Origin of the sequence: Marisediminicola senii (genome assembly GCF_011057645.1) — a bacterium.
Taxonomy (GTDB): Bacteria; Actinomycetota; Actinomycetes; order Actinomycetales; family Microbacteriaceae; genus Marisediminicola; species Marisediminicola senii.
Map to the genome: position 1 here is coordinate 1 of NZ_JAALGE010000010.1, position 57671 is coordinate 57671.

Genomic DNA, 57671 nt, shown 5'->3' on the forward strand with positions numbered 1-57671 from the left:
CCCGTGGCTGCGGTTCAACATCGACGTCAAGTCCGACGACGCGGTCGACCCCACGGTGGAGGCGATCCTTTCGGCGGGTGCCCTCGACCGGGTGCTGGTCACCTCGTTCAGCGAGAGACGACGTACAGCCGCCACTCGCCAGCTCCCCGGGGTGGCCACGTCGGCGTCGGCCCCGCTCGTGGCGCGGTCCTTCGCCGCCGCGGCGATCGGCAGCAGCCGCGGCACCCGGCTCGCCCTGCGCGGGGTGCCTGCCGCGCAGGTGCCGGAGCGCTACGGACGCGTGCGCATCGTGACCGCCCGCACCGTTCGCACATTCACAGCGGCGGGCGTAGAGGTGCACGTCTGGACGGTGAACGACGCCGACACGATGGTGCGGCTGCTCGGCCTGGGGGTGCACGGACTGGTCACCGACCGTGCGGATATCGCGATCGACGTGATAGCGTCACGGCGCCGCAAGCACATCTGAGGCGAACCGGCAAGTGGCTGTGAACCCGAACAAAAACCGGACAGCATGGAACAAATCGGACACGGTAGGGGTTTACCGAGTATCGCGAGAAAGGGGCCACACAATGGCAGATCGCAGTTTGCGCGGAATGAGACTCGGATCACAGAGTCTGCAGAGCGAAGAAGGCGTCACCTTCTCCCCTCGAGTCACCAGCACGTACCAGCAGGCCGACGGCACGACCTTCGAGGTCACCTTCGCCGCCGACGCCGAGGTTCCCCAGGTGTGGGAGTCGCCGAAGAGCGGCCAGGAGGGCATCCTGCTCGCCGCCGACGGCAAGCTCACCGTGCTGGAGGAGTCAGACGCCAAGGTGCCACGCACCCACTGGGACATGCTCCTCGAGCGTCGCACCCGGGGCGAGCTCGAAGAGCTGCTCAACGATCGACTGGACGTACTGCGGGCTCGCAAGGGCCAGCAGAAGGTCGGGGCCTAGTCCCCACCCGATGCGGTTGAACCCGCATCGATTCACGCCCCTCGCCGCTCAGCGGCGGGGGGCGTTTCTCACGGGCCGGCGCGGTGCGCGGTCGCCCGCGGGCAGCAGTGACATGACGCCCCACACGGTGATGCGCCAGAGCGCCTCGGCGACGATCCCCGGTCGCATCTTCGACGAGCCGACGGTGCGGTCGCGAAACGTGATGGGGTGTTCGACCACCGACGCGCCCCCGGAGTCGAGGCGCCAGGCGACCTCCACCTGAAAGCAGTAGCCGCGGGATGCCACGGCCCGCACGTCGATCTCCTGCAGGGCGACGACGCTCGCGACGCGGAACCCCGAGGTCAGGTCGTGCACGCCGGAGCGCAGCATCAGCCGAGAGTAGGTGTTGCCGGCGCGGGAAATCAAACGGCGCAGCAGTGTCCAGTCGACGGCGGAGCCGCCGGGCACCCAGCGCGAGCCGATGACGAGGTCGGCGCCGTTCTCGGCCAGCGCGACCATCGCGGGCAGCTCGGCCGGGTCGTGCGACCCGTCGGCATCGATCGCCACCACGAAGCGGTAGCCGAGGTCGATGGCGCTGCCGAAACCGGCGACGTAGGCGGCACCGAGCCCGGACTTGGCCGGCCGGTGCAGCACCGAGATCGCCGGGTCGGCTGAGGCGAGCTCGTCGGCGAGGGCCCCCGTGCCGTCGGGGCTCGAGTCGTCGACCACGAGCACGTCGGCGCCCGGCAGCGCCGCGCGGATGCGCGTGACGATGCTGCCCAGCGCGTCGATCTCGTCATAGGTGGGAATGACCACGAGCACTTCAGGCACGGGATCGCCCCCCTGCTCGCGCAGCCCTCCGGGCGAGTACCCCCGCGGCGGCGAGGCCGAGCAGTCCGAGGCCGACGATCGCGAGTTCGAGCTCGCGCCCGATGGCGGTCGCCGCGGTGGTCGTGGTGCTCAGGGGCACGTCTTCGACCATCGAACCCGGCTCGAAGGTGGGCAGCCGGTCGATGGTGCTGCCGTCGGGCGCGATGATCGCCGAGGTGCCGACGGTGGAGGTGTTGACCACGCTGCGGCCGGTCTCGATCGCGCGCATGCGGGCGATCGCGAGCTGTTGCACGCTCTCGTCGCTCTGCCCGAAGTCGGCGTTGTTGGTGGGGGCGAGGATGATGTTGGCCCCGTCGTCGATCATCTGGCGCATGGATGCGTCGCTGACGATGTCGAAGCAGATCGCCACCCCGCCGACGATGGCCTGCCCCGAGTCGCCCACCAGCTCGACGATGTTGTCGCGGGTACCGATGGAGTAGTCGCGCGGAATCAGTGACAGCAGCTCGGGGGCGAGCGGGTACCAGAAGTCACGGTCGGGGATGTACTCCGCGAACGGTACCGGGTTGATCTTGTCGTACTGGTCGACCGCGCCGGTGCCGTTCTCCCACAGGAGCACGCTGTTGTAGATGTCGTCGCCGTCGACGGTGAAGGTGCCCGCGACCAGCGGGGCGGACAGCTGGTCGGTGACCCGGTCGAGCGCGGAGGCCGCGAACGGCTCACGCAGCGGGTCGATGTCTGCCGCGTTCTCTGGCCACACCACGAGGTCGACGTCGTCGCCGTAGAGCGGCTCGGTGGCGTCGAGGTGGTTCTGTAGGATCTCGCCGCGCTCGTACTCGGCGAACAGGCCCGCGTTGGAGTTGCCCTGCACGGCGGCGATGCGGGCCGTTCCCGAATAGGCCACCGGGAACGTAGGCACGAGCAGCATGACCAGGAGCAGGGCAGCGGGCGCGGCGAGCAGCAGCCGGCGACGGGACAGCTCGCGCACGGCTTGCACGATGAGGGCGCTGACGAGGGCGATGAGGAAGGTGAGGCCCGAGACTCCCACCCACGACGCGAGGCTGCCGAACGGGCTCTCCGACTGGGAGAACGCGAGCCTGCCCCAGGAGAAGCCGCCGTACGGCCAGGTGCTCGACACGTATTCGCGCGTCATCCACAGGGCGGCGACGAGCACGGGAACCAGTGCGCGCCGGCCCCAGGCGGAGGGGAACGCCCGCTGCCCCCACCGCCAGGCGAGGGAGATGAGCACGCAGCCGAGGGCGAAGAAGATGGTCTCGAGCCCGGCGAGGGCGAGCCACGGCACCGCACCGAGGTAGATGGTGAGCCAGAAGATGTGGGTGCCCCAGAACGCGAACCCGGCGAGTAGCCCGACCAGCAGCGAGCCCCAGAAGCGGCGGCCGACGAGGGAGGCGAGGATGAGCGGGGTGCCGACGAAGATCAGCGGCCACCAGCCGAGCCCGGGGAACGCGGCGGCGTTCGCGATACCGCCGATGACGCCGGTGAAGGTCGCGATGGAGAGCGGAAGCAGCGGCCGCGACGCGGTGCGGCCCGGCGCGGCATCCACTCTGGCAACGTCGATCATCCGGTACAGCCTAGGTCGCCGAGCGCTGGCGCCTGCCGGGCAGCCCGGTCACGCAACGCTGCTGTAGGCGACGATGCCGCGGCGGATCGACTCGAGCGCCGTGCGGGCGGTGGGGCCGACCGGGGCATCGGCGACCACCGAGAGCTGGTCGAGCATGTCGATGGTCTGCTTGGTGAGGCGCACGAAGTCGCCGGCGGCGAGGTCGGAGTCGCGCAGCACGGCGTCGAGGCTCGCGCCCTGCGACCAGCGGTTCATCGCGAGCGAGAGGCCGGTGGAGATCGGGTTGCTGCCGGGCAGCTTGTTGTCGCGCTCGATGTCGTCGAGCTTCGCCCACAGGTCGGTGGTCTTCTCCAGCGCCGGCCGGAACGCGCCCTTCGGCAGGTAGCGGTCGCTGAGCTGGCCCTCGTCGCGGCGCGGCTCGTAGACGAGCGCGGCAGCCATGGCGGCGAGTCCTGCGGGGTCGAGGTCGTTCCACACGCCCTGCCGCAGGCATTCGGCCACGAGCAGGTCGCGCTCGCCGTAGATGCGGCGGAGGATGCGTCCGGGCCCCGCCACCTGAACGGCACCGTGCTCGTCGCGATCGAGGTAGCCGAGGGCGGTGAGCACGTCGGTGACGCGGTCGAACACCTTGGCCACTGCGCCGGTGCGCCCGCGGATCTGGCGGGTGAGGTCGTCGGTCTGCTTCTTGAGTCGCCACCAGCGTTCCGACCAGCGGGCGTGTGCCTCGCGGTCGTTGCAGCTGTGGCATGGATGCTGCTTCAGGCGCCTGCGCAGGGCGGTGAGCTGGTGCTGCCGACGTTCGCGCTCGCCGCGGCTGCCCGGTTCTCCCCGGGTGGCGCCTTTGTGCTCGAGGTCGGTGAGTTCGCGGCGGATGCCGGCGTATTCGGCGAAGTCGCCGAGGTGGCACTGCATGGCGGTGCGGTAGCCGTCGAGGGACTCCTGCTGGCTGCGCACCTTGCGGGCGAGGTCGACGACGGCGCGGTCGGCCTGGAACTGCGCGAACGACGACTCGAGCACCTCGCGCGTGCGGCTGCGCCCGAACTGCTCGATGAGGTTGACGGCCATGTTGTAGGTGGGCCGGAAGCTCGAGTTGAGCGGGTAGGTGCGGCGCGAGGCGAGCGACGCGACGGCTTGCGGGTCGAGCCCGTCGTGCCACTGGATGACGCTGTGGCCCTCGATATCGATGCCGCGGCGGCCGGCGCGACCGGTCAGCTGGGTGTACTCCCCCGGCGTGATCGGCACGCGCGCCTCACCGTTGAACTTCTCGAGCTTCTCGAGCACCACGGTGCGGGCGGGCATGTTGATGCCGAGGGCGAGGGTCTCGGTGGCGAACACGACACGCACGAGCTTGCGGCGGTAGAGCTCCTCGACGACCTCCTTGAAGGCGGGCAGCATGCCCGCGTGGTGTGCGGCGACGCCGCGTTCGAGGCCTTCGAGCCATTCCCAGTAGCCGAGCACCCCGAGGTCTTCGTCGAGCAGGGTGCGGCAGCGGTCTTCGACGATCTCGCGGATCTCCTGGCGTTCGGCCGAGGTCGTGAGCCGCACGCCCGCGCGGAGCACCTGGGCGACGGCCTGGTCGCATCCCACCCTGCTGAAGATGAAGAAGATCGCGGGGAGCAGGTTGTGCTCCTCGAGCAGCGCGATCACCTGCGGGCGCTTCATCATGAATTCCTGCGGGCGGTTGTGGCCGCCTCGGGACTGCCGACGGTCGTCGTGGTTCACCCGGGAGGTACCGGCGCGGGCCCCGGAGCGCGCCATCTGGGTCAGCTCGGGGTTGACCCGCGCGGTGGACTGCGCGACCGGGTGCCGGGTGGTCTCTGGCCGGGTGGTGTCGGAGCGGGTGGTGCCGGCGGGGGCCGAGTCCGCACGAGCGGCGCCGGCGGGCGCGGGGCTGGCCGGTGCGGTGCCTGCTGCGGCGACGCTCGCGGACATGTCTCCCGCGGCGGCGGCCTCGGCGGCGATGCGCTGGCCCTTGTTGCGTCCGGCCTTGCGTGACGGGGTGACGGTGAGGGCGCCGGGCGAGCCCATGCCGGTCGGGGTGTCGAACAGGTCGATGAGCTTGGTGCGCATGAGGATGTGCTGGTCGAGGGGCACCGGGCGCTCCTCCGAGACGATGACGTCGGTCTGCCCACGCACCGCCTGCAGCCAGTCGCCGAACTCCTCGGCGTTGGAGACCGTCGCGCTGAGCGAGACCAGGCGCACCCGCTCCGGCAGGTGGATGATGACCTCTTCCCACACGGCGCCGCGGAACCGGTCGGCGAGGTAGTGCACTTCGTCCATGATCACGAACGCGAGGTCGGTGAGCAGGTCGGAGTCGGCGTAGAGCATGTTGCGCAGCACTTCGGTGGTCATCACGACGATGCGGGCGCCCGAGTTGATGTTGGTATCGCCGGTGAGCAGGCCCACCTCGCTGGGGCCGTACTCGCGCACGAACTCCTGGAACTTCTGGTTGCTCAGCGCCTTCATCGGCGCGGTGTAGAACACCGTGGCGCGGGGCTGCTGCATGGCGAGGTAGACCGCGAACTCGGCGACCACGGTCTTGCCCGCGCCGGTGGGTGCGGCGACGAGCACGCTGTTGCCGCGCTCGAGTGCGGCGCAGGCGCTCAGCTGGAACGGGTCGAGGTCGAACTGCTGGCGCGCGCGGAATGCGTCGACCATCTGCAGCCCCCGGCGGTTCTTGGCGGCGGCGAAGCGTTCGGCTGGGGAGAGTTGGTCTGTCATACGGGTGCACTGCCCATTTCGTCGGCGAGGAATCGTTCGGCGCGCCTGGCCGCGACGCGGTCGTGCACCCACGCGATGCCGGCGGCGATGAAGTACAGCACCACCATGGGGATCGCGAGGAGGAACATCGAGTAGACGTCGGCGGCGGGGGTCGCGATGGCGCAGAACACCGTGATGGCGAGGATCGCCCAGCGCCAGCCCATCAGGATGCCTTTGGCCGAGATGACCCCGAGAAAGTTGAGCAGCACGACGAACACCGGGAGCACGAAGGCGATGCCGACGGCGAAGACCAGCTTCATGGCGAAGTCGAAGTAGTACTTCGACTGGAAGATCGAGGTGTCTTCCGGTGGGGCGAAGCCCGCGAGGAGCTCGACGATGTGCGGGAAGACGTAGAACCCGGCCGCGCACCCCGCGAGGAACAGCGGAACAGCGGAGAAGAAGAACCCGAAGGTATAGCGCTTCTCTCTGCGCGACAGGGCAGGGACGATGTAGGCGAAGATCTGGTACAGCCAGACCGGGCTGGAGACGACGAGGCCGATGTAGAGGGCCATCTGCATGCGCAGGTCGAAGGCCCCGGTGACGGTGTCGTAGTTGAGGCTCGCGTTGCGGGAGGCGGCGATCTCGACGATGGGCGCGCGCAGCAGGTCGAGCACGTATTCGGCGGTGATGAAGCCCACGATGCCGCCGATGAGCACGCCGAGGAGGGCCCGGAAGAGCCTTTTGCGCAGCTCGATCAGATGTGCGCCGAGCGACATCCTGGCTTCTGCGTTGTGGCTCGCCTTAGTGCGAGGAGCCACTGTCGCTAGGGCTTCGGATTGTGCTCAGTCGCACTGTGGGGGGTTGCACTGTGGGGAGCAGGGGCGCTGGTCGACGTGTGCGGGGCCGACGGCGTCGTCGAGTTGGGCACAGTCGTGGCGTCTGCCTGGTCGTTCGGCCGATTGGTCTTCATCTCGGACTTGAAGATGTTGAGCGACTGGCCGACGCTCTTCGCCAGCGCGGGCAGCTTGGTCGCACCGAAGAGCAGGAGGACTACGACGAGGATGACGATCGCGTGCCATCCGGTCAAGTTGTTCAGCATGATGTGTCCTTGATCTCGCGTTGACGTTTATCTATTTTACCCCCGCGGCCATGAATGGACCGTGTGTGGTGCCGGAACGTCACGTCGCGGATGGGGCCGTCGGGTTCGTGGACTCGTACCGCGCGGTGGCCGCGCGGGCCCAATCGGCGACGACGCGGCGGGCCTCCGGCGGGTCGACCACGGTGACGACACCGGGGAGGCTCGCGACCAGGCGCTTGAGCCCGTGGTAGTGCGAGACGTGGATCGTGGTGCGCACGACGCCGTCGACGGAGGTGGAGTTCGCGTCATCCGGCATGTAGTCGGCGATGAGCGGAACCGCCGACGGGGCGACGTCGATCGTGACGAGCAGGTCGTCGGTGGAACCCTCGAAGAGCGTGTCGGGCAGGGTGACATCGGCCGCGTGGCGGGTGATGGGCAGGTCGGTGATGCGCGGGTCGACGATGCGGTCGATCCGGAAGGTGCGCACGGCTTCGCGCAGGTGGCACCAGCCGCGCAGGTACCAGTCGGCGTCGATCGACTCGATACGCAGCGGGTCGACACGGCGGTGCTGGTGCAGCCCCTTCGAGCTGAGGTAGTCGAACTCGACCTGCAGGCCGGCGGCGACCGACTCGCGAACCACCGCCAGGGTCGCGTCGGAATCCGTGGCCTCGACGGCGACCTGGCTGGGGGTGGCGGATGCCCCGCGCGCGAGCTTCGCCATGAGGGAGTCGATCGCGCTCCGGTCGGCGTTCTCGGGCAGCGCGGAGAGGTATTGCAGCCCCGCGATGAAGGCCGCGGCCTCTCGGCCGGAGAACCTCGGCGAGTCGTCGATGGCGACCATGTTGGTGAGCACGATCTCGTCGTGGTCGTCGAAGCGATCCCAGGCGATGTCGAACAGGTCGCCGTGCTGGTAGGCGCTGGTCTCGCCGGGGATGCCGGAGACGGCGATCAGCCGCACGGCGTCGCGGATCTGCGCCTCGGTGACACCGAACTGGTCGGCCGCCTCGGTGACGGTGACGGAACCCTGGTCGATGAGCCAGGGCACCAGCGACAGCAGGAAGGCGAGCTTGTCGGTCGCGTGCTGGGGTTTCGGCCGCTCAGCCATGGTCGTTCTCCGTCTGGCGCAGGCGGGCGATGACGGCGTCGCGCAGTGCGGGCGGATCGATGACGAGCACTTCCGGGCCGTATCCCGCGAGCTCGTCCGCGATGATGTTGAGGTCTGAGTAGTGCAGGCGGAGGGTATCGTCTGCTGCGGTCTCGGTGCCCCTGCGCTTTCGCAGGCGGGTGGCGGCATCCGAATCGGGCATCACCTCGACGATGGCGGTGTGGTTGTTCCAGACCTCGTCGAGTTCACGCAGGGCGATGGAGGACTGGTCGCCGCCACGGGGCGTGAACGACGTGCCGGTCGGGATGATTTCGCTGACGATGCGGCGCAGCAGGAAGGTCTTGCGCACGCCGGTGTCTGCCTCTTCGGCGCTGAGATGCCAGCGCCCCTGGTGCTGCACGAGCGCGAGGGGCATCACGGTGCGCACGCGCGCGTCGGACTCCCCCGGCTTGAGGTAGGCGAAGCGCACCACAGAGCTGCGTTCGAGGGCGGTGCTCAGGGGTTCGAAGGCGGCGTCGCGGGAGCGCAGCTGGGTGACGTAGCCGAGCACGGGAACGTCGGCGGTGCCGCCGAGCGAACGCAGCTTGAGGAGGGCCCTGCGGGACTCGGTCGAGAGCGAACCCTCGCGCCAGACCATTGCGGCGAGGTTGAGGAGCGTGGTCTCCTCGGCGGAGAACGAGATGTCGGCCGGCAGTTCGTAGGACCCGCGCGGGATGCGGTAGCGCAGGGTCTGGTTGTTGCCGGCCTGTCCGGGCGACTCGATGGTCTCGAGGGGCACTCCGAGGTCGCGGATGTCGTCCTTATCGCGCTCGAACTGTCGCTCGAGGTTCGCGTTCGCGCCGGAGGTCGAGTAGCGCTGGCGGTAGCCCTGCACGGTCGACAGGATCTCGCTCTTGGTGAGGCCGGTCTCGGTGGCGAGCAGGGCGAGCACGAGGCTGAACAGCCGCTCCTCGACGGGGACGCGGGGCGGGGCCGGTTCGCGCGGCGTCGGTGCGCTGGTAGGCGCACCGGAGGGCGCGGTGTCGGGTAATGGCTGGCCCGCGGGGGTCTTCTTGCGTGCTGCTGGCACGATGCCGTCCTAGCGGGGTGCTGGTGGAGAGTGGAGAGCGGATCGCTCCTCGCGGGTAGCCCCGATCAGGTGAGCGTTCCGAGGATGTCGATCACGTAGACGATAGTCGACGAGGCTGGAGCGGCCTCGGTACCGCCGACGTCTGCCGGGATGACGGCGACGACCTGCGACCCGACGGTCTTTCCGACGAGCACTTCGCGGAGCCCCTCGCTGATGTCGGTTCCGGCGAGGTTGAGCACGGCCGTGGAACCGGTCTCCCAGGTCGAGGAGGTGACGGCGCCGGTGTTCCAGTCGACGGCGGTGAGCTTGGCGACCAGCGCGGAATCGTCGGTGACCTTCTCGCCGTCGCCCTTGCGCAGGGTTCCCGAGCTGAGTTCGGTCGGGGCGAGCGCGTTGGGGATGGTGATGCCCGGCGTGCCGTCGGGGGCGGTGACCACGGCGGGGAGGTCGCCGTCGACGGCCTGGAACGAGCCATCGGCCCGGGCGTCGAAGGCGTCGAGCACGTCGATCACGTAGACGACGGAATCGTCGGTCGACGCCTGCCCCTGGTCGCCGACGTTCGCCTGGGCCGACGCGGTCACCGCGACGCGGGAACCGACCGTGACGCATTCGAGCGCATTGCCGAGGGCGGGAAGGCCGCTATCCCCGACGGTGAAGAGGCTGCCCGCGTCCTCGGCGTAGGAGGTCTGCTGGATGACGGTGCCGTCGGTGCCGTTGAGGATCGTCGCCTCGATGAGCACGGGCTGCCCGGTCTCCAGTTCGTCGCCGTCGCCCGCCTCGATGACGGATACCTGCACGCCGTCGCTGACCAGGGGTACCGGGAAGGTGACCTCGGGTGCTGCACCGAAGTCGGTGTCGGTCTCGACGGTGTCGGATGCCGACCCGCTCGTGATGCCGGACGGGCAGTCGACCTCGACCTCTTCGTTAATCCCGCCGGAACACGCGGTGAGGGTGGCCAGGACGCTGGCGGTGACAATCAGCGCGGACAGTCTGCGCACGGAGGCCTCTTCTCGGTACTGCGGGTTTCGGTGCTGCGGGTTTCGGTGCTGCGGGGTGGCGCGGAACGACTGGCCAATTCTAGGTGGCTGGTGCGCCCGCGTCCGGCTCGTCGGCGCCCGGCGCGTTGGCCCCCGGTACGTTCGCCTCGGCGGCCATGGCACGGTCGGCCGATGCCCGGGCGGCGCGGGCGGCCTTGCGCAGCCGCTTGTCGGTCGCGGTGCGCTCGCCGAGAGCGCCGGGGGTCCAGGCCTCGACGTCGTCGTCGCTGAAGTCGGTCTTCGACGCGCGACGCTTGAGCTGCGGCAGCACGGTGTCCGGCGCGAGCCGGCGGGCGGTCATCAGGAACCCGGTGTGGGCGACCATGCGATGGTCGGGGCGCACGGCGAGGCCCTCGACGTGCCAGCCGCGCACGATGGTCTCCGAGGAGTCGGGCTCGGTGAACTCGCCGGTGGCGCGGATCGCCTCGGCGACGCGCGACAGCTGGGTGACCGTGGCGATGTAGCAGATGAGTACGCCACCGGGAGTGAGGGCGTCGGCGACGTCGTCGATGCACTCCCACGGGGCGAGCATGTCGAGGATGACACGGTCGACGGACCCGGGGGCGACGGCGGTGGGCAGCTCCTCGACGAGGTCGCCGACGGTGACCGACCAGTTGCGGGGCTCGGCTCCCAGGAACGCCGTGACGTTGCCGGTGGCGACATCGGCGAATTCCTGGCGGCGTTCGAAGGAGTGCAGGCGCCCGGTCGGTCCGATCGCGCGCAGCAGCCACAGGGCGAGGGCGCCTGAGCCGACACCCGCCTCGACGACCGTCGCGCCGGGGAACATGTCGCCGAGCGCGAGGATCTGCGCGGCATCCTTCGGGTAGATGATGGCGGCGCCGCGGGGCATCGACATGACGAAGTCGCTGAGCAGCGGGCGCAGCGCCAGGTACTCGTCGCCGGTGGTGCCGAGCACGACCGAGGCGTCGGGCCTGCCGATGACGGAGTCGTGCTCTACTCCCCCGCGGTGGGTGTGGAAGATCTCGCCGTGCTCGAGCGTGATGGTGTTGAGGCGGCCCTTGGGGCCGGTGAGCTGCACGCGGTCGCCGCCGCGGAACGGGCCGCTCTGGCGGCGGAAGGCGTCGGGCGCGGCAGTATCGGCGCTCATCGGGCGATCCCGGCGGTGGCGTTCGCGACGTGGGCGGTGAACAGCGACGCGATGTCGGCCAGGGTCTTGCCCTCGAGGCCCGGCCACAGCGTGTGGCGGTCGCTCGCCGGGAGGGTGGAGTGCAGCGGAATGGCGATGGTCATGGCCCCGGATGCCTCGGCAGACGCGACGCCGGGAACCGAGTCCTCGATCGCGACGCATCGCACGATATCCACCCCGAGCAGCTCGGCGGCGTGCAGGTAGGGGGCGGGGTCTGGCTTGGCCGCGGAGACGTCGTCGCCTCCGACGATCACGTCGAACGCCGCGAACCCGATGGCGTCGGCGACGGTCTGGGCCATGCGGTGCACCGACATCGTGACCATCGCGGTCGGTACGCCGGCCGCCTTGAGTTCGGCGAGGAGTTCGCGGGCTCCCGGGCGCCATGGCACCTCGACGGCGACCTGCTCGAGTACCCGCGTGGTCATCCAGTCCACGATCTCGTCGGCGGAGAGCGCGACTCCCTTGGACTGGAAGGTGGCCGCGGCATCCCACAGCCCCATTCCGACGACGCCCATGGCATCGTCGTGCGTCCAGGTGCCGCCGTGCGATTCGATGAGCTCGGTCTCGGCCATCATCCAGTAGGGCTCGGTGTCGACGAGGGTGCCGTCCATGTCCCAGAGCACTGCTGCGGGGGCGTTTGCGGGAGGGGTGGTCGGGGCGCTGCTGTCGGAAGTCACGATGCCCCATAGTACCGGGGGCGCACTCGGCGCCCCGCGGGCCGGGCAGGGGGCGGTGCGGCTGGGTTCTATCCTTGAGGGATAGCTTGGAGCTGGACCAGTTCGGTCCGGCAAGCGGAGGACTTTGTGGCTGACAGCTCGGAAACCTTGAAGGGACGACTTCTCGTCGTCGCATTCGAGGGATGGAATGACGCGGGAGAAGCGGCGAGCGGTGCGGTTCGCACCCTGAAGCAGCTGCTCGACCTGTATCCGATCGCCGAGGTGGAGTCGGAGGACTACTTCGACTACCAGTTCAACCGCCCGACCGTGACGTCGGATGATGACGGCAACCGGCTGCTGGTCTGGCCGTCCGTGACGATCTATGGTCCGACCTCGGTGCTCGGGCAGGGCAGGGCCGGGCAGGTCGGGCAGGTCGAGGTCGAGGTCGAGGCCGAGCAAACCGGTCAGGTCGAAGCACCGATCATGGATGCCTCGAGCCCGGCCGGGCCCGCGGTCGGCGACGGTTCGTCGGCGAACATCGCCGCCGACGCGCAACTGTCGATGAGCGCGGCCAACAACGCCAACATCTACCTCATGCTGGGCACCGAGCCGTCGCGCGGCTGGAAGAGCTTTACCGCCGAGATTCTCGCGACCGTGCAGGAGACTAACGTCTCGGCCATCGTGATGCTCGGTGCGATGCTCGCCGACGTTCCGCACACCCGGCCGATCTCGGTGTTCGTCAGTTCGGAGAACGAGCAGATGCGCTCCCGCCTCGGCGTCGAGCGCAGCTCGTACGAGGGCCCGGTGGGCATCCTCTCGGTGCTCGGGGAGGCCGCCGAGAAGGCCGGCATTCCGACCCTGTCGATCTGGGCGTCGGTTCCGCACTACGTGCACAACGCGCCGTCGCCCAAGGCGACCCTCGCGCTCATCGACAAGCTCGAGGAGATCATCGACGTCGTCATCCCCCGCGGAGACCTCGTCGACGACGCCGCCACCTGGGAGAGCGGTATCGACGCCCTCGCCAGCGAGGACGAAGACATGTCGAACTACATCGAGCAGCTCGAGCAGGCCCGCGACACCGTCGACTCTCCCGAGGCGAGCGGCGAGGCCATCGCGCAGGAATTCGAGAAGTACCTGCGCCGCGGCGAGGAGAAGCCCGACTCGGGTGGCTCCGCCGGCGACGAGCCGTGGCGGCCCAAGGAGTAGATGGAGCCGGGCTGGCTGCGCTCGCCGCGGACGTGCGGGCGGCCCGCAGCCTCCGCGCCGGCGATACGGCTAGCGCAGGCGGATGCCGAGCAGCGCGTCGATCGCGGTGACGGCGGCCGCGGTGGCGGGGCATGCGGCAGCGATGGCGGCGTCCACGACCGCGAGGGCGGCCGGGGTGTCGAGGTCGTCGGCCACCGCGGTGCGCAGGGCGTCGACCACGGGGTCTGGTGCGTCGGAGCCTGCGGTGGCGGGCGCCGCGGCATCCACCTCGGTCGATCCTGTGGATGCTGCTGCCCAGGCGGTCCAGCGCTCGAGGCGGGCGGTGGCGGAGACGAGGGTGTCGGCCGTCCATTCCCAGTCGGTGCGGTAGTGGTGGTCGAGCAGGGCGAGGCGGATGCTGCGAGGGTCGACTCCCCGCGCGGTGAGCTGTGATACCAGCACGAGGTTGCCGAGCGACTTGCTCATCTTCTCGCCCTGGTAGGCGACCATTCCGGCGTGGGCGTAGATGTCGGCGAACGGCTCGCCCGTGATCGACGACGCGTGGCCGGCGCTGAACTCGTGGTGGGGGAAGATCAGGTCGGATCCGCCGGCCTGCACGGTGATCGGCGACGCGAGCCGGTTGATGGCGATGACGGAGCACTCGATGTGCCAGCCGGGGCGGCCGCGCCCGACGCGGGATTCCCAGGCCGGTTCGCCGACGCGGGCGGCACGCCACAGCAGCGGGTCGAGGGGGTCGCGCTTGCCGGGGCGGCCAGGGTCTCCCCCGCGCTGCCGGGAGAGCGCGAGCATGGTGTCGCGGTCGAGGCCGCTCTCGAGGCCGAGGTGCCACGGGCCGGTCTCGGCGGCGCGGGCGCTGTCGAAGTAGAGGTCGTTGTTGCCATCGACCGAATCGTCAGTCGCGACCTCGTAGGCGGTGCCGTGACTGACCAGGGTCTCGACGGCATTGCTGATCTCGGTGATGACATCGGTCACGGCGACGTAGTGGTCGGGCGGCCGGATGCCCAGCGCGGTCATGTCGGAGCGGAACAGGTCGGTCTGCGATGCGGCGAGCTCGCGCCAGTCGACGCCGGTCGCGGTGGCGCGTTCGAGCAGTGGGTCGTCCACATCGGTGGTGTTCTGCACGTATTCGACGCCGACGCCGGCGTCGAGCCAGGCGCGAACCAGGGTGTCGAAGGCCAGGTAGGTGGCAGCGTGGCCGATGTGGGTGGCGTCGTAGGGGGTGATTCCGCAGACATAGAGGGATGCGACGCCGTGCGACGATGCGGAACGCAACTCACCGGTGGCGGTGTCGTGCAGCATCGGAACGGGGCCGGTACCCGGGACCAGCGGAATCTCGGGCATGCTCCACGATTTCACTCGTTAAGGGTACGTCGCGTAGCTGGGGGCTCCGACCATGGTGGTTCGGCGCCCGGGCGGTGCCTGGTGGTTCTGCGCCGCTCGTCGCCTACAGCGGGTCGAGCACACCCGTGGCGAGCAGCACGAGCAGTACGCTGCCGAGGACGAGGCGGTAGATCACGAACGGCATGAACGACTTGGTCTTGATGTACTGCATGAGGAACGCGATGACCGCAAGCCCGACGCCGAACGCGACCACGGTGGCGACCCCGGTCTCGAGGTAGCTGAACGGGGTGTCGACCTCGGGCTCGGTGATGCTGTTGTAGAGCTCGTAGAACCCGCTGCCGAAGACCGCGGGCACCGCGAGCAGGAAGGCGTACTGCGCGGCCGCCGGGCGTTCGTAGCCGAGGGCGCGGCCCATGGTGGTGGTGGCGCCGGAGCGCGAGACGCCGGGGATCAGGGCGAGCGTCTGGGCGAGGCCGTAGAGGATGCCGTCTCGGTAGGTGATGTCGTCGAGCTTCTTGTCGCGGCGCCCGAGCTGGTCGGCTATCCCCAAAATGATGCCGAACACGATGAGCACGATGGCGACGAGCCACAGCGACCGGAACGCGCCGCGGATGGTCTCCTGCAGGAAGAATCCGGCGAGCACGATCGGAACGGTGCCGATGATGATGAGCCAGCCCATGCGCACGTCGGCGTCGTTCTTGGCGATGCCCGACGTCGGCGTGAAGTGGCGGAACCACTTGCCGATGATGCGCGTGATGTCGCCCCAGAAGTACACCAGCACGGCGGCCTCGGTACCGAGCTGCGTGATGGCGGTGAAGGTCGCGCCGGGGTCGGTGGCCGACGGCAGGATCTCGCCCGCGATGCGCAGGTGCGCGCTCGACGAGACGGGGAGGAACTCGGTCAGCCCCTGGAGGATGCCCAGGATGATCGCTTCGATAAAGCTCACGCGGTATTGCCGTTCTGGTTAGTGGAGCAGAGGTTCGCGCGTGGTTCTAGTACTCGAGCAGCAGGTCGCGCAGCACGGTGCGCCCGAAGGCGAGCGCGTCGAGCGGCACGCGCTCGTCGACCCCGTGGAACATGCCGGGGAAGTCGAGGTCGGCCGGCAGCTTGAGCGGTGCGAACCCGTATCCCTTGATGCCAAGCAGCGAGAGCGCCTTGTTGTCGGTGCCGCCACTGAGCATGTACGGCAGCACGGGGGCGCCGGGGTCGTGCCGGTTCAGCATCCCGGTGATCGCGTCGACGAGCGGGCCGTCGAAGCCGTTCTCGAGTCCGATGTCGCGGTGCAGCACCTGGATCTCGATATCGGGGCCGATCAGCTCGCGGACTTCAGCGAGCACCTCGTCTTCCCTGCCAGGCAGGGTGCGGATGTCGATGAGTGCCTCGGCGGTGTCGGGGATCACGTTGTGCTTGTACCCGGCGGTCAGCTTCGTCGGGTTCGTCGTGTTGCGCAGCGATGCGCGGATGAAGCTGCCGGGTGATCCGGTGGCGATCGCGAGTTCATCCATTCCGACGACCTCGGGGTCCTTGTCGAGCAGGCGCGCGAGCTCGGCCATGAGCGCCCTCGTGGTGTCGGTGAGGTGGATGGGCCACTGGCGGCGGCCGAGGATGGCGACCGCTTCGGCGAGCTTGGTGACGGCGTTGTTCTCGATCACGCGCGAGCCGTGCGCGGCGGTGCCGCGGGCGATGAGCTTGATCCAGACCAGGGCCTTCTCGCCGGTCTGCAGCAGGTAGGAGCGCTGGCCGCCGAGGGTGATGGAGTAGCCGCCGACCTCGCTGATCGCCTCGGTGGCGCCGGCGAAGACCTCGGGGTGGTTGTCGACCATGTAGTGCGAGCCGAACACTCCCCCGTTCTCCTCGTCTGAGAAGAACGCGACGATGAGGTCGCGGGCGGGCTGCTGGCCGGAGGTGAGGATGTCCTGGACGGCGGTGATGATCATCGCGTCCATGTCCTTCATGTCGACAGCTCCTCGGCCCCAGAGCATGCCGTCCTTGATCTCGCCGGCGAACGGGTCGACGCTCCAGTTGGCCGGGTCGGCCGGCACGACGTCGGTGTGACCGTGCAGCACGAGGGCGCCGGTGTCGGACGGTGCGCGGCCCTCGATGCGGGCGATGACCGAGGTGCGGCCGGGGGCGGCGTCGAAGTACTGGGTCTTCAGCCCCAGCGCCTCGAGCTTCGCGCCGAGGTATTCGGCCGCCTCGGTCTCGCTCTTCGCGTTGCCCTCTCCGTAGTTCGTAGTGTCGAAGCGGATGAGGTCACGCGCGATCGCTGCGGTCTCCTCGAGGGGCGGGGTCTGCTGTTCTGACGTCACGCGTTCAACCGTACCGGGAGGCGCGGCATCCACTGGCCTGTGCCATCGGGGGCGCTCGCCGTGTCGTCGCGTGGTGCTTCGGGTGGGCGACGCGGGTCGGATTGGCCTGATTGCGGGGTGGATTTGGAGCACCTTCGAGCCGTGCTATTCTCAAACGTCGGCAAGTCCTGAGGGCTTACCGGATGCGCGCGGATGGCGGAAATGGCAGACGCGCTAGCTTGAGGTGCTAGTGCCCGTATTAGGGCGTGGGGGTTCAAGTCCCCCTTCGCGCACAGCGAATGGATCGGGTGAAAACCCGGAAGTTCGAATGATGGGCCGCAGTGATCACGATGTGATCGCCGTGGCCCATTTCTGGTTTCCGGGGCTTGGCCAAATGGAGACAGCGTCGCACCGCCCATGATCCTGCTGCGGCTTAGCTGACGCCCTTGGACTGCAGGAACGGCGTCGGAGAGATTGCCACTCCCCCGCGCCTGATCTCGAAGTGCAGGTGGCATCCGGTGGAAACCCCGGCGGTGCCGACGGCCGCGATCTGCTGGCCCGCGTTCACCTGAGCGCCGACACGGACCAGAATTCCATTCGAGAACATGTGCGCGTAGCTGGAAGTGATGCCGTCACCGTGGTCGATCGTGATCTGGTTGCCATAGCCACCTGCCGGCCCTGCGGCAATCACCTTGCCAGCCGAGGCCGCGAAGATGGCAGTGCCGCAGCTGCTTCCATAGTCATCGCCGGAGTGCAGTCGATAGTCCCTGTAGACGGGGTGCAGTCGATTTCCGTATGCCTGGAAGCTTCCGTAGTTCACGATCGGGTTGGTCCATCCCTGTGCGGAGATGGACCCGCTGACGCCGGGAGTGACCGGGCTACTGGCCGTCATCGTGGCTGCAGCGGTCCTGCGCTTCTGCTCCTCCAGCGCATACCCCTGCTCGACCGAAATGCGGGCGTCACGCAGCGTTTCGAGCTGCGCCTGTAGCTGCGCTTCCTGCGCCTGCTGATCCTGGAGTGCGGCCTCCGCCTCCGCCTGCGCCTCCGCAGCCTGCTCGAGTGACTTCTGGGAAGCCGCAGCCAGGCGTGCAAGCTCCGTCTCAGCCACGGAGGCCTGTGCGCCCAGCGCATCGGCGGTGCGTGTCGCGACCGTCGCCCTCGTGAACAGCGACTCGTCACGCTCGGCGAGCTTCGTGGTCGTGCTCAGGCGATCCAGGAGGTCGGTGCCGCTGTCCCCGCCGAAGAATACTTCGAGTGTGGGGTCGTTCGTCGATCGGGCGAGCATCGCCGCTTGCTGCCCGGCCCTGGTCTTGATCTCCTCGGCCTCGGCGTCGGCGTCATCCGCCTGTTCCAGGAGGGTGGCGGTGTGCCCGGTTGCCTCGTCCAGGAGGTCGCGCGCCTCTTGCAATTCCTCGCCACGCTGTTCAGCGAGGGCGTTGGCCTCGTCGACCCGGGTCGTCAGGGCATCCAGCAGCCCGGTGATGCGAGTGATCTCGGCCCGGGTCGCCTCCTCGCTTCCTCGCGCGGCTTCGACGTCTGCCCACGTGGGGTTATCCGGCTCTGCAGAGGCCGCAGCTGAGCCACCGGCGAGCATCGCAAAGACGAGAACCGCGGCTGCGATGCCGTTTCGAGATCGACGGATTTTCGATGCCTGTGTGCTGGCCGTGTTAGTCAGTTCTCTGCTCCGAAGTCCATTCACATGTCTGCCGGTCTCTCCTGGCGACTGTTCATGCTTACATGCGTTTGCTTGGAACAGTGTTTTTTGGTGAAAAGTCACGTCCTGGCCGACGGCGTCGGATCAGGCGGTACTCAGCCCTCGCGAGACATTCCAGCGCTGGTTCACCGTAGTGAGGCGACATTTTTCGGGTTGGATTGGATCATGATGGCGAGGATCGGTACTTCCGGCTGGAGCTACGACCATTGGGGCGGCGTGCTGTACCCGCCCGGGATGGCGCCGCGCGATCGCCTCGCGCGGTACGTGGAGGCGTTCGACACCGTCGAGCTGAACGCGAGCTTCTACCGGTGGCCGCGTGCCGCGACGTTCGCATCGTGGCGGCGCCGCCTGCCGGAGGGATTCGAGCTGACGGTGAAGGCCCCGCGCGGCATGACCCACGCCCGCAAGCTGTATGCGCCGGAGGAGTGGATCGACCGCATGGCGGTGAGCCTCCACGAGCTGGCGGGTCGGCGCGGGCCGCTGCTGGTGCAGCTTCCGCCGGCGCTCGAGCGGGACGACGATCGCCTCGACTGGTTCCTCGCCCGACTCCCCCACTGGATGCGTCCGGTCATCGAGTTTCGGCACGCGTCGTGGAACGACGAGGCAGTCTTCGCGCTGCTCGAGCGCCACGGCGCGACCTACTGCGTCACGAGCGGCGCCGGTCTGCCGTGCGTGCTGCGCGCGACGTCGAACACGGTCTACATCCGGTTCCATGGCCCGGACGACGAGCACCTCTACGCCGGGTCGTATCCCGCGGAGGCGATCGCGTGGTGGGCCGACCGCATTCGCGAGTGGGAGGGGCAGGGACGTGAGGTGTACGGGTACTTCAACAACGATGGGGGCGGCAACGCGGTGCGTGATGCCTGGGCGTTGCGTGCTGCCGTGGCATCCATCGCCTGAGGGTTCTGGGCACTGGACGCGCCACGCGAATGCCGCGTGTCACACCGACAGGCGGTAGCCGCGCTTGATCACGGTCTCGACGAGTCCGGGGCGCTTGAGGTTCTGCCGCAGGCGGCTGAGTGCGACCTCGAGGGCATGGTCGTCGAGCACGGTCGGCGTCGATGCGGCGAGCGCGGTGCGCGAGACCACGTCGCCCCGCGCGGCCACGAGTGCGCGCAGCAGGGCGAGCGAGGTGGGCGGCAGCACCGACCTGGCGCCGTCGATGAGCACGACGGCTCCGCGCAGCTCGATCAGGCCGTTGCTGGTCTGGATACTCGTGACGCGGTCCTTCTCGAGGCGGTCGCAGACCAGCTTGATGAGGGCGCCGAGCCGAAAGCGGTCGGGCTGGATGACCGGGATGCCGAGGGCGATGAGCGGCTCGGCCGTGACGGGACCTACCGCCGCCGCGAGCACTGCCGAACGGAACGCCTCGGCGACCTCGGAGAGCCTGCCGAGCGCCTCCGCGGTGCTGAACAGCGCGTGCACGGCAGGAGCGCTGGTGAACGTGACCGCGTCGAGCTGCTGCCCGGCGATGGCCTCGATGAGGCGCTCGACCCGGGCGTCTGAGGTGTCGAGCCCGAGCCAGCGGTACGGCGCGACGGTCAGCACCCGGTGCCCGGCGGAGCGCAGGCGGTCGAGCTGGTGCTCGTCGGTGTAACCGTGCAGCTGGATCGCGACCGTGCGCGGCTCGGGGAAGTCGGCCAGCGTCTTGGTAACCAGGCTCGCGGTGGTCTCCTCGTCGCTCATGGCGGTGTCGTTGAGTCCTGCCGCCCGGATGCCGCCGCGCGCCTTGGGTCCGCGCACGAGGATGCTGGTGTCGGCGAACGCATCGAGCAGGTCGTCGCCGAGCCCGCCTGCGTCGGCCACTTCGAACCAGCGCCGGATGCCGTACGAGGTGGTGGCGAGCAGCACGTCGGGCCGGCTCTCGATCATCGCGCGGGTGTCGGCGAGGATCGGCTCGTCGTCGACCCTGGCGGCCATCTTGAGCGTCGGCGCGTGCAGCACCGTCGCCCCGCGCCGCTTCAGCGCGTCGATGAGGTCTTCCGACCGGCGGTCGCTGGTGACGCCGATGCGAAAGCCGTCGAGCTGGTCGAACCGGAAGCCGACGGTGCCGGTGTCGGTGGAGGGTTCGGTAGAAAGAGGAGGAGCCACCGGGCTGGCGTCGGCGCCCGCCGTCGCATCCGTCATGGCCGTCACTCCGAGGGGGCGAGCGCCGCGGCCGTCTCGAGCACGAACGCGGCGTTCGCGTCATCCCGATTCGCATACGCCACGACCTCGCCGATCACGAGCACCGCCGGCGACTTCACGCACGCGGCGGTCGCGTCGTAGACGATGCGGTCGAGCGACGAGAAGATCGACCGCTGCTCGCGCGTGTAGCCCCGTTCGATGACGGCGATGGGGGTGGATGCCGGCAGCCCGTGTCGCACGAGGCCCTGGGTGATCTGCGGCAGGTTGCCCACGCCCATCAGCACCACGATGGTGCTGGCGAGCCCCGCCAGCCCGGCCAGCTCGGTCTCGCTGAACGGAGCGTGCCCCGACACCACCGTGAACATGCGGCTGACGTCGCGGTGTGTGACGGCGATACCGGCCGCCGCGGGCACGGCGACCGCGCTGGAGACCCCGGGGATCACCGTGACCTCGACGCCGGCGGCGCGGCAGGCCATGACCTCTTCTCCCCCGCGGCCGAAGACGAACGGGTCGCCGCCCTTGAGGCGTACGACGCAGGATCCCTCGAGGGCATGCTTCACGATGAGCCCCTCGATGTCGCACTGCGGGATCGGGTGGTGGCCCGGGGTCTTGCCGACGTCGATGAGTAGTGCCGTCGGGGCGAATTGGGCCAGCCGGTCGTGGGGTGCGAGGCGGTCGTAGAGCACGACGTCGGCGGCGGCGAGCGCCTTGACCGCGCCGAGGGTGAGGAGGTCTTCCGAGCCGGGTCCGCCCCCGACGAGGTAGACCTGCCCGGGAGTCATGCTCCCTCCCGCACGGGGATGCGCGACCCGCTGAGCAGCACGCCCTTGCCCGCGGCGCGTTCCTCGTCGGTGGGTGGGCGCACCTGGTCGCGTTCGGGCACCCGCAGGTGGCTCGGGTCGGCCTCCTCCGGCGCGTTGACGAAGGTGCGGAACCGGCGCAGACGCTCGGGGTCGCGCAGGGTGGCCGCCCACTCGTCTTCGTAGTTCTCGACGTGCTTCGCCATCGCCGACTCGAGTTCGTCGGCGAGGCCGAGGGAGTCGTTCACGACCACGTCGTACACGTGCTCGAGGCCGCCCTCCATCTCCTCCATCCAGCGTGCGGTGCGCTGCAGGCGGTCGCCGGTGCGGATGTAGTACATCATGTAGCGGTCGATGTACGTGATCAGGGTCTCGTCGTCGAGGTCGCCGACGAGCAGGTGGCCGTGGGCCGGCTGGTATCCCCCGTTGCCGCCGACGTACATGTTCCAGCCCTTGTCGGTCGCGATGACCCCGACATCCTTGCCGCGGGCCTCCGCGCATTCGCGGGCGCACCCCGAGACCCCGAACTTGAACTTGTGCGGGGCCCGGAGGCCGCGATAGCGGAGTTCGAGCCGCACGGCCATGGCGACGGCATCCTGCACCCCGAAACGGCACCAGGTCGACCCGACGCAGCTCTTCACGTTGCGGAGCGCCTTGCCGTAGGCCTGCCCGGATTCGAACCCGGCGTCGACGAGGCGCTTCCAGATCTCGGGCAGCTGGTCGAGGCTCGCCCCGAACATGTCGATGCGCTGCCCGCCGGTGATCTTCGTGTAGAGACCGAAGTCGATGGCCACCTGGGCGATGACCGCGAGCTTCTGCGGGGTGACCTCGCCGCCCGGCATCCGTGGAACCACCGAATAGGAGCCGTCACGCTGCAGGTTCGCGAGGGCGCGGTCGTTGGTGTCCTGCAGGCCGGCGCGACCCTCGCCGAGGATGTACCCCTGGTGCTGGCTGGCGATGACCGACGCGATGGTGGGCTTGCAGATGTCGCAGCCGCGGCCGGTTCCGTAGGTCGAGATGATCTCGTCGAACGAGGTGAGCCCGGTGACCCGAACGGTTTCGTAGAGCTCCTGGCGGGAGAGCGGAAAGTGCTCGCACAGCGCCTTCGACACGGTCTGGCCCGATTTGACCAGTTCGGTCTCGAGGATCTTCTTGACCAGCGGAACGCACGAGCCGCACTGGGCGCCGGCGCGGGTGCACGCCTTCAGCGGGCCGAGCTCGGTGCACGCTTCGCCGTCGGGGGTGCCGATGCCGTTGACCGCGTCGCGGATGGTGTGCGCCTCGATGTTGTTGCACGAGCACACCAGGGCGGAGTCGGGCAGCTCGGAGCTGGCCGGCCCGTCGCCGCCGGCCGCGCTGAGGTAGGCGCCGGGTTCGTCGCCGAGCGCCGCGCCGAGCATCGGTCGCAGCATCGCGTATGGGCTTGCGTCGCCGACGAACATGCCGCCGAGGAGTGTCTTGGCATCGTCGGTCACGACGAGCTTCTGGTAGACGCCGCGCACCGGATCGGCGTAGACCACCTCGAGGGCGCCCTCGGTCGTGCCGAGTGCGTCGCCGAAGCTCGCGACGTCGACCCCGGCGAGCTTGAGCTTGGTCGCGTCGTCGACGGTGGTGAACTCCGCGAAGCCGCCGAGCAGCCGGTCGGCGACCACCTCGGCCATGGCATTCGCGGGGGCGACGAGTCCGGTGCAGCGGCCCTCGAAACTGGCGACCTCGCCGATGGCGAAGATGTCGGGCGACGAGGTGCGGCAGTCGGTGCCGATCACGATGCCTCCGCGCGGCCCGAGCTCGAGCCCGGCGGCCGCGGCCAGTTCGTCGCGCGGGGTGATACCGATGGCGAAGACCACCAGGTCGGCCGGCAGCACCTGCCCGTTGGCGAGGCGCACGGCCGTGACCGCCGAGCCGTCGTCGGTGAGTTGGATGTCGCGGGGCCGAGTTCCCAGGTGCAGCGCGATGCCCTTGCCGGCGATCACCCTGCCGAGTGCCTGGCCCGCGCCCTGGTCGAGCTGCGCCGACATCAGCCACGGCCCGGAGTGCACGAGCGAGGATTCTGCGCCGCGGGCGGCGAGCCCGCCTGCCGCCTCGAGTCCGAGCAGGCCACCTCCGGCGACAACCGCGCGCGGTGCCCGGCCGAGCGACACGCTCAGGCGGGCGACCTCGTCGCGCAGCCAGTCGACGTCGTCGATGGTGCGGTACACGCGAATGTGCTCGGCGCCGGGAATGTCGGGAACCGGTGCAGACGACCCGGTCGCCATGACGAGCTGGTCGAACGGCAGTCGGCGGTCGTCGCTGGTCTCGACCGTGTGGCCGATGGGGTCGATGGATGTCGCGGCGACGCCCGACAGCACCGACACGTGGTCGGGGTGCCACTCGGTCTGCGCGGTGAGTGACAGGTCGACCGACGACTCCATCCGCTGGCTGAGCGCCACCCGGTCGTACGGGGCGTGGATCTCCTCGGAGATGACCGTGATGCGGGTGGCCAGCTCCGGGTCGCGTGCCCGGAGGGCATCGGCGGCGCGGTGGCCGGCGGGCCCACCGCCGATGATGAGTACTTCGCGGGTGGTCGTCATGCTCGCCGAGGCTACGGGCACGCCGTGACGGGTCGGTTTCTGCCGTGTGTCGGCGGCATGACGCGTACCCCACAACGGGGGCGTCGCGATGTGAGGCCCGTTTCACACGGGCGTAACGTGCTCTCCGCGGGACCGAAACACGACGCCCGTACGGTCGCAGCATGACGATGACCACCAGTGCGCCCGTGACCGACGCCACGACCGGAACCTGGACCGTCGCCTGCGCGGGAGCGGAACTCGAACCCCTGTGGGGCGAGACGGTGCTTCTCGCGGGGCGGCAGATCGCCCTCATCAAGCTGTCGGACGACGAGCTGTACGCGGTCGGCAACCAGGATCCGCACACCGGAGCGTTCGTGATGGCGCGCGGGATCGTGGGATCGCGGGGCGACATCCCGACTATCGCCTCACCCCTGCACAAGGAGGTCTACGACCTGCGCACGGGGGCTGGGCTGTCGAACCCGGCACTCCGCATCGACAGCTATCCGAGCCGCATCGTCGACGGCGTCGTGGAAGTGCAGCTGCCGTAGCCATGCCCATCCCCGACCCCATCCCCGACCCCCCAGCCCTGCTCGCCATCTCGCACGGGACGTCGTTGCCGACGGGCCAGCTCGCGGTGTCGAACCTCGTCGACGCGGTGGCGCGCGAGACCGTGGTGCGCGTCGAGCCCGGGTGCGTCGACGTGCAGATGCCCGACGTGCCCGCCGTTCTGTCGTCGCTTGATGATGGGCAGGATGCCGTCATCGTTCCTCTGCTGCTCAGCGCCGGGTTCCACGTGCACGTCGACCTCGTGAACGAGGCCGCGGCGGTGGATCGTGACGTCACCATCGCCCGCGCCCTCGGACCGGATGACCGCATCGTGCGCGTGCTTGCCCGTCGGCTCGGGCAGGCCAGGTTGCGCCGCGGCGACGCCGTCGTGCTGGGGTGTGCGGGGTCGACCGACGCACGCGCCGTCGAGGATTGCTTCGAGATGGCCCGGCGCCTCAGTGCGATGATCCACCGCCAGGTCGAGGTGGGCTTCATCAGTGCCGCGCGCCCCCGGCTGCCCGAGGCGATCGCCACGGCACGCAAGGCCAACCCGGGAGCCCGCGTCGTCGTGAGCACCTACCTGTTGGCGCCCGGGTACTTCAACGATCTCGCGCACGGCATGGGGGCCGACGCGGCGACAGACCCGCTGCTCGTCGCAGACCACCCGGCACCGCCGGAACTGGTGTCGGTCGTGCTCGACCGGTACGCCGAGGTCGCTACGACCGCGGTCGCCCCGCCACGTCGGCCGCTGCGGGCGGGAACGTCGGCCAGCGGAACTCGTACCCGGACGCGGTGAGGGTGCCCGGCAGCACCCATCGGCTCTTGAGCACGAGTTCGGGCTCGGTTCGCAGCACGAACATGGCGGGCTCCAGCATCCACCTGAATGCGGGCAGGCCGAACGGGGCCCGCACCACCCGCCGCAGGGTCTGCATGAGCGAGCGGTTGTCGGTCGGATTCGGCGCGGTCACGTTGACCGGCCCGGCGACGGATTCGGTGTCGCGAATGAAGCGCACCGCCCCGACCACGTCGTCGATGTGCACCCAGCTGAACTTCTGGCGGCCGCGCGAGCGGTAGCGCTTCGGAGTGCCGTCGCCCGACGGGGATGGCCCGATCCCCCGGTAGCGGCGGTGCGCGAACCACCAGCCGTCGAATTGCGGCCCACCGAGGCCGAGCCGTGCGAGGCGCAGCAGCAGCGTGGTGGCTGGGCCATCGCCGAGCACGATCGACATGCGCAGCGCTGCCCGCCGGGTGCCCGGCAGGTCGCCGTCGAAGAACTCGGCCTCCCAGGTGCGGGCGACGTCGGATGAGAAGCCGGTGCCGAGCTCTCCCCCGTTCTCGGTCATCGGGCGGTCGAGCGAGTACCGGTAGATGGTCGCGGTGCTCGCGTTGAGCCAGAGGCGCGGGGGCGTGGCGCTCGCCGCGATGGCGTCGCGCAGCTGCCGGGTGGTGTCGACGCGGGAACGCAGGATCTCGTCGCGGTTGCGGGTGGTGTAGCGGCAGTTGACGCTCTTGCCGGCGAGGTTGATCACCAGGTCGGCGCCGTCGACGGCGCGGCGCACGGCGTCGTCGTCCGACCAGTCGACGTCAGCGCCGCTCCTGCCGATCGTGACGACGGGGTGGCCGTCGGCGGCGAGATCGGCTGCCAGCCGCCTGCCGATGAATCCCGATGCTCCCGCGATGACGACCGTGCCCGTGTTCTGTTCCACCGGCCCAGCGTAGGTGGCGAAGTCTCACGAATGACGCCGGGGGTCAGCGACACGCGGCCGCGAGCGGCCCGGCGAGCCAGCGCTCGATCTCGCCCTGCGACCGCAGCTGCACGATCACGAGGCGGCCGTTCGCCGCGTCGAGGGCGGGAATGCGCTCGGTGTACTTGTGCCGGGTCGTGAACGACCAGCGCACGATGTGTTCGGGATCGGTGAAGATCGTGTGCAGCGCGGGCTCGATGTTTCCATTCCAGAGCCGTTGCCGCAGCATCCGTCGCCTGAGGGTCCGGCGGATGACCCGGGGAAGCGTGACCCGCCAGAACGGCGGGTCGACCCAGACCATCAGGTCGGCGCTATCGGCGAGGAGCGGCCGGGCGGTGTTGTACTGCCACTCGGTGGTCCACGATTCGGTGGCGATCATGGCGTGCACGTCGTCGAGGAACTCGGGGCGAGGCACCCAGCCCGCGCCGTGGAAGAGGGCGTCGATCTCGGTGTGCGGGCCGCCGGTGACGGCCGAGATGCGCGCGGCGAGGGTGGTCTTGCCCGACCCTGACACGCCGGCGACGACCACCCTGCGCGGTCGATGCGGCAGGGGGTCGGAGGCGGTGAGCACCGGATGAGCCTACGGTGCGGGTGGGGCGGGCTGTGGCGTGCGATTTGCGCTGTCGGCTGCGGCGCCTGGCTTACGTCGCGGGGTGCGTGCCCGGCCTACGCGGCCGGCTGCGGCGCCCGGCGGAAGAATGGGATCGCGATCGGGTTGGTGAACACCTGGCGGCGGTTGCACTTGACGAGTCCGACGATCGACACGATGAGGTGGGCGGTCGCGAGGATGGGGTAGATCGCGATCGGCAGCGCCGGGGCCGCGCCGCTCTCGCTGTCGGCGAACAGGGCGATCGACAGTGCGATCAGTACCGCCATCACGAGCGAGACCACGATCATGGTGAGTCCCCAGTTCGCGGCGTTGCGGGCATTCTCGGCGGCGAGCGGGGACTTGCGTCGCTGTCCGGGGTAGACGGCGGCCATCACGATGCCGGCGATGACCAGGTTGAAGAACGGAATGGGAATGTAGGCGAGGAAGCCGAGCCCGTACGGCAGCGCACCGGTCGATGCCGCATCGGCCGTCGCCTGGTGCGGGTTGACCGGCGGGCGCGTGTCGGCGATGGCCGCGTCGACCTCGTTGCGCGAGTACCCGTCGGCCGTCATGTCTGCGCGGAACTTCTGCTCCGCGGGCGTCTCGTAGGCGGGCATTCCGGCGTGCGGCTCGTGGGTGCTCATGCCCGAAGCATAGGTGGATGCCTCGACGAACCCTTAGGAAGACACGGCTCGCCGGGCAGCCGGCGCGGTGGCGCGCCTATCAGCGCGGCATGGCGCCTGATCCGCGGCACCTACTCCCCGGCGCCTACTCCGCGACGGGCGGCGCCCACACCTGCCGGGTGGTCCGCACGCTCTGCCCGGTCGCGATCGACTCGCGCATCACCGACTGCAGGTAGAAGTCCTGCGATGCCTCGGCGAGGCTGTACACCTGCGGTCCCCCGCGCACGTAGGCCGTCATGCCGTCGAGCACGGCGGCGATGGCCAGGTCGTCGTCGGCGAGCCGGGCCGGCAGGTAGGGGTTCGTGTAGAGCGTCGCGTCGCCCAGGGTGAGGCTGCGCAGGAACATGCCCTCGTGGTTACCAGATCCCCCGGCGAACTGCCGCTCGATGCGGGTGCTGAGTGGGCTCCGGTAGTCGGCCAGCGACCGCACCAGGTCGTCGCGTAGTTCGCCCCGCTCTCCCCTGGCGACGATTGTGTGCGAGCGGATCCACGACCGATACTGGTCGTCGTCGAAGTCGTAGGTGCCGACCCGGTCGCCGAAGTCGAAGCGCGCGGTGACGTGGCGTGACTTCGCGAGCAACTCTCCCTCGGGGTCACCCTGCCGGGTGGGTCCGGCGACGATGGTCGAGGCGAATTGGTGCGCGGTCACGGTGGCGTCGTCGAAGCCGATGCCCAGCATCCGTCGCAGCAGGCTCATGCCGTGGTAGTCGTGCGCGACCGACACGAGTACGTCGTTGACGAAACCGAGTCGCCCTGAGCGGGCCACATCGAGTTGCGCGCTGAGCAGCGGTTCGAGGTGGTATTGCTCGGCGACCTGGATGCGGGCTCCCGCGCGCACCAGGGCGTCGAGCGCTTCGAGCGACGCGATGTCGAGTGCCGGCGGTGTCTCGGCCAGCACGGGCAGCCCGCGTTCCGTGGCCTCGGTGATCACCTGGGGAGCGACCTGCGCCGGCACCGACACCACGACGTACTCCGGGGCCTCTGCGTCGAGCAGCTGGTCGAGCGTGCGGAACGTCGGCACGCCCCACTCCGCCTCGATGGGCTCGCCCGTTTCGGCGCTGCGGGTGACTACTCCGCAGACGGTGAACCGGTCGGGCAGTGCGGCGGCGATGCGCAGAAAGAACGAGGTGCGGTAGCCGCTGCCGACGATGGCGATCACGGCGGGCTCGGTGGAGTGGTTGCGGGTGGGATCGATCACGGACGGCGTCATTTCGTGGGGGCTGGGCGCAGCGACGGGGCGGGGAGGTAGGGCTAGGTAGGCGGGGTGAAGCGGGGAAAGTGGGGCGGGCAGAGCGGGAAGGACTGGCTGGGCAGGGCAGGGAGGTGGGGCTACTGGCCGGGTGCGGGATGTGCGGGGCCGGTCAGCCGGACTCATGCTTACACATGGAGTGGCCCGGGAGGTATGGGCTCGGCGCGTCGCTCCCGCACCGCATACCGTTGAGCCATGCAGAACGAGTCAGTGCGCCGCCGGGTCACCGTGCGCGGGCAGGTGCAGGCGGTGGGCTACCGCTGGAGCGCGAAACAGCAGGCAGACAGCATCGGCGCGCGCGGATTCGTGCGCAACCTGCCAGACGGGAGTGTCGAGCTCGAGGTCGAGGGCACGCCAGACGTGGTCGACCGCATGCTCGCGTGGGCGGCATCCGGCCCACCCCATGCCGTCGTCGAATCAGTGGATGCCACCGCTATCGAGCCGACCGGCGACGCAGGCTTCGACATCCGGCACTGACCGCGCAGCGTGTCGCGCGCTGCTACGCGATGGACCGCATCCGAACCTGCTCGGGGTACTCGGCGGTGACCAGGATCGGCATGTGGTCCGATGCGCCGCTGGGCAGGGTGGAGACGTTGTCGATGTCGAGGCCGACCGAGGTCACGAAGTCGAAGTGGCCCTTGAAGAACTTGTAGCGCGTGTAGGTGGTGGTGTCGCTGAGCGACAGGTCGTACCCCGACTTCGTCACGTGGGTGGTGAGGTGGTCCTTGAAGTACGGGTAGTTGTAGTCGCCGACCATCAGCATGGGGAGGTCCTCTCCCATGGTGCGCAGCTCGGCGTGGGCGGCACGGATCTGGTTGCGACGTAGCGAGTTGAGCGCGGTGAGCGGCGCGGCGTGGAACGACGCGACGACGACCTCGCGGTTCGACTCGGCGTCGACGAGGCGGGTGCCGATCAGGCGCTCGTGCGCGGGCGACAGCACGCGGTCGTGCAGCGATTTCTTGAGCGCGAAGGCGCGGGTCTCGATCGCGGTGAACCGGTCACGCCGGTAGTACACCGCGAGGCCGAGCCGGTTGCGCTTGGTCGAGTCGGCGAGGTGCAGCGCGCCGATCTCGGCGGGCAGGCTGGTGGTGTCGCATTCCTGCAGGCAGAGCACGTCGAGCTCGTTCTCGGTGGCCAGATCGACGAGCTCACCACGAGCGGTGTTCTTTCTGAGGTTGTAGCTAATGACTCGTAACAGGACGACCTCATAGGGCTTGAGTTATGGATTCGTGATGTGCAGCGAATGGAATCATACCCATGCGCGGCAGGAGTTCGATCGGCACACCACGGGCGATGCGCGGTGCCCGGTGAACATCGCGCGACCAATGCCCCAACCTCGGGAATACCGCAGCGCCGGGGGCCCCGAGTCCTACGATGGAGACGGCGCGCAACTCACGTTGCGCCCCGGGAGGACGTCATGACTACTGCCCTAGCCGAATCCACCACCTGGGTGTACCGCGACCCGGTTCCCCTCGAGGGAGAGGAGCTGACGCGGGTAGACGCGTGGTGGCGGGCAGCGAACTACCTCTCCGTCGGCCAGATATACCTCCTCGACAACCCCCTGCTGCGGGAGCCCCTCACCCGCGACCACGTGAAGCCGCGCCTGCTCGGCCATTGGGGAACCACGCCCGGCCTGAACTTCGTCTACGCACACCTCAACCGCGCGATCCTCGAGCGCGACCTCGACGCCCTGTACGTCGCGGGTCCAGGGCACGGCGGCCCGGGCATGGTGGCCAACGCCTGGCTCGACGGCACCTACTCGGAGATCTACTCGAAGGCCGACCAGACCGTCGCCGGCATGCAGCACCTGTTCCGCCAGTTCTCTTTTCCGGGCGGCATCCCCAGCCACGCGGCACCCGAGACGCCAGGGTCGATCCACGAGGGCGGCGAGCTCGGCTACGCGCTCTCGCACGCCTATGGTGCCGCATTCGACAACCCCGGCCTGCTGGTCGCCACCGTCGTCGGCGATGGGGAGGCCGAGACCGGTCCGCTCGCGACCGGCTGGCACTCCAACAAGTTCATCGACCCGCTACAGGACGGCGTCGTGCTGCCGATCCTGCACCTCAACGGATACAAGATCGCGAACCCGACCGTGCTCGCGCGCATCCCCGAAGAAGAGCTGCTCGACCTGATGCGCGGCTACGGCCACACCCCGCACATCGTCTCGGGCGGCTTCGACGGCGAAGACCCGTTCCTCGTGCACCAGCGGATGGCCGCGACCCTCGACACCGTGCTCAACGAGATCGCGGCGATCAAGAAGCAGGCGGCAGATGGCACGCTCGACGGCACCCCACGCTGGCCCATGATCATCCTGCGCACCCCCAAGGGCTGGACCTGCCCGCCCGAGATCGACGGCAAGCCCGTGGAGAACACCTGGCACGCGCACCAGGTGCCGCTGGCGAGCGCCCGCGACACCCCCGAGCACACCGCCATCCTCGAGGGCTGGATGAAGAAGTACCGCCCGGAGGAACTGTTCGACGACAACGGGGCCCCGACCGCGTTCATCACCGGCCTCGCCCCGGTCGGCGACAAGCGCATGAGCGCCACCCCACACGCCAACGGCGGGCTTCTCCGCCGCGAGCTGCGACTGCCCGACTTTCGTGACTACGCCGTCGACGTGCCGGAGCCCGGCGCGACCATCGGCGAGGCGACCACGGAGCTCGGCAAGTGGCTCGCCGACGTCATTCGCGAGAACCCCGACAACTTTCGGATCTTCGGCCCCGACGAGACGGCCTCGAACCGGCTGCAGGCGGTCTATACGGCCACCGACAAGCAGTGGAACGCTGCCATCTGGCCGGTCGACGAGCACCTCGCCCGCGCGGGCAGGGTCATGGAGATGCTGTCGGAGCACCAGTGCCAGGGCTGGCTCGAGGGCTACCTGCTCACCGGCCGACACGGGCTGTTCAACTGCTACGAGGCGTTCATCCACATCGTCGACTCGATGCTCAACCAGCACGCCAAGTGGCTCAAGGTCAGCAGCGAGATTCCGTGGCGCCGTTCCATCTCATCGCTGAACTACCTGCTGTCGTCGCATGTCTGGCGGCAGGACCACAACGGGTTCAGCCACCAGGACCCCGGGTTCATCGACCACGTGATCAACAAGAAGGCCGATGTCGTGCGCGTCTACCTGCCGGTGGATGCCAACACCCTCCTGTCGACGTACGACCACTGCCTGCGCTCCGTCGACTACGTGAACGTGGTCATCGCGGGTAAGCAACCCGGTCCGAACTGGCTGTCGATGGACGCCGCCGTCGAGCACTGCACCCGCGGGCTCGGCATCTGGGACTGGGCGGGCACCGACGTCGCCGGTGAGGACCCGGAGGTGGTTCTGGCCTGCGCGGGAGACGTGCCGACGATCGAGGCGTTGGCGGCGGCATCCATTCTTCGCGAATACCTGCCCGACCTGCGCGTGCGCTTCGTCAACGTGATCGACCTGATGCGACTGCAGGATTCGAGCGAGCACCCGCACGGGCTCTCGCACCGCGACTTCGACACCATCTTCACCACCGACAAGCCGGTGATCTTCGCGTACCACGGGTATCCGTGGCTGATCCATCGCCTCACCTACCGCCGTGCGGGGCACAATAACCTGCACGTGCGCGGGTTCAAGGAGGAGGGCACCACCACGACGCCGTTCGACATGCTGCTGCTCAACGACCTCGACCGGTACCGGCTCGTGATGGACGTGATCGACCGGGTTCCCGGGTTGCAGTCGCGTGCGGCCAGCCTGCGCCAGGACATGCAGGACCGACGGATGCGTGCCCGCGCGTACACCCGCGAGCACGGGGAGGACATCCCCGAGGTCGTGCAGTGGCAGTGGTCCGGCGACGGTGCGGGCGTGTCACAGGAGGCCGACGAGACCGGCGGGGACAACATCTGAGCACACCCCCTGGTGCAGTAACGCAGTAGCGCCGCGCGGTGATGCGATTGCGCGTGTAGCGCAGTAGCGCACGGGGTACAGCGGGGCGAACCAAAGAGGTTCATGAGAGATCTCTTTTGTTCGCCTCACTGCCACCTCATGTTCACTCCCGAATGTGGTGTCAGGTCGATCGCAGCCGACGCGATCGACACTCGCACCCCCGGGAGAAAACACATGGTCATCAGGGTTGTCCTGTACTCGCACGACTCCGTCGGCCTCGGGCACGTTCGCCGCAACCTCGCCATCGCGCACGCGCTTACCGAGACGCTGCCCGCGCTGACCGGCGAGAGCGTGAGCGGGTTGCTCGTGACCGGGCAGCCGTCTGCGACGTCGTTCCCGACCGCGCCCGGTTGGGACTGGCTAGTACTGCCCGGCATCACACCCGGCAGCGCGGGGTACGAGCCGCGTCACCTCTCCGTGGGCATGACCGCGCTGAGCAGCATCCGTGCCAACGTCATCAGGGTCGCGCTGCGGGAATTCTCGCCCGACCTGGTGATCGTCGACCGTCACCCGCTCGGCGCGCACGGCGAGCTCGAGGCGGCCCTCACGGCGCTGCGCACCGCCCGCCCCGACTGCGCCATCGTGCTCGGGCTGCGCGAGGTGCTCGACAAGCCCTCCGTCGCCCGCGCCGAATGGAAGGCGATCGGCGGGGCCGCGACGGTGCGGCGGCTGTTCGACGCCGTCTGGCTGTACGGCGACCCCGCGGTGCACGACGCCGCGACCACCGGCGAACTCCCCCGCGCGATCGCCGCGCTCGCCGAGCACACCGGGTACCTCTCCAACGGCAGGCCGGTCGGGCGCCCCTCTCGCCGCGCCAGGCGCGAAGAGCCGTTCGTGCTGACCATGGTCGGCGGTGGAGCCGACGGCGGCTTCCTCGCGACCGCTGCCGCCCAGGCCGAGGTGCCGGAGGGGTACCGCCACCTCATCGTGCTCGGCCCGCAGATGCCCGACGCGCATCGCCGTGAGGTGCGGGCGCTGGCCAAGCCGGGAACATCGGTGCTGCGCACGGTTCCCGACGGTCTCGCGCTGCTGCGCCAGGCGTCCGCCGTGGTCTGCATGGGCGGGTACAACTCGATCAGCGAGGTGCTGAGCACCACGGTTCCCGCGCTCGTCGTGCCCAGGGTCGCCCGCCGGCAGGAGCAGGCCATCCGGGCCCAGGCGCTCGCGAGGGTTGGCGCGATCGACGCGGCCGGTCCCGCGACCGTGACTCCCGAGTCGCTGGGTGCCTGGTTCGCCGCCAACGCCGGACGCACCGTGCACCGCGACGGCATCGACCGCGACGGACTGCGCGCGGTGGGCACCCTCGCCGGCACCTTGCTCACGGAGCGTCGGGCGATGACCGAGGGCGAGGCGCGCCATGCGGTCTGAGGTCGCGGAGGTCGGGGACGTCGCCGACGAGGTCGCGGAGGTCGCCGAGGTCGCGGAGGTCACACAGGTCACCGGGATCACGCAGGTCGCCGGGCGGCCCACCCCGCTCGTCGGGTACGTGCTCAAGATGTACCCGCGGTTCTCCGAGACCTTCGTCGTCTCCGAGATCCTCGCGCGGGAGGCCGCGGGCGAGGACATCGCGATCTTCTCGCTGCGCCCGCCCGTCGACCCGCGGTTTCACCCCGAGCTCGCTCGCATCACAGCGCCGGTGGTCTACATCGACCGCCCGACCAAGACCTCGGTGCTGTGGATGCAGCTGCGCAGCGCCGCGCTCGACGATCCCGACCTCGGGGCGGCGATCGCGCGGTGCCTGCCCGAGCTGCTCGCGGCTGAGGTCGATGACGCCGTGCAGGCCGTGATCCTCGCCCGCGCCGTGCTCGACGCCGGGGTCACGCACCTGCACGCGCACTTCGCCTCGCTCGCCACCACGGTCGCGCGCCTCGCTTCGATGCTCACCGGGGTGCCGTACTCCTTCACCGCACACGCCAAGGACCTCTTCCATGAATCGGTGGATGCCGCGGCCCTCGCCGACAAGCTGCGCGACGCCCACCACGTCGTCACGGTCTCGGACTACAACGACGTTCACCTGCGCGAGGCGTACCCCGACGAGACGGGTGCGCTGCACAGGCTCTACAACGGCCTCGAACTGCGGAGGTTCCCGTACCGCGAGGCTCGGCCGCGCGGTGGCCGGTTGCGAGTGGTCGCCGTCGGTCGCCTCGTCGAGAAGAAGGGCTTCGACCTGCTCATCGACGCCGCGGCGCTGCTGCACCTGCGCGGCATCGACCTCGACGTGCGCATCGCGGGCGGCGGGGAACTCGCCGACGCGCTCGCCGAACGCATCACGGCACTCGCCCTCGACGGCGTCGTCACGCTGCTCGGACCGCGCGCGCAGAGCGAGGTGGTCGGCATCCTCGACGACGCCGACGTTTTCGTCGCGCCCTGCATCGTCGGGTCGGACGGCAACGCCGACGGCCTGCCGACCACGATCCTCGAGGCGATGGCGATGGGCGTTCCGGTGGTATCCACCGACGTCACCGGCATTCCCGAGGTCGTGCGCGACGGTGAGACCGGCATCCTGTGCCGGGCGGGCGACGTGACCGACCTGGTGGACGCTATCGCACGGATCGCCGACGGGTCGGTGGACACGGTTCCGCTCGCCAGGGCCGCGCGGCACCTCGTCGAGCAACAGTTCGACTCGGTCAACCAGGCAGCGCGGCTGCGCGAGCTGGTTCGGGGCGGAGCAGGAGTCGCTGGTTCGGGCTCCGACGCCGGTGCGGGTGCCGATGCCGGTGCGGGTATCGACTCCCCCGGGGCCAGCCCCTCGACCTCCGAACTGACCGGGGCGGTGGCCTGATGCGCGTCGCGTACGTGTGCGCCGACCCCGGTATCGCGGTGTTCGGCACCAAGGGCGCCTCCGTGCACGTGCAGGAGATCGTGCGGGCGTTCCGCGAGCGCGGCGACACCGTGACGGTGTATTGCACCCGCCGGGGAGACGCGATTCCCGTCGACCTGTGCGACCTGCCCGTGATCGAGAGCCGGGCGAAGGCCGAGAACGCCGCCGACCGCGAGGTCGCGATCGCGAACGCTGCCGCCACCCTCGCGCAGGCCGCCATCGCGGACGGCTGCGACCTGGTCTACGAGCGCTACTCGCTCTTCAGTACGGCCGCGGCATCCATTCGCGACGCCCTTGGCGTGCCCACCGTGCTCGAGGTGAACTCGCCCCTCATCGAGGAACAGCGGCAGCACCGGGTGCTCGTCGACGAAGCGGGTGCCCGCGCGGCCACCGCGGTCGCGATCGACTCCGCCGACGTTGTCGCGTGCGTGTCGCAGCCCGTCGCCGACTGGGCCGCGCGCTTTCGCACCCGGCAGCCCGACCGCGTGATCGTCGCCGCGAACGGGGTCAACACCCGGCGCATCCGCCCGGCGACCCCGTCGGCCCCGGCCGATCTTGCGGCTGCGGCCACCCCGTCGGCCGAGGACGATGGATGCCTCACCGTCGGGTTCGTCGGAACCCTCAAGCCCTGGCACGGTGTCGATGCGCTCATCCGGGCCACCGCGCTGGCCGGCGGGCGCTGGCGCGTGCTCATCGTCGGCGACGGGCCGGAACGCGACGCAGTGCAGCACCTCGCCGAGACCCTCGGGGTCGACGTCGAGTTTACCGGCGCTGTCGCACCGGCCGGCATTCCGCACCAGCTCGCCCGGTTCGACGTGGCGGTCGCGCCGTACCCGGCGGCGGGTGCCGACCAGTACTTCTCGCCGCTCAAGCTCTATGAGTACCTCGCCGCCGGACTCCCGATCGTCGCCTCGCGCATTGGGCAAATCCCCTCGGTGATCGACCACGGCCGCACCGGGCTGCTCGTCGAGGCGGGAGACGATCGCGCACTGGCCGACGCGCTGCTGCGGCTGCGAGACGACGCGTCACTGCGGCGGCTACTCGGGGTCGCGGCCCGCGAGCTCGCGGTGCGCGACCACGACTGGGTGACGGTGCTGCGCGGCATCCTGCACCCCCTCGGCCTCCACGGCGAAGCCCCGGAGCACCTATCCGCACGCAATGACCTGACCATGCAAGGAGGAGCACGGCGATGACCTCGAGAACTCCCGGCGCGCTGCGCAGGACCCTGCGCATCGTGCGCCCGCACCTCGGCAAGCACTGGCTGCTCATCACTGGCGGTCTGATTGCGCTGATGACCCAGGTCGCGATGGCCGTGCTCGAACCCTGGCCGGTGAAGTGGGTCATCGATGCGGTGACGAAGAGCCTCGGTGCCGACATCGCCGGGAGCGCGTCGGTGCCCGCGGCAACCCTTCCGCTGCTGCTCGGGTGCGGGGCAGCATTCATCGGGCTCGCCGCGATGCGCGCTCTGAGCAGCTACCTCACCACCGTCGCGTTCGCACTCGTCGGCTCGCGGGTCGCCACCGACCTGCGTGCGCGGGTGTTCGGGCACGTGCAGATGCTGTCGCTGCGGTACCACTCGGTGACCCCCGCCGGCGATACCGTGCAGCGCCTGGTCGGCGACATCGGCCGGCTTCAGGAGGTCGCCGTGACGGCCGGGCTCCCGCTCGTCGGCAATGTCATCACCTTCGTCGTGCTGTCGGCCGTGATGCTGTGGCTCGACCCGCTGCTGGCGATGGTCATCGTCGGTGCCGCGATCCTCTACCTGCTGATCTCGCGTCGCAGCTCGAAGAAGATCACCGCGGCATCTCGAACCACCCGCAAGGGCGAGGGATCGCTTGCCAACACGGCGGCGGAGACCCTCGATGCCATTACCGTCGTGCAGGCGTACGGGCTGCAGTCGACCGTGTCCGGCGCCTTCCAGAGGGGCAACGAGAAGGCCCTCACCGAAGGGGTCAAGGGGCGCAAGCTCGCCGCGGGGCTCGAGCGCCGCACCGACGTGATCGTCGGCGTCGCGACGGCGATCGTGCTCGCGGGCGGCGGATGGCGGGTGCTCAACGGGCAGATGACACCGGGCGACCTCGTGCTGTTCCTGATGTACCTCAAGATCGCGATGAAGCCGCTCAAGGACCTCGCCAAGTACACCGGACGCATCGCGCGCGCCGCGGCATCCGGGGAGCGCGTGGGTGAGCTGCTCGACCAGTCCATCGACGTCACCGACCGGCCGGGGGCGCTGTCGATGACCGTGATGCACGGCACCGTCGCATTCAACGACGTGGTCGTTGACGACGGGCGCGACCGCGAGCTGTTCAGCGGACTGTCACTCACCATCCCCGCCGGGCAGACGGTGTGCCTGCTCGGACCGTCGGGTGCGGGCAAGTCCACCCTGGTCGGGCTGCTGCTGCGCATGCTCGACCCGCGGTCGGGTTCGGTGACGATCGACGGGGTCGACATCCGCGTGCACACGCTCGCCAGCCTGCGCGGGCAGGTGTCGGTGCTGCTGCAGGACTCGGTGCTGTTCGCGACCACGGTTCGCGAGAACATCCGCTACGGCCGGCTCGATGCCACCGACGAGGAGGTCGAGGAGGCCGCCCGCAGCGCGAACGCGTTCGAGTTCATCTCCGACCTCCCGCAGGGCTTCGACACCGTGCTCGGCGGGCGTGGCAACACCCTCTCGGGCGGGCAGCGGCAGCGCATCGCGATCGCGCGGGCGCTGCTGCGCGATGCGCCGATCGTGATCCTCGACGAGGCGACGACGGGACTCGACCCCGAGGGCCGCGCGCTCGTCGAGGCGTCGATTCGGGAGCTGACGCGCGGGCGCACCACGATCATGGTCACCCACGGCAGCCACGCGGTGCACGGTGCCGACCGGGTGCTGTGGCTCGAGAACAGTGCAATCGTCGAGGATGGCTCCCCCGCCGAACTACTGGCCACCCCCGGCAGCCGGCTCGGCGGCTGGTTGCAACAGCAGCAGGAACCCGTCGCGGAGGTCGTGCGATGACCGTGTGGGTGGGGCCGGCGGTGTCCGCAGGAGACATGGGGCGGGTCGGTGGAGCTGGGCGACATACCGGGGCGATGGATGCGGCGGCGCGAACCCGCGCGGCCGAGCGGGCACTCGAGCGCGCGGACCCCGCACAGCGTGCCCTCCCCGTTCTGTTCACCGCGGGCGCGCTGTCGCGGGCGGTCGGGCGCGATGTCTCGGTCACGCGCATCCGGTACAAGCCGGGGGCGAGCGTGGTCGTCGGGTTCGTGAGTGACGGGGGTGATGGCTCTGGTTCGGCGTCCGGATCTGGCTCGGTCGAGCACGGGTGGCTGGCCGGATACCACGACGACGCGAAGGTCGACAAGGTGCTGCGTGACGCAGAGGCGGTGGGCGCCGAGGCCAGACGCATCGCGCCCGGCATCGTGGTCGGAACGGCCGCCGCCGACCGGACCATCGCCACGCCGTTCGCGCGGCTGCGTGACGCGCATCCCGAGCTGGTGGCGTCGGCCCGCGTCATCCGTCACAACCCCATGCGACGCCTGGTCTTTCGCGGGATGGATGCCGGACAGCAGGTCGCGGTCAAGGTCACGCCGCGCTCGCACCGACCCGAGCTGTGCGCCGTCGAGCTGCTCGAGTTTCTCGGTGCGTGGGGGGTTCCCGTGCTGCCGCTGCGTCGCATGCGCGGGGTGCGCACGGCCGTCGCGAGCGAGTGGTGGGGAGACGGGGACCTCGCGGGTGCTGCGGGTGCCGCGGGTGCCGCGAGTACCGTTTCTGCTGCCGCGTTCGCCGCGGGCGAGGCGCTCGCCGCGCTGCATGTGCTCGGCGGTGTCGACGATCCGCTGGTGCAGCGTGTGCGCACCGGCGACGCCGCCCGGCATGCCCGACTGCGGACGTCGCCCGCCCGGGCCGCGGGCGCGATCGGGGCGATCGTGCCCGACCTCGGCGACCGGGCGGCCAGGCTCGCGCGGGTGCTGCGACCGCGGCTCGAGGCGGCGCGATCGCGGTGCCAGCCGACGCTGCTGCACGGCGACTTCTCACCCGACCAGGTGCTCGTCGGTGCGGGGCAGACCCGCCTCATCGATTTCGACGCCGTCACCTGGGACGCCCCGGAACGCGACCTCGGATCCTTCGCTGCTGTCGCGTTGATGCTCGGCCGGCCCGAACTCACGGAGTCGCTGGTCGACGGATACCGCGCGGCGGGTCGCTCCGTCGACGACGCCGCGCTGCGGGCGTGGACGGCGTTCGGCCTGCTCGGGCGTGCGGTCGAACCGTTCCGCGAGTACGAACCGCAGTGGGTGGCGGGCATCACCCGCATCGTCGCGGCGGCCGAGGCGGAGGTCGCGCGGTGAGGGTTCCTGCGGTCGTGATCGACGAGGCCGACGGATCCGTGTGGGAGGTGACGCGGGCCTGGCCCGACAAGGACGGCGCGGGAGGAGTGGATGGCGTGACGTTCGAGGCTCGTTCGTCGGCGACGCCGCACGTGCGTGGTGGACAGTGGGATGCTCCATCCGGCGCCACCCTGCACCCGGTCGGGGTCGACGACCGCCTGCCCGCGCTGGGTGCACTCGCCGGCGACGGTACGGTGCTGGTGCATCGGCCGGGTCGCCGAGCGGTCGTGAGGTCGGCCGACGGCGAGCGGTTCACGAAGGTCCTGCGACCGGGAAAGGCGAAGCGCGTCGCGGGCAGCGCGGTCGCCGCGGCAACGTTCGGCACGTCGTTCGCGGTGCCGAGACAGGTGGGAATGACTAGTGACACGGTGACCGTGGCATCCGTCGCCGGGCAATCGCTGTTCGACCTCGGGCGGGGCGGCTCGCGAGCGGTGAATGCGCGAGCGGTCGGTCCCGGGGCGGTCGACGCCGACGCTGTCAGCGCCGGCGCAGACCACACAGGCGCGAACGACACCGGCATCGTCGCGGCAGCGTGGAACGACTGGCGCCACGCCTGGGTCACCGCGGTCACGACACCGCTAGACCCGTCGACCCGGCGAGAGCTCCCCCGGCGCGACGCCGAGAGCGAGCTGGTGAGCGTGCGCGAGTGGACCGCGCGCATCGCCGGGGCGTTTCCGGCCGAGCGGACGACGCTCTCCGAGGTGGTCGACTCCCTCGAGGGGTGGATGCAGCAGCAACGGTCGACCGCGACGCAACCGGTGCTCGCCCACGCCGACCTGCACGACAAGCAGGTGCTGTGGGATGCGCGAGCGGGCGCCGCGATGATCGACTTCGACACGGTGTGCACGGCGGAGGCGGCACTGGATCTCGGCAACCTGCGCGCCCACGTCGCGCTGCGCGTTCGGCAGGGGCATCTCACGGAGGAGCGACTCGCGATCGCACGGGCGGCGATCGACGGAACGGCATCCGCTCTGGGGGTCGACCCGGAGCGCGTGCGCATATTTGAGCGAGCGACGATGGTGCGGCTCGGCTGCCTCTATGCGTACCGTCCGCGCTGGGCGGCCCTCGCCGCGCAACTGCGTGCCGAGGCCCTAGCTCACCCGCGCCCCTGACCGCGGCGCCCGGGCCGGAGCGGCACTCAGGACATCGCGGCCCTCGGGGCGCCGCGGCCGGCTGCGTTGTGCAGCTCGCGTTCGATGGTCTCGAGTGGCGTGTACTGCGAGATGGCGCGCTTCATGTGGCCGGCCTTGCCGCGGAACGTCGGATCGGCCAGCACCTTCTGCACCGCACTCGAGATCGCCGACGGGCTCGGCGAACCGGTGCGCAGGTTCACGCCGACGCCCGCCCACGCGACGCGCGCGGCGACCTCCGGCTTGTCCTCGGTGTCGCCCGCGACGACGATCGGCACGCCGTAGCGCAGCGCCTGCTGCACGCCGCCGTACCCGCCGTTCGTCACGAACACGGCGGTCTTCGGCATCAGCAGGTCGTATGGCAGAAACTCCGCGACCCTCACGTTGTCCGGCAGCTCGCCGAGGTGGGCGCCACCGGTGCTCACGACCACGAGTACGTCGGTATTGCCGAGCGCCTCGATGGTCGGCAGCACGAGCTTGGACAGGTCGGCGTTGTCGATGGTGCCCTGGGTGACGTGCACGATGGGGCGCCCGTCGTCGAGGTCGTCCCACCACGGCGGCACCGTGACGGTCGGGCTCGGAACAGGCACCGGTCCCGCGAACCAGGTGTTCTCCGGCAGGTCGCGGCGCGGGTACTCGAACTCCTTCGGCGCGAGCTGCAGGAACTTGTCGAACGTCGTCGACACGTCGAGCACGAAAGGTGCGGGGGTGGTCGCGCCGAGGCGGAGGGCCATCCGCTCGGCGGCCTGCTGCGTCTTGCGGAACACGACGCGCTGCATCGCGAGGGTCAGCACCCGGTTGCGGAGACGTCGGAACGGCCCGGGTCCTGGCGCCAGGCCGAGCCCGAACGGCGCGACGTCGCGACTGGTCTGGGTGAGCGGGATCACGCCGGCCCCGATGATCGGCGGGCGGCGCTTGCCACCGAGAATCAGCGGCATGATGCCGGTGAAGGTCGAGTCGACGAGGATCGCGTCGGGCTCGTCGTTCTCAATGACCTCGGTCACGGCCTTGAGCTGGTCGGGAATGGTGCGTACGAAGAGCTCCTGCATGTCGCCCTGCAGTCGCGCGAGCTGGCGGCGACGGCTGCGGTCGGGGGTCTTCGCGAACACCGCGGCGGTGTCGACGTCGGCGATGCCGGTCAGCGAACGGAACTCGACGCCGCCCGCCACGACCCGCTTCTCGAATGCACTGCCGGTGAGCATGATGACTCGGTGTCCACGGGTCACGAGGTACTCGGCGATGCGCAGCATCGGGGCGACGTGCCCGTAGGCGGGGGTGCTGCAAACGAGCAGGGTGGCCATGCGTTCTCCCGGGGGCTGGAGGGTGGGTGAATCCCCCAGCCTGTCAGTACGGCGCTCCCCCCGCCATCCCTTGCGGGTTGCGGCGAAGTCTGCGAGTCATGCCTCGCGGGAGGCAGCTCAGACGAAGTGGATGCCGGCCTGCAACTTCGTGCGGACATCGAAGAGCTGTGTGCCATCGACCAGGTCGAGGCCCTGCAGCCCGTTGCGCAGGAAGCCGGGGAGCACCGACCTGCGCACGGCCACCGTCGCGGCGCCGCGCAGCGGACCGAGGTCGACGATGGGTTCGCCGAGGTGGTCGTCGGGCAGCACGATCACCAGCGCGGTGAAGCGCACCCGCATCGACCGGGTGAGGGTCTTCGCGCGCGCGCCGAGTTCGTGCATCGGGCGGTGGTCGCCGACGGCCGCACCGATCAGCTCGCCGCGCTTGACGCGTACCGGTTCCCCGAAGTCCTCGGAGAGGATCGCGTACAGGCCGGTCGGGCCGAGCACGACGTGGTCGATCTTCTCCTCGGGGGCGCCGGTCGCCACGTCGTGCCAGACGGTCCAGCCGATGCCGAGGTCGGCCAGCATGGTGGCGGTCGCCTCCTCGGCGAGGGCGTCGGCGAGGGTGTGCCGGATCTCCTGCGGGGCTCGCCGCACCAGGGTCGGGTCGTAGGGGTCGTCGATGTCGGTGCCGCGTCCGACCCACTCGCGCATCATGCCGAGGAAGCGCTGGCGTCGCCACCCGCCGGGGTGGCCGTACGCTTTGGCGCGCGGCCGGGTGTCCTGCCGCGGCCGCGACCCGGGCGTCGCCCATGACGCGTGCGGCGCGCTCGAGCTGCCCGATCCGCCCCGGTCGTAGATGGCGCGGTCGGTGGGGGTGCCGACGCGTTCCCATGCCTGCTGCACGGCGACGAAGAGGGCGGCGTCGCCCCCGGTGTCGGGGTGCGACTGCCGCAGCATCCGTCGATATGCCTTGCGCAATTCGTCGTCGGTCGCGGTGGGCGGCACGCCGAGCACGTCGTAGGGCGTGGCGGAGATGGGGCTGTCGGGCATCGGTCACTTTCTCGTCTGCCGGCGATGGTGTCAGTGCGGCTGGCGCAGCGGATGGCACGTGGGTGGAGCAGGCGGCTCTTCGAGGATACCGATGAGGATATCGGCAGTCGGCTTTGCACCCGCTGGGACGGGTGGTTGGCACAGCTGGGGCGGCTGGGGCGGTGGCCGTGCAGTGGTTGGTGGGGTGCCCCCCGGCCTGACCGTGTCACCGGGCGACCGTACCCTTGGTGCATGGCTCGCTCTATCGCAACGAACACCTCCGTCGACCGTGACGACCTCCTCGACTTCATCCGTCCGCGGCACAGGATGCTGCTGGCGACGACTCGCGCGGATGGCCGCCCGCAGCTCTCCCCCGTCTCCGGGGGCGTCGACGCCGATGGCCGCATCGTCATCGCGACGTACCCGGCCCGCGCGAAGACGCGCAACGCCGAGCGCGACGCCCGGGTGTCGGTGCTCGTGCTCTCCGATGAGTTCAACGACGCGTGGGTGCAGGTCGACGGCGAGGTCGAAGTGCTGCACATGCCAGAGGCCGCCGACGGGCTGGTCGACTACTTTCGCTGCATCTCGGGCGAGCACCCCGACTGGAACGAGTACCGCGAGGCGATGGCCGTGCAAGACAAGTCGTTGCTGCGCATCACGCCCACCCGCTGGGGTCCGATCGCGACCGGCGGGTTTCCGGCCGACGTCGCAGCTCGTCTCGACGGGAAGTAGACCGTGACCGATCCGGCGGCGGGACCCGTGACCGAGACTGCCGGCGAGTCCGTCAGTGCATCCGGCACGAAGGCGGAGGCACTCGAGATCCTGCGCACCCTCGTCGGCCGCGACGATGCCACATTCCACGAGGGACAGTACGAGGCCATCGACACCCTCGTCGACCGCGGGCGTCGCGCGCTCGTCGTGCAGCGCACCGGGTGGGGCAAGTCCGCGGTGTACTTCGTCGCGACACTGCTGCTGCGCCGCCGCGGCGCGGGTCCGACGGTGCTCGTCTCTCCCCTGCTCGCCCTGATGCGCGACCAGGTCGCCGCGGCCGCCCGCGCCGGTGTGCGCGCGGTCGCGATCAACTCGGCGAACGCGCACGAGTGGACCGATGTGATGCAGCAGCTGCAGAACGACGAGGTCGACGTGCTGCTGGTGTCACCCGAGCGGCTGAACAACCCGCGGTTCCGGGAGGAACAGTTGCCCGCCCTCGTCGCGCGTGCCGGCTTGCTCGTCGTCGATGAGGCGCACTGCATCTCTGACTGGGGGCACGACTTTCGTCCGGACTACCGGCGCCTGCGCGACCTGATCGCCCAGCTGCCCGACACCGTGCCGGTGCTCGCCACCACCGCGACCGCGAACAGCCGCGTGGTCGCTGACGTCGCCGAGCAGCTCGGCGCCCACGAATCGGGGAATGGCAGCAGCACCGACGTCGTCACCATTCGCGGGCCGCTCGCCAGGGCATCGCTGCGCCTCGGGGTGCTGCGGCTGCCCGACGCGCAGGAGCGCCTCGCCTGGCTGCTCAGTCACATCGACGAGCTGCCCGGCAGTGGAATCATCTACACCCTGACCGTCTCGGCCGCCGAAGATACGGCGCGTCTGCTGCGTGATGCCGGACACGAGGTGCACGCCTACACCGGGCGCACCGACATTGCCGAGCGCGAGCGGCTCGAAGACAGCCTGAAGCGCAACGAACTCAAGGCCCTGGTCGCGACGAGTGCCCTCGGCATGGGATTCGACAAGCCCGACCTCGGTTTCGTGCTGCACATCGGTGCCCCGTCGTCGCCGGTCGCGTACTACCAGCAGGTCGGGCGTGCCGGTCGCGCGACGGATAACGCCGACGTGCTGTTGCTGCCCGGACCCGAAGACGAAGCGATCTGGAACTACTTCGCCACCGCGTCGATGCCCACCGAGGCGACCGCGCTGGCCGTCATCGACCAGCTCGGCAGCACTCCGCTGTCGACGCCCGCGCTCGAGGCTCGTGTCGACTTGCGCCGCAGTCCGCTGGAGCTGCTGCTCAAGGTGCTCGACGTCGACGGAGCGGTGCGTCGCGTGCAGGGTGGCTGGGTCTCGACCGGGGTGCCGTGGGTGTACGACGCAGAACGCTACGAGCGAATCGCCGCCGCGCGGGTGGCCGAGCAGCAATCGATGCTCGACTACGAGAGCGGCCCCGGGTGTCGTATGGACTTCCTGCAGAGGGCATTGGATGACGACACCGCCGTTCCGTGTGGACGCTGCGACCGGTGCGCCGGGGTCTGGTTCCCCACGTCCATCGAGGGCACCGCGGTCGCCTCTGCTTCCGCATCGCTCGACAGGGTGGGCGTGGTCATCGAGCCGCGCGCACAGTGGCCGAACGGTATGGATCGCCTCGGCATCCCGGTGAAGGGCAACATTCCCGTCGGGGAGCGGCTGGAACCCGGTCGCGCGCTCGCCCGGCTGACCGACCTCGGCTGGGGCGGGGCGCTGCGTGAGGTCTTCGCGCCGGGTACACCGGATGCCCCGGCGTCGCCCGCGATGATCGCGGCGTGTGTGCGCGTGCTTACCGGGTGGGGGTGGGACGAGCGTCCCGTCGCCGTGATGAGCGTGCCGTCGCGCCGTCACCCGTTGCTCGTGGCATCCGTCGCCGAAGCTCTCGCGAGCGTGGGCCGGTTGCCCTACCTCGGTGCGCTCGAGATGGTCGACGGTGGGCCGGAGGGTGACCCGGGCGGCAACAGTGCATACCGGTTGCGCGGGGTGTGGGAGAGATTCGCGGCGCGCGATGTTCCGTCGGGTTCACCCGTGCTGCTGGTCGACGACCTGGTGGACAGTCGCTGGACATTGACGTCCGCCGGTCGCGCCATTCGTCGCGCCGGGGCGTCGGCTGTGCTGCCGTTCACCCTCGCCGTTCGCTGAGCAACCTGGTCGTACACTCCCCCTATGTCACTCGAGAACATCCCCCTCACGACCATCGACGGCCAGACCACTTCGCTTGCCGAGTACTCCGACAAGGTGATCCTGGTCGTCAATGTCGCGTCGCGATGCGGCCTCGCGCCCCAGTACGAGAAGCTCGAGGCATTGCAGAAGACCTACGGCAATCGTGGTTTCACCGTGCTGGGCTTTCCCAGCAACCAGTTTCTGCAGGAACTCAGCGACACCGACGCCATCAAGGAGTACTGCTCCACCACGTGGGGGGTCACTTTTCCGATGTTCGACACCGTACGGGTGAACGGGCGGTCGCAGCATCCGCTGTACGCCGAGCTGGTCAAGACGCCCGATGCCAACGGCAAGGCGGGTCGGGTGAAGTGGAACTTCGAGAAGTTCCTCATCACCACCGACGGTGAGGTTCACCGCTTCCGTCCGACCACGGAGCCGGATGCACCCGAGATCGTGAGCATCATCGAGGCGGGCCTGCCGGCGACGCAGGGCTGATCGACGCAGCTCTGATCGACGCAGGGCTGAGTGCCCTGGAGCGACGAGCTCGTTCTCTATGCCCGCGTATCTGTGTTTGTCTGCGTTTCATTGACATTCACAGAAACACGGGGGTAACATAAGACCAATCAAAGATCAAGTTCCACTCAGATCAAGCTCCACTCATCGTCGAGGAGGCACCGTGTTCGCCGAAGAACGCCAGCTGGTCATTGCCGATCTCGTCACCGATCTCGGCCGCGTCACCGTCACCGAACTCGCCGCGCAGTTCAACATCACTCAAGAGACCGTTCGTCGCGACCTCTCCGCCCTCGAGGCATCCCGACGCCTGCGCCGTGTGCACGGCGGCGCCGTCGCCCTCGACCGGCTCAGCATGTCGGAGCCCAGCCTCGAAGATCGCCAGAAGCACCGCCTCGACGAGAAGTCCCGCATCGCGAACGCCGCGCTCGAGATGATCCCCGCGAGCCGCACCGGCTCGATCGTGCTCGACGCCGGCAGCACCACCGAGCGCATGGCCGACGGCCTCATGGAGTGGAGCCCGCGCTCCCCCGGCGACCAGCTGCTCGTCATCACCAACGCCCTCCCCGTCGCGACCCGGCTCTCGGCCAACGCCGACCTGCAACTGCAGGTCCTCGGCGGACGGGTTCGCGGCCTGACCCGCGCGATCGTCGGCTCCAGCACCATCGCCGCCCTCGACGAACTGCGCCCCGACATCGCCTTCGTCGGCGCGAACGGCATCGACGCCGGCTTCGGGCTCAGCACCCCCGATGCGGTCGAGGCCGCCGTGAAGTCCGCCATCGTGCGCAACGCCCGCCGCGTCGTGGTGCTCGCCGACTCGTCGAAGCTCGGCGTCGAGACGCTCACCCGATTCGCCATGCTCACCGACATCGACACCATCGTCACCGACGCCCCGCCACCCCGAGACCTAGCCGACGCACTCGCTGCCGCCGACGTGGAAGTAGTCATCGCGTGATCATCACCCTGACCCCCAACCCCAGCCTCGACCGCACCATCGAGCTCGCCGCCCCGCTCGCCCGCGGCGACGTGCAGCGCGCGGTCGCCGCCCACCAGGAACCCGGTGGCAAGGGCGTCAACATCGCCCGCGCCCTCGAGGCATCCGCAATCGAGAGCCTCGCAATCCTGCCGGGCGACGCCACCGACCCGGTGCTGGTCGCCCTGCGCGACCAGGGCATCCCGCACCTCGGGGTGCCGATCGGCGCGACACTGCGCAGCAACGTCGCCATCACCGAACCCGACGGCACCACCACCAAGGTGAACGAGCCCGGCCCGGTCATCTCGCCCGAGCAGGAGCTCGCCATCGTCGACCTCGTCGTCGAACGGGCAGCCGGAGCCCACTGGCTGGTGCTCGCCGGCTCCCTTCCGCCCGGGGTATCACCAGACCTGTACGCGCGCATCATCGCCCGGGTGCGCGCAGCCCTCGGCGACACCGCGCCGAAGATCGCCATCGACTCCTCAGGCATTCCGCTCGCCGCCGCGCTCGCATCGCAGCCCGACCTGCTCAAGCCCAATGCCGAGGAGCTCGCCGAGCTCACCGGCATCGGCAACGCCGACGACCTCGAAGCCTCGCCCCGCCGCGCAGCCGATGCCGCGCGCACCCTCATCGACCTCGGTGTCGGAGCGGTGCTCGCCACCCTGGGGTCGAAGGGTGCCGTGCTCGTCACCGCCGCCGGCAGCTGGCTCGCGACATCCCCGCCCATCGTCGCCCGCAGCACCGTCGGCGCCGGCGATTCCTCGCTCGCCGGCTACCTGCTGCGCGACCTGTCGGGTGCCGGAGCTCCCGAGTGCCTCCGTCAGGCGGCCGCTCACGGTGCCGCCGCGGCATCCCTCCCCGGCTCAACAGTTCCCGCCATGCATCAGACCGACCCCGATGTCGTCACCGTGACGCCATTGGACCCCGACGTCGTCACCGTGACGTCATCGGTGACCCATCCAAAGGAGGATGAACAGTGAGTGCACTGATCACACCGGAGCTCGTCGCTCTGGACAGCAACCTCGGAACGGCCCCGCCCGAGGTGATTCGCCACCTCGCCGGCCTCGTCGTCGACGCGGGTCGCGCAACCGGGGTCGACGACCTCTACGCCGACGCCATCGCCCGCGAGAACAAGACGTCGACCGGTATCCCCGGCGGCATCGCCATCCCGCACTGCCGCTCCACCGCGGTACTCGAGCCCACGCTCGCGTTCGCGCGGCTCACCCCGCCGGTCGACTTCGGCTCGAAAGACGCCCCGGCCGACCTGGTCTTCTTCATCGCGGCACCGGACGGCGCCGACCAGGAGCACCTCAAGCTGCTCTCGAAGCTCGCCCGCTCGATGATGAAGAAGGACTTCACCGCAGCGCTGCGGGCCGCGACCTCCGCCGAGGAGGTCGTCGCGCTGGTCGACGCGGTCGTGAGCCCCGCACCCGTCGGCGTGGGAGCCGCAGCTTCCGGTGTTGCCGCTGGCGCAGCATCCACCCCCAGCACCTCGACCGGATCGGCCAGCGACACCGCAGGCCAGAAGCCCGCCGGCCAGGTCAAGCGCATCGTCGGCGTGACCGCCTGCCCCACCGGCATCGCGCACACCTACATGGCAGCCGACGCCCTCATCGCCGCAGCGAAGGAGGCCGGCGTCGAGATGCAGGTCGAGACGCAGGGTTCCGCGGGAGCAACGCCCCTCGACCCCGCCGTGATCGCCGCAGCAGACGCCGTGATCTTCGCAGTCGACGTCGACGTGCGCGGACGCGAGCGCTTCGCCGGACTCCCGGTGATCAACGCCCCCGTCAAGCGCGGCATCGACGAGCCAGGCGTGATGATCGCCGAGGCCGTCGCCGCCTCGGAGAACCCCAATGCCCGCCGCGTACAGGGTGGTGGCGCCGCGTCGTCGCACGAAACCGCCGAGGCCAACGAGCACTTCGGGCAGAAGCTCAAGCGAGCACTGCTCACCGGTGTCAGCTACATGATCCCGTTCGTCGCCGGCGGCGGCCTGCTGATCGCCCTCGGGTTCGCCTTCGGCGGATTCCAGATCACGGATGTCGCAGACGACGTGGTGCTCAACAACAGCCTGTTCAACCTGCCAGACGGCGGCATCCTCACCTACCTCGGTGCGGTGCTGTTCAAGATCGGTGCATTGTCGATGGGCTTTTTGGTCCCGGCCCTCGCCGGGTACATCGCCTTCGCCATCGCCGACCGGCCGGGTATCGCACCCGGGTTCGTCGCGGGTGCCGTCGCCGGCTTCATGGGCGCCGGATTCCTCGGCGGCATCGTCGGTGGACTCATCGCGGGCGTCGCCGCGGCCGCCATCGGCCGCATCAGCGTTCCGCGCTGGCTGCGCAGCCTGATGCCGGTGGTCATCATTCCGCTGGTCGCCTCGATCGTGGCATCCGGACTCATGTTCGTCGTTCTCGGCGGACCGATCGCCCTGCTCACCGTCGGCCTGAACGACTGGCTGTCGGGCCTCACCGGGGCATCCGCTGTGCTGCTCGGCATCATCCTGGGATTCATGATGGCGTTCGACCTCGGCGGACCGGTCAACAAGGTCGCCTATGCCTTCGCCGTCGCCGGCCTCGGCGCCGGATCGATCGACAACCAGGCGCCGTGGCAGATCATGGCCGCGGTGATGGGTGCCGGAATGGTGCCCCCGCTCGCCATGGCGCTCGCCACCGTGCTCGACCGCAAGCTGTTCTCGCTCAATGAACGCGAGAACGGTAAGGCGGCCTGGCTGCTCGGCGCATCGTTCATCTCCGAGGGCGCCATCCCGTTCGCCGCCGCCGACATCTTCCGCGTGATCCCCGCCAGCATCGTCGGCGCGGCCACCACCGGAGCGATCATCATGGCCACCGGTGTGACCTCGCAGGCACCGCACGGCGGCTTCTTCGTGTGGTTCGCCATCGGCAACATCGGCTGGTTCATCGCGGCGATCGCCATCGGCACCGTCATCAGCGCGCTCATCGTGATCGCCCTGAAGCGCTATGTCGGCAACAGGAAGACCCCGGTCGAGGCTGACGCAGCGCTGGTGGCGGCCTAACCTTAGGTGTCTGCGCCATTACCCCTCTGGCGCCACGACACTGAACATTCGAGAATCGAGGACGCTTCGTGTCAACCTCCACCCGAGCCCTGACCTTCACCGGAGTCGGCGTCAGCCCCGGACGCATCACGGGTGCGGTCCGGCAGATGCCGAAGCCCGTCAGCGAACCCCCCAAGGGCGAGCGACTGCCGCACAACCTGTCGGCGGATGACGCGGTGGTCAAGCTGCGCGCGGCAGCGAAGTCCGTGCAGGCCGACCTCAACCGGCGCGCGGGCAGTGCGCAGGGAGCGGGCAAGGCGGTACTCGAGGCGACCGCGCTGATGGCGGCCGATCCGCTGCTGATCAAGGCAGCGGTGAAGCTCGTCAACAGCGGGTCGTCGCCCGAGCGGGCCATCTGGGAATCCGGGGCCTCGGTCGCCGAGATGCTGCACAACCTGGGCGGCTACATGGCCGAACGTGCCACTGACGTGCTCGACGTGCGGGCGCGGATCGTCGCGGAACTGCGCGGCGAGCCCGCCCCCGGAATCCCGGTCGTCGACGAGCCGTTCGTGCTCGTCGCCGAAGACCTGGCCCCGGCCGACACCGCGACCCTCGACCCCACCAAGGTAACCGCGCTGGTCACCTCGGGGGGCGGGCCGCAGTCGCACACCGCGATCATCGCGCGCGCCCTCGGGCTGCCCGCGGTCGTCGCGGCGGAGGGCGTCGACGGCATCGCCGACGGCACCGAGGTGTTCGTCGACGGCGCTGCAGGAAGCATCCATGTCGATCCGACCGACGACGACCGTGCCGCGGCCGTCGCGTGGGCCAAGACCGCCGCGACGCTCGCCGTGTTCGGCGGCACCGGCGTCACGTCAGACGGCCACCGCGTGCAACTGCTGTCGAACGTCGGCGGCGCGAAGGACGCGATCGCGGCGGCGAAGGCGGGCGCCGAGGGCGTCGGCCTGCTGCGCACCGAGTTCCTGTTCCTCGGCCGCGACTCCGAGCCGTCGGTCGACGAGCAGGTCGAGGCGTACCGCGGCGTGTTCGACGCGTTCCCCGGCAAGAAGGTCGTCATCCGCACCCTGGATGCCGGCGCCGACAAGCCGCTGCCGTTCCTCACCGACGCGTCGGAGCCGAACCCGGCGCTCGGCGTGCGCGGCTACCGCACCGACTGGACCTCGCCCGGCGTTCTCGAACGACAGCTCTCGGCGATCGCCACGGCCGCCGACGGATCCGAGGCGGATATCTGGGTGATGGCCCCGATGATCGCCACGTCGGAAGAGGCCGAGCACTTCGCCGGCATGTGCGCCACGGCGGGGCTCAAGACCCCCGGCGTCATGGTCGAGGTGCCATCCGCGGCCCTCATGGCGCGGGAGATCCTCGACGAAGTCGACTTCGTGAGCCTCGGCACCAACGACCTCACCCAGTACGCGATGGCCGCCGACCGGCAGCTCGCACCCCTCGCCGCACTGAACAGCCCGTGGCAGCCCGCGGTGCTGCGCCTCATCCGCATCACGGTGGAGGGCGCCGATTCGCACGAGTCGCACAAGCCCGTCGGAGTGTGTGGGGAGGCGGCATCCGACCCCGCCCTCGCCGTCGTGCTCGTCGGCATCGGGGTCGCGACGCTGTCGATGACCGCCCGGTCGCTTTCCGCGGTCGGTGCCGTGCTCGCGAGCGTCACCCTCGAGGAGACCCGCGAACTCGCGCAGCTCGCGCTTTCTGCCCGCAGCGCGGGCGAAGCGCGCGACGCCGTGCGGGCGCGCCTGCCCATCCTCGAGGAGCTCGGGCTGTAACCGGGCCGAGCACAACCACCACCGAACGTCACCGCAGTACCGTTACCACTGTCACTACCGCCACCAGGAGGAACCCCTATGTCTGAACGCAAAGCCACCATCGCCAGCCGCGTCGGCCTGCACGCCCGCCCCGCAGGCATCTTCGCCGCCGCCGTCGGCGAGCTGCCCGTCGACGTCACCATCGCGATGGAAGACGACCCGGCCGAAGACGCCATGGACGCGGCGAGCATCCTGTCGCTGATGGCGCTCGGAGCCGGCAACGGCGACGTCGTCGTGCTGCGCGCCGAGGGAGAGGGCGCCGACCAGGCACTCGACTCCCTCGTGAAGATCCTCGAGACCGACCTCGACGCCGAGTAGGTCCCACCACCGCGTCACGCCGACGCCCAGAACGCCCGGGGTTCACGCCCCGGGCGTTCGTCGTTTTGTGCGGCTACTCCCCCACCAGTGCGGCTACTCCCCCACCAGCGTGATGAACGCGCTGAGCTGCGCGAGCCCGGCCACGCTCGTCGGCAGGTACCCGGTCAGCGCCGGCGAGTACAGCAGGTACGCCGACCACTGCGCCCGCGAGATCGCGACGGTCAGCCGGTTCGCGATCAGCAGGAACTCGACTCCGCGCGGCACCTCCGCCGCGTCCGACGCCGACAGCGACACGATCGCGACCGCCGCCTCGCGCCCCTGGAACTTGTCGACGGTGCCCACCGCGATGTCGCCGAGTCCCGCCGCCGCGAGCCGGTCGCGCAGAAGCTCCACCTGCGCGTTGTACGGCGCGACCACGATGATGCCGCGCTGCCCGAGCGGTGCCGTCACCCCGCCCGCGCTCCACGGCCGCCCCAGCAGGTCGAGCGCGAGCGCGACGACCTCGTCGGCCTCCTCGGGCGACGACGTCGAGTTGCCCGCGTGCGGTACCGGTATCGGGTGCAGTCCGGGCTCCACCCCGCCGAGCGATCGATCCGATGGATGCGACCGCAGCTGCCCCTCATACGACAGCCGTGACACGGGCGCGCAGACCTCGGGGTGCATCCGCCAGCTCGTCGGCAGAAAGTAGCCGAACTCGGGCGGCAGCACGCCGTGCCCGGCCGACAGCCAGCCGAGTGCCGATTCGTCGATCGGCTCCGGGTGCGTGCCCTGGCTCACCTGCGGAAGCTGCTGAGGGTCACCGAGCAGCAGCAGGCGTTCGGCGGCAACCGCCGACGCGATCGTGGTCGCGAGCGAGAACTGCCCGGCCTCGTCGACCACGAGCAGGTCGAGCGACCCGCGCGCAAACCTGCCCTCGTTGCTGAAGTCCCACGCCGTGCCGCCGATAACGCACCCGCCTTCCTCCGCCAGGAACGACGCGAACCCGGTGGGCGTGAGCGCGGTCCACCTCGCTGGCTCGTCGCCGTCACGCGGCTTCTCGCCGTCGCGCGGCTTCTTGCCCACGCGGGCGGTGTCGAGTCCGACCTCGAGCCCCGCCTCGACGACCGCGCCGAGCATGTTCTCGACCGCGGCGTGCGATTGTGCGACGACACCGATCCGCCAGCCGTGGTTCACCACGAGATCGACGATCACGTGCGAGCCGGTGAACGTCTTGCCGGTGCCCGGCGGGCCCTGCACGGCGAGGTAGGAGTGATCCAGCGCGAGCACGGTGTCGCGGATCGCGGCACGGAGGTCGTCGCCGGTGGCCGGGGTGATGACCGCTCCGCCGCGCAGCCGAGGGGGCTGCCGTCGAAGCAGGTCCAGCGAGGCATCCATTCGCATCCCGGGTAGCGCCGCGAGAACGCCGCGCCCCCACTCGGCGATCGCGGTCACCTGCGACCCGGCGGCCGGCGGGGTGCCAGGAGCCAGCGCCATCGGCAGCTCGGAGTAGTGCGGGGCCTCCTTCTCGAGCGTCTCCTCGACCACGATCGCGCCGTCATCCAACACCTCGCGCACGAGCACCTCGCGCACCGTGCGGGCGCCGGGGTCGCTGCTGCGGGTGATGGGCGGATACGGCTCGTCGTAGAGCATGAACGGCTTGCTGCCCGGCCCGATCGAGCTGCCGGGCGCGAGGGTGCCGCGAATCTCGAGGATGCGACGGTCGATCCTCTGCCTGCCCTCGCGGTGCCAGTCCCTGGCCACCTCGACGCTGTCGACCACGAGCACGTTGCGGGTGTCTGCCCACTCCTCCACCGGGGCGTTCAGGCGGGAGAAGTGCTCCCACCAGAAGCTCTTCTGCTCGCGCCGGTGGTAGTCGATCGCGGCGGAGGCCAGCGCGAGCGCGGTCTGGTCGGCGGTGCGCTCGAGCGGGGGGACGTGCTCGAGCAGCGCCGTGAGCGCGGTGACCACCTGGTCCGGTTCGCGGTCGACGAGCAGCGGTGCCTCTCCCGCGCGTCCGGCAGGCACGATGCCGTTGTCGTCGGCGCGGTCGAGCAACCAGTCGCGCAGTTTCAGCGTCGACCGGCAGTCGTAGCGGTTGTAGTCGGCGATCTCGTGGAGCACGCGCGCCGCGGCATCCATGTCTCCGGCCTCCTGTAGCTCGCGGGCGCGGACGTATTCGGTGATCGAGTCGGCCGCGTTGGCCACCCCGTCGCGCTCGTCGTCGCCCATGTAGAGCGGTTCGAGCTTCTTGAGCGAGTAGCTGCGGCTGCCTACCCGCACCGCTTTCTTGACGATCGGGTACAGGTCGACGAGCACCGAGCCGCGCAGCAGGTCGTCGATGGCCTCCTCGCCCACCCCGTGGCGCGCGGCAAGGCTGAGCAGGTGGGTGCGCTCGTATGCGGCGTAGTGGTAGACGTGCATTTGTGGATGCTTCGCGCGCCGCTCGGTGAGGTAGTCGAGAAAGTCGACCAGCGCCCGCCGCTCCTCCGCCAGGTCGTGGGCCCAGAACGCCACGAACGTCTCATCGGGCTCGACCAGCCCGAACAGGTAGTCGAGCCCCCACGCGTCGCCCTCTTGGTAGAGCGGGTCTCCCTCGAAGTCGAAGAAGATGTCGCCGGCGTCGGGGGCGGGCAGCGCCGCAAGGGCGGCCGGCGCGATCACGGCGTACGGCAGCGGGTTCTGGGCGGTGACGGGTTCGAGCTGCATGCGCGCCTGCTGCGCGAGCGACGCGAGGGTGGCCAGCGACATGTCGTCGATGGGGGTGGATGCCGCGGCCAGCTGGTCGATCGTCTCGATGCCCGCCGCACGCAGCGCGGTGCGCTGGCTGAGTCGCAGGCCGGCGACGAGCAGCACGTCGCGGTGCAGCTGCACCTGCTCGTCGCACGCGTCGCACCGCCCGCACGCCGTGTAGCGGGAGTCGCCCCACGGCGTCGGCAGCGGGTCGGCGACGCGCCCGTCGACGATCTGCTGCAGGCGCGCGCGGCGCTTGCGGTACACGGGCAGGATGTCGGCCAGCGCGTGGGTGCTGGTGCTGCCGTCGCCGAGCACGAGGTGCACCCGGTCGCCGATCGGGATGCCCGTGCGCACGAGCTGTTCCGCGTAGGCGGCGAGCTGCAGCAGCGCGGTGATCTTGGCCTTGCGGGCGAGCTTGGTGTCGTACACCTCGTAGCGGCCGTCGTCGGCGCGGATGATGAAGTCGGCGTACCCGAGAAATCGGCCGTCGAAGAACGCAGCCTGGAACACGGCAGCCGCGCCGGACTGGAACGCCGCGGTGGTCGCGGCCGCGGCGGCAGCGACCTCGCGCGCCGCCGGACGCTCGATCTCGACCACGTCGTGGGTGGTGCGCAGCCGGTCGAGAAAAGCCTGCTCGTGCACGTCGCCGAGCAGCCCGGTGCGCACGAGCATGTCGTCTTCGATGTGCGGAGGCGCGTCTATGCGGCCGAGTTTCGCGTCGAGGGAGCGCATCAGCGCCCACTCGCATGACGATGCCGCGGTGAGGTCGCTCGCCGAGTAGACGACGGTCTCGGGGTCGAGCAGAAACACGGCACTCCTTCGTGGCGCACCCTCGCGCGTGGCGGCCGTCGTCAGCGTAACCAATGTCAATCCCCCTCCCGGGGAAATACGCGGGCCCCCGTGCCGCGTTGTCCCCACCGTCGCCCCGCGTCAGCGGGGCACACCACGCAAGTCGCCCGTGCTCCAGCACTGGCGCAACGAACGGGAGAACCATATGACTGGCACCCACGCATCCGAATCGGGAACCTTCGCCATCGGCGGAGACCTCACCGTCAACCGTCTCGGCTACGGCACCATGCAGCTCACCGGCTCCGGAGTCTGGGGAGAGCCCCGCGACCCCGAGGAGGCCGCCAGGGTACTGCGCCGCGCCGTCGAGCTCGGCGTGAACTTCATCGACACCGCCGACTCCTACGGCCCCTCCGTCGCCGAGAAGCTCATCCAGACCGCGCTCGCCCCGTACAACGATGACCTCGTCATCGCGACCAAGGCCGGACTGACCCGCCAGGGTCCCGGAGTCTGGACGCCCGTCGGACGCCCGGAGTACCTGCGCCAGCAGGTCGAGATGAGCCTGCGCATCCTGAGCCTTGAGCGCGTCGACCTCTTTCAGCTGCACCGCATCGACCCCGCCGTGCCGCTCGAAGACCAGGTCGGCGAGCTCAAGGCGCTGCAGGACGAGGGCAAGATCCGCCACATCGGCCTGAGCGAAGTGAGCGTCGACGAGGTCGAGGCCGCCAGCAAGGTCGCCACCATCGCGACGGTGCAGAACCTGTTCAACCTCGCCAACCGCTCGGCCGAGCCGCTGCTCGACTACGCGGAGAAGAACAACATCGGCTTCATCCCGTGGTTCCCGCTCGCGACCGGAGAGCTCTCCGCCGCCGATGGCCCGCTGACCGCACTCGCCAAGCAGCACGACGCCACCCCGTCGCAGCTGGCACTGGCCTGGCTGCTGCGCCGCTCACCGGTGATCCTGCCGATCCCCGGCACGTCGTCTGTCGCGCATCTCGACGACAACATGGGCGGCGCCGCGATCACGTTGACCGACGCCGAGTTCGAGGAACTCAGCAACGCGGCCTGATCCGGGCTCCAGCGCCGGACTGGCGCGGTAATCGACGCCGAACGC

The 57671-nt window shown here is 69.8% G+C and carries 48 protein-coding genes and 1 tRNA gene; 24 read left to right on the forward strand and 25 right to left on the reverse strand.

All coding sequences use genetic code 11. The annotated features are described in order from the left end of the window. Together G5S38_RS05625 and G5S38_RS05630 are read left to right on the forward strand one after the other, a co-directional pair. Positions 1 to 466 (forward strand): glycerophosphodiester phosphodiesterase family protein (locus G5S38_RS05625; protein WP_268921042.1); only part of this gene is annotated, 466 nt, incomplete at its 5' end. A gap of 103 nt (positions 467 to 569) precedes the next feature. Next, positions 570 to 935 carry an RNA polymerase-binding protein RbpA gene (locus tag G5S38_RS05630; RefSeq protein ID WP_165065624.1) on the forward strand — a complete coding sequence of 122 codons (366 nt, stop codon included), beginning with the start codon at positions 570 to 572 and terminating at the stop codon, positions 933 to 935. A 48-nt stretch (positions 936 to 983) separates the two neighbouring features. Here the strand turns inward: G5S38_RS05630 and G5S38_RS05635 are convergent, their stop codons facing one another. The 10 genes from G5S38_RS05635 to G5S38_RS05680 form a co-directional block, all read right to left on the reverse strand. Continuing rightward, complete coding sequence (locus G5S38_RS05635) at positions 984 to 1745, reverse strand: polyprenol monophosphomannose synthase (protein ID WP_165065627.1); 762 nt, start codon at positions 1743 to 1745, stop codon at positions 984 to 986. Continuing rightward, complete coding sequence (gene lnt, locus G5S38_RS05640) at positions 1738 to 3324, reverse strand: apolipoprotein N-acyltransferase (RefSeq protein ID WP_165065630.1); 1587 nt, start codon at positions 3322 to 3324, stop codon at positions 1738 to 1740. The genes G5S38_RS05635 and lnt overlap by 8 nt, the downstream gene beginning before the upstream one ends. A 48-nt stretch (positions 3325 to 3372) precedes the next feature. Further along, on the reverse strand, positions 3373 to 6045 hold the full coding sequence (locus G5S38_RS05645) for a DEAD/DEAH box helicase (RefSeq protein ID WP_165065633.1): 2673 nt from the start codon (positions 6043 to 6045) through the stop codon (positions 3373 to 3375). Next, on the reverse strand, positions 6042 to 6800 hold the full coding sequence (gene tatC / locus G5S38_RS05650) for a twin-arginine translocase subunit TatC (protein ID WP_165065636.1): 759 nt from the start codon (positions 6798 to 6800) through the stop codon (positions 6042 to 6044). Before tatC ends, G5S38_RS05645 begins: the two co-directional genes overlap by 4 nt. 47 nt (positions 6801 to 6847) lie before the next feature. Then, positions 6848 to 7123: a twin-arginine translocase TatA/TatE family subunit gene (tatA, locus tag G5S38_RS05655; RefSeq protein ID WP_165065639.1), complete on the reverse strand. Its 276-nt coding sequence runs from the start codon at positions 7121 to 7123 to the stop codon at positions 6848 to 6850. Between the two features lie 79 nt (positions 7124 to 7202). Further along, positions 7203 to 8207, reverse strand: a complete 1005-nt coding sequence (locus G5S38_RS05660; protein ID WP_165065641.1) for a helix-turn-helix transcriptional regulator — start codon at positions 8205 to 8207, stop codon at positions 7203 to 7205. Then, positions 8200 to 9150 (reverse strand): helix-turn-helix transcriptional regulator, encoded by a 951-nt coding sequence (locus G5S38_RS05665; RefSeq protein WP_235928926.1) that lies wholly within the window; start codon positions 9148 to 9150, stop codon positions 8200 to 8202. Before G5S38_RS05665 ends, G5S38_RS05660 begins: the two co-directional genes overlap by 8 nt. 191 nt (positions 9151 to 9341) lie before the next feature. Beyond that, complete coding sequence (locus G5S38_RS05670; protein WP_165065648.1) at positions 9342 to 10274, reverse strand: FKBP-type peptidyl-prolyl cis-trans isomerase; 933 nt, start codon at positions 10272 to 10274, stop codon at positions 9342 to 9344. A 79-nt stretch (positions 10275 to 10353) separates the two neighbouring features. Then, on the reverse strand, positions 10354 to 11421 hold the full coding sequence (locus G5S38_RS05675) for a tRNA (adenine-N1)-methyltransferase (protein ID WP_165065651.1): 1068 nt from the start codon (positions 11419 to 11421) through the stop codon (positions 10354 to 10356). Beyond that, positions 11418 to 12137 (reverse strand): HAD family hydrolase, encoded by a 720-nt coding sequence (locus G5S38_RS05680; RefSeq protein WP_268921043.1) that lies wholly within the window; start codon positions 12135 to 12137, stop codon positions 11418 to 11420. Before G5S38_RS05680 ends, G5S38_RS05675 begins: the two co-directional genes overlap by 4 nt. A 126-nt stretch (positions 12138 to 12263) precedes the next feature. On the opposite strand from G5S38_RS05680, the gene G5S38_RS05685 reads away from it, so the two are divergent. Further along, on the forward strand, positions 12264 to 13322 hold the full coding sequence (locus G5S38_RS05685) for a proteasome assembly chaperone family protein (RefSeq protein ID WP_235928923.1): 1059 nt from the start codon (positions 12264 to 12266) through the stop codon (positions 13320 to 13322). A 69-nt stretch (positions 13323 to 13391) separates the two neighbouring features. On the opposite strand, the gene mshC is transcribed toward G5S38_RS05685, so the two are convergent. From mshC to G5S38_RS05700, 3 genes are all read right to left on the reverse strand, one after another. Beyond that, positions 13392 to 14678 (reverse strand): cysteine--1-D-myo-inosityl 2-amino-2-deoxy-alpha-D-glucopyranoside ligase, encoded by a 1287-nt coding sequence (gene mshC / locus G5S38_RS05690; RefSeq protein WP_165065657.1) that lies wholly within the window; start codon positions 14676 to 14678, stop codon positions 13392 to 13394. Positions 14679 to 14766: 88 nt separating this feature from the next. Next, the gene (locus G5S38_RS05695) at positions 14767 to 15609 is read right to left on the reverse strand and encodes an undecaprenyl-diphosphate phosphatase (RefSeq protein ID WP_165065660.1); all 843 of its coding nucleotides are present in this window, start codon (positions 15607 to 15609) and stop codon (positions 14767 to 14769) included. A gap of 46 nt (positions 15610 to 15655) precedes the next feature. Next, positions 15656 to 16972 carry a M20/M25/M40 family metallo-hydrolase gene (locus G5S38_RS05700; protein WP_165065663.1) on the reverse strand — a complete coding sequence of 439 codons (1317 nt, stop codon included), beginning with the start codon at positions 16970 to 16972 and terminating at the stop codon, positions 15656 to 15658. Positions 16973 to 17158: 186 nt separating this feature from the next. Here G5S38_RS05700 and G5S38_RS05705 point away from each other — a divergent pair. Then, a tRNA-Leu gene (locus G5S38_RS05705) sits at positions 17159 to 17244 on the forward strand. A 140-nt stretch (positions 17245 to 17384) separates the two neighbouring features. Here G5S38_RS05705 and G5S38_RS05710 read toward each other — a convergent pair. Further along, complete coding sequence (locus tag G5S38_RS05710; RefSeq protein WP_165065666.1) at positions 17385 to 18545, reverse strand: M23 family metallopeptidase; 1161 nt, start codon at positions 18543 to 18545, stop codon at positions 17385 to 17387. A gap of 285 nt (positions 18546 to 18830) precedes the next feature. Between G5S38_RS05710 and G5S38_RS05715 the strand changes: the two genes are divergently transcribed. Beyond that, positions 18831 to 19565 carry a DUF72 domain-containing protein gene (locus tag G5S38_RS05715; protein ID WP_165065669.1) on the forward strand — a complete coding sequence of 245 codons (735 nt, stop codon included), beginning with the start codon at positions 18831 to 18833 and terminating at the stop codon, positions 19563 to 19565. 39 nt (positions 19566 to 19604) lie between these two features. Here the strand turns inward: G5S38_RS05715 and G5S38_RS05720 are convergent, their stop codons facing one another. From G5S38_RS05720 to nirB, 3 genes are read right to left on the reverse strand one after another with little or no spacing between them, the layout of a single operon-like run. Continuing rightward, on the reverse strand, positions 19605 to 20792 hold the full coding sequence (locus tag G5S38_RS05720; RefSeq protein WP_165065672.1) for a uroporphyrinogen-III synthase: 1188 nt from the start codon (positions 20790 to 20792) through the stop codon (positions 19605 to 19607). Positions 20793 to 20797: 5 nt separating this feature from the next. Beyond that, positions 20798 to 21574 (reverse strand): uroporphyrinogen-III C-methyltransferase, encoded by a 777-nt coding sequence (gene cobA / locus G5S38_RS05725; protein WP_165065675.1) that lies wholly within the window; start codon positions 21572 to 21574, stop codon positions 20798 to 20800. Further along, entirely contained in the window at positions 21571 to 24162 is a 2592-nt protein-coding gene (gene nirB / locus G5S38_RS05730; protein ID WP_235928924.1) for a nitrite reductase large subunit NirB, read from the reverse strand. The genes cobA and nirB overlap by 4 nt, the downstream gene beginning before the upstream one ends. A 161-nt stretch (positions 24163 to 24323) precedes the next feature. Between nirB and nirD the strand changes: the two genes are divergently transcribed. Continuing rightward, a complete protein-coding gene (nirD, locus tag G5S38_RS05735; protein ID WP_165065680.1) occupies positions 24324 to 24689 on the forward strand; it encodes a nitrite reductase small subunit NirD in 366 nt (121 codons plus the stop codon). Positions 24690 to 24691: 2 nt separating this feature from the next. Further along, positions 24692 to 25483, forward strand: coding sequence for a sirohydrochlorin chelatase (locus G5S38_RS05740; RefSeq protein WP_165065683.1), 792 nt, complete (start codon positions 24692 to 24694; stop codon positions 25481 to 25483). Here the strand turns inward: G5S38_RS05740 and G5S38_RS05745 are convergent. The 4 genes from G5S38_RS05745 to G5S38_RS05760 form a co-directional block, all read right to left on the reverse strand. Next, the gene (locus G5S38_RS05745) at positions 25404 to 26393 is read right to left on the reverse strand and encodes an epimerase (RefSeq protein ID WP_165065686.1); all 990 of its coding nucleotides are present in this window, start codon (positions 26391 to 26393) and stop codon (positions 25404 to 25406) included. The two genes, G5S38_RS05740 and G5S38_RS05745, sit on opposite strands and share 80 nt — an antisense overlap. Before the next feature lie 43 nt (positions 26394 to 26436). Next, complete coding sequence (locus G5S38_RS05750) at positions 26437 to 27003, reverse strand: P-loop NTPase family protein (protein ID WP_201276597.1); 567 nt, start codon at positions 27001 to 27003, stop codon at positions 26437 to 26439. Positions 27004 to 27098: 95 nt separating this feature from the next. Beyond that, positions 27099 to 27665, reverse strand: coding sequence for a DUF4870 domain-containing protein (locus tag G5S38_RS05755; RefSeq protein WP_165065690.1), 567 nt, complete (start codon positions 27663 to 27665; stop codon positions 27099 to 27101). A 124-nt stretch (positions 27666 to 27789) separates the two neighbouring features. Beyond that, complete coding sequence (locus G5S38_RS05760; RefSeq protein ID WP_235928925.1) at positions 27790 to 28902, reverse strand: Gfo/Idh/MocA family protein; 1113 nt, start codon at positions 28900 to 28902, stop codon at positions 27790 to 27792. Positions 28903 to 29148: 246 nt separating this feature from the next. On the opposite strand from G5S38_RS05760, the gene G5S38_RS05765 reads away from it, so the two are divergent. Beyond that, entirely contained in the window at positions 29149 to 29430 is a 282-nt protein-coding gene (locus G5S38_RS05765) for an acylphosphatase (RefSeq protein ID WP_165065696.1), read from the forward strand. A 22-nt stretch (positions 29431 to 29452) separates the two neighbouring features. Here G5S38_RS05765 and G5S38_RS05770 read toward each other — a convergent pair whose 3' ends face one another. After that, entirely contained in the window at positions 29453 to 30151 is a 699-nt protein-coding gene (locus G5S38_RS05770; protein WP_165065762.1) for an endonuclease/exonuclease/phosphatase family protein, read from the reverse strand. 219 nt (positions 30152 to 30370) lie between these two features. Between G5S38_RS05770 and G5S38_RS05775 the strand changes: the two genes are divergently transcribed. The 7 genes from G5S38_RS05775 to G5S38_RS05805 all read left to right on the forward strand — a co-directional run bounded on the left by G5S38_RS05775 (position 30371) and on the right by G5S38_RS05805 (position 41173). Next, on the forward strand, positions 30371 to 32833 hold the full coding sequence (locus G5S38_RS05775; protein ID WP_165065699.1) for a phosphoketolase family protein: 2463 nt from the start codon (positions 30371 to 30373) through the stop codon (positions 32831 to 32833). Between the two features lie 213 nt (positions 32834 to 33046). Next, positions 33047 to 34240, forward strand: coding sequence for a glycosyltransferase family protein (locus G5S38_RS05780; RefSeq protein ID WP_165065702.1), 1194 nt, complete (start codon positions 33047 to 33049; stop codon positions 34238 to 34240). A gap of 127 nt (positions 34241 to 34367) precedes the next feature. Next, on the forward strand, positions 34368 to 35654 hold the full coding sequence (locus tag G5S38_RS05785; RefSeq protein ID WP_165065765.1) for a glycosyltransferase: 1287 nt from the start codon (positions 34368 to 34370) through the stop codon (positions 35652 to 35654). Then, positions 35654 to 36886: a glycosyltransferase family 4 protein gene (locus tag G5S38_RS05790; RefSeq protein ID WP_165065705.1), complete on the forward strand. Its 1233-nt coding sequence runs from the start codon at positions 35654 to 35656 to the stop codon at positions 36884 to 36886. Before G5S38_RS05785 ends, G5S38_RS05790 begins: the two co-directional genes overlap by 1 nt. Beyond that, entirely contained in the window at positions 36883 to 38691 is a 1809-nt protein-coding gene (locus G5S38_RS05795) for an ABC transporter ATP-binding protein (RefSeq protein ID WP_165065707.1), read from the forward strand. Before G5S38_RS05790 ends, G5S38_RS05795 begins: the two co-directional genes overlap by 4 nt. Then, complete coding sequence (locus tag G5S38_RS05800) at positions 38688 to 40022, forward strand: phosphotransferase family protein (protein ID WP_165065710.1); 1335 nt, start codon at positions 38688 to 38690, stop codon at positions 40020 to 40022. The genes G5S38_RS05795 and G5S38_RS05800 overlap by 4 nt, the downstream gene beginning before the upstream one ends. After that, on the forward strand, positions 40019 to 41173 hold the full coding sequence (locus G5S38_RS05805; protein WP_165065713.1) for a phosphotransferase: 1155 nt from the start codon (positions 40019 to 40021) through the stop codon (positions 41171 to 41173). The genes G5S38_RS05800 and G5S38_RS05805 overlap by 4 nt, the downstream gene beginning before the upstream one ends. Before the next feature lie 26 nt (positions 41174 to 41199). Here G5S38_RS05805 and G5S38_RS05810 read toward each other — a convergent pair whose 3' ends face one another. After that, complete coding sequence (locus G5S38_RS05810) at positions 41200 to 42492, reverse strand: glycosyltransferase (protein WP_165065716.1); 1293 nt, start codon at positions 42490 to 42492, stop codon at positions 41200 to 41202. Positions 42493 to 42609: 117 nt separating this feature from the next. After that, positions 42610 to 43527, reverse strand: a complete 918-nt coding sequence (locus tag G5S38_RS05815; protein ID WP_165065719.1) for a J domain-containing protein — start codon at positions 43525 to 43527, stop codon at positions 42610 to 42612. Positions 43528 to 43758: 231 nt separating this feature from the next. Here G5S38_RS05815 and G5S38_RS05820 point away from each other — a divergent pair, with 231 nt between their 5' ends. The 8 genes from G5S38_RS05820 (at position 43759) to G5S38_RS05855 (ending at position 53059) form a co-directional block, all read left to right on the forward strand. Further along, positions 43759 to 44238, forward strand: coding sequence for a PPOX class F420-dependent oxidoreductase (locus G5S38_RS05820; protein ID WP_165065722.1), 480 nt, complete (start codon positions 43759 to 43761; stop codon positions 44236 to 44238). 27 nt (positions 44239 to 44265) lie between these two features. After that, positions 44266 to 46395, forward strand: a complete 2130-nt coding sequence (locus G5S38_RS05825; protein ID WP_201276599.1) for a RecQ family ATP-dependent DNA helicase — start codon at positions 44266 to 44268, stop codon at positions 46393 to 46395. 24 nt (positions 46396 to 46419) lie between these two features. After that, entirely contained in the window at positions 46420 to 46911 is a 492-nt protein-coding gene (locus G5S38_RS05830; RefSeq protein WP_165065728.1) for a glutathione peroxidase, read from the forward strand. Between the two features lie 181 nt (positions 46912 to 47092). Beyond that, on the forward strand, positions 47093 to 47881 hold the full coding sequence (locus G5S38_RS05835; RefSeq protein ID WP_165065731.1) for a DeoR/GlpR family DNA-binding transcription regulator: 789 nt from the start codon (positions 47093 to 47095) through the stop codon (positions 47879 to 47881). Further along, positions 47878 to 48879, forward strand: a complete 1002-nt coding sequence (locus G5S38_RS05840) for a 1-phosphofructokinase family hexose kinase (protein WP_165065734.1) — start codon at positions 47878 to 47880, stop codon at positions 48877 to 48879. The genes G5S38_RS05835 and G5S38_RS05840 overlap by 4 nt, the downstream gene beginning before the upstream one ends. Next, positions 48876 to 50930 (forward strand): PTS fructose transporter subunit IIABC, encoded by a 2055-nt coding sequence (locus G5S38_RS05845; protein WP_165065737.1) that lies wholly within the window; start codon positions 48876 to 48878, stop codon positions 50928 to 50930. Before G5S38_RS05840 ends, G5S38_RS05845 begins: the two co-directional genes overlap by 4 nt. A gap of 68 nt (positions 50931 to 50998) precedes the next feature. Next, the gene (ptsP, locus tag G5S38_RS05850; protein WP_268921044.1) at positions 50999 to 52702 is read left to right on the forward strand and encodes a phosphoenolpyruvate--protein phosphotransferase; all 1704 of its coding nucleotides are present in this window, start codon (positions 50999 to 51001) and stop codon (positions 52700 to 52702) included. Positions 52703 to 52780: 78 nt separating this feature from the next. Then, the gene (locus G5S38_RS05855; protein ID WP_165065739.1) at positions 52781 to 53059 is read left to right on the forward strand and encodes an HPr family phosphocarrier protein; all 279 of its coding nucleotides are present in this window, start codon (positions 52781 to 52783) and stop codon (positions 53057 to 53059) included. 93 nt (positions 53060 to 53152) lie between these two features. Here G5S38_RS05855 and G5S38_RS05860 read toward each other — a convergent pair whose 3' ends face one another. After that, entirely contained in the window at positions 53153 to 56581 is a 3429-nt protein-coding gene (locus G5S38_RS05860; protein ID WP_165065741.1) for a TM0106 family RecB-like putative nuclease, read from the reverse strand. A 184-nt stretch (positions 56582 to 56765) separates the two neighbouring features. On the opposite strand from G5S38_RS05860, the gene G5S38_RS05865 reads away from it, so the two are divergent. Further along, positions 56766 to 57626, forward strand: a complete 861-nt coding sequence (locus G5S38_RS05865; protein ID WP_165065744.1) for an aldo/keto reductase — start codon at positions 56766 to 56768, stop codon at positions 57624 to 57626. Positions 57627 to 57671 lie beyond the last annotated feature (45 nt).

What these genes read in the sequence shown, in the direction of transcription:
- G5S38_RS05810 (WP_165065716.1), bottom strand. Translation starts at nt 42,492, where the DNA reads ATGGCCACCCTGCTCGTTTGCAGCACCCCCGCCTACGGGCACGTCGCC.
- G5S38_RS05775 (WP_165065699.1), top strand. Translation starts at nt 30,371, where the DNA reads ATGACTACTGCCCTAGCCGAATCCACCACCTGGGTGTACCGCGACCCG.
- tatA (WP_165065639.1), bottom strand. Translation starts at nt 7,123, where the DNA reads ATGCTGAACAACTTGACCGGATGGCACGCGATCGTCATCCTCGTCGTA.
- G5S38_RS05830 (WP_165065728.1), top strand. Translation starts at nt 46,420, where the DNA reads ATGTCACTCGAGAACATCCCCCTCACGACCATCGACGGCCAGACCACT.
- nirB (WP_235928924.1), bottom strand. Translation starts at nt 24,162, where the DNA reads ATGACGACCACCCGCGAAGTACTCATCATCGGCGGTGGGCCCGCCGGC.
- G5S38_RS05720 (WP_165065672.1), bottom strand. Translation starts at nt 20,792, where the DNA reads ATGACGGATGCGACGGCGGGCGCCGACGCCAGCCCGGTGGCTCCTCCT.
- G5S38_RS05710 (WP_165065666.1), bottom strand. Translation starts at nt 18,545, where the DNA reads ATGCTCGCCGGTGGCTCAGCTGCGGCCTCTGCAGAGCCGGATAACCCC.
- G5S38_RS05675 (WP_165065651.1), bottom strand. Translation starts at nt 11,421, where the DNA reads ATGAGCGCCGATACTGCCGCGCCCGACGCCTTCCGCCGCCAGAGCGGC.
- lnt (WP_165065630.1), bottom strand. Translation starts at nt 3,324, where the DNA reads ATGATCGACGTTGCCAGAGTGGATGCCGCGCCGGGCCGCACCGCGTCG.
- G5S38_RS05715 (WP_165065669.1), top strand. Translation starts at nt 18,831, where the DNA reads ATGATGGCGAGGATCGGTACTTCCGGCTGGAGCTACGACCATTGGGGC.
- G5S38_RS05790 (WP_165065705.1), top strand. Translation starts at nt 35,654, where the DNA reads ATGCGCGTCGCGTACGTGTGCGCCGACCCCGGTATCGCGGTGTTCGGC.
- nirD (WP_165065680.1), top strand. Translation starts at nt 24,324, where the DNA reads ATGACGATGACCACCAGTGCGCCCGTGACCGACGCCACGACCGGAACC.
- G5S38_RS05855 (WP_165065739.1), top strand. Translation starts at nt 52,781, where the DNA reads ATGTCTGAACGCAAAGCCACCATCGCCAGCCGCGTCGGCCTGCACGCC.
- G5S38_RS05630 (WP_165065624.1), top strand. Translation starts at nt 570, where the DNA reads ATGGCAGATCGCAGTTTGCGCGGAATGAGACTCGGATCACAGAGTCTG.
- G5S38_RS05740 (WP_165065683.1), top strand. Translation starts at nt 24,692, where the DNA reads ATGCCCATCCCCGACCCCATCCCCGACCCCCCAGCCCTGCTCGCCATC.
- G5S38_RS05765 (WP_165065696.1), top strand. Translation starts at nt 29,149, where the DNA reads ATGCAGAACGAGTCAGTGCGCCGCCGGGTCACCGTGCGCGGGCAGGTG.
- G5S38_RS05800 (WP_165065710.1), top strand. Translation starts at nt 38,688, where the DNA reads ATGACCGTGTGGGTGGGGCCGGCGGTGTCCGCAGGAGACATGGGGCGG.
- G5S38_RS05795 (WP_165065707.1), top strand. Translation starts at nt 36,883, where the DNA reads ATGACCTCGAGAACTCCCGGCGCGCTGCGCAGGACCCTGCGCATCGTG.
- G5S38_RS05755 (WP_165065690.1), bottom strand. Translation starts at nt 27,665, where the DNA reads ATGAGCACCCACGAGCCGCACGCCGGAATGCCCGCCTACGAGACGCCC.
- G5S38_RS05660 (WP_165065641.1), bottom strand. Translation starts at nt 8,207, where the DNA reads ATGGCTGAGCGGCCGAAACCCCAGCACGCGACCGACAAGCTCGCCTTC.
- G5S38_RS05820 (WP_165065722.1), top strand. Translation starts at nt 43,759, where the DNA reads ATGGCTCGCTCTATCGCAACGAACACCTCCGTCGACCGTGACGACCTC.
- G5S38_RS05785 (WP_165065765.1), top strand. Translation starts at nt 34,368, where the DNA reads ATGTACCCGCGGTTCTCCGAGACCTTCGTCGTCTCCGAGATCCTCGCG.
- G5S38_RS05780 (WP_165065702.1), top strand. Translation starts at nt 33,047, where the DNA reads ATGGTCATCAGGGTTGTCCTGTACTCGCACGACTCCGTCGGCCTCGGG.
- G5S38_RS05645 (WP_165065633.1), bottom strand. Translation starts at nt 6,045, where the DNA reads ATGACAGACCAACTCTCCCCAGCCGAACGCTTCGCCGCCGCCAAGAAC.
- G5S38_RS05815 (WP_165065719.1), bottom strand. Translation starts at nt 43,527, where the DNA reads ATGCCCGACAGCCCCATCTCCGCCACGCCCTACGACGTGCTCGGCGTG.
- tatC (WP_165065636.1), bottom strand. Translation starts at nt 6,800, where the DNA reads ATGTCGCTCGGCGCACATCTGATCGAGCTGCGCAAAAGGCTCTTCCGG.
- G5S38_RS05865 (WP_165065744.1), top strand. Translation starts at nt 56,766, where the DNA reads ATGACTGGCACCCACGCATCCGAATCGGGAACCTTCGCCATCGGCGGA.
- cobA (WP_165065675.1), bottom strand. Translation starts at nt 21,574, where the DNA reads ATGACTCCCGGGCAGGTCTACCTCGTCGGGGGCGGACCCGGCTCGGAA.